Origin of the sequence: Paenibacillus sp. FSL R7-0198 (assembly GCF_038000415.1) — a bacterium.
Taxonomy (GTDB): domain Bacteria; phylum Bacillota; class Bacilli; order Paenibacillales; family Paenibacillaceae; genus Paenibacillus.
In genome coordinates this window covers 1,614,797-1,672,467 of the sequence record NZ_JBBOCB010000001.1, presented here as the reverse complement: position 1 = coordinate 1,672,467, position 57,671 = coordinate 1,614,797, and the positions used below count along the sequence as shown (strand labels likewise).

The 57,671-nt window shown below is 47.7% G+C and carries 49 protein-coding genes (2 of these 49 running past the window's edge); 39 read left to right on the top strand and 10 right to left on the bottom strand.

Annotated features, from left to right (window positions below; all coding sequences use genetic code 11):
• The 15 genes in view from MKY87_RS07155 to MKY87_RS07085 are tightly spaced (at most 60 nt apart) and all read left to right on the top strand, a layout consistent with a single transcriptional unit that may run on beyond the window.
• Positions 1-5,853, top strand: partial view of a non-ribosomal peptide synthetase/type I polyketide synthase gene (locus MKY87_RS07155; RefSeq protein ID WP_340967392.1) — the 3' end only. Its footprint begins 10,926 nt before the window's first position; the window shows 5,853 of its 16,779 coding nt (coding positions 10,927-16,779); the start codon falls outside the window, past its left edge; its stop codon occupies positions 5,851-5,853.
• On the top strand, positions 5,843-10,042 hold the full coding sequence (locus MKY87_RS07150; protein WP_340963521.1) for a beta-ketoacyl synthase N-terminal-like domain-containing protein: 4,200 nt from the start codon (positions 5,843-5,845) through the stop codon (positions 10,040-10,042). Before MKY87_RS07155 ends, MKY87_RS07150 begins: the two co-directional genes overlap by 11 nt.
• Complete coding sequence (locus MKY87_RS07145; protein WP_036668520.1) at positions 10,039-10,296, top strand: acyl carrier protein; 258 nt, start codon at positions 10,039-10,041, stop codon at positions 10,294-10,296. Before MKY87_RS07150 ends, MKY87_RS07145 begins: the two co-directional genes overlap by 4 nt.
• Complete coding sequence (locus MKY87_RS07140) at positions 10,293-11,444, top strand: acyl-CoA dehydrogenase family protein (RefSeq protein ID WP_339790059.1); 1,152 nt, start codon at positions 10,293-10,295, stop codon at positions 11,442-11,444. The genes MKY87_RS07145 and MKY87_RS07140 overlap by 4 nt, the downstream gene beginning before the upstream one ends.
• An 8-nt stretch (positions 11,445-11,452) precedes the next feature.
• On the top strand, positions 11,453-12,421 hold the full coding sequence (locus MKY87_RS07135; RefSeq protein ID WP_340963519.1) for an ACP S-malonyltransferase: 969 nt from the start codon (positions 11,453-11,455) through the stop codon (positions 12,419-12,421).
• On the top strand, positions 12,418-13,737 hold the full coding sequence (locus MKY87_RS07130) for an aspartate aminotransferase family protein (protein ID WP_249912112.1): 1,320 nt from the start codon (positions 12,418-12,420) through the stop codon (positions 13,735-13,737). The genes MKY87_RS07135 and MKY87_RS07130 overlap by 4 nt, the downstream gene beginning before the upstream one ends.
• A 28-nt stretch (positions 13,738-13,765) precedes the next feature.
• Entirely contained in the window at positions 13,766-14,617 is an 852-nt protein-coding gene (locus tag MKY87_RS07125) for a 3-hydroxyacyl-CoA dehydrogenase family protein (protein ID WP_100526999.1), read from the top strand.
• A complete protein-coding gene (locus MKY87_RS07120; protein WP_339790064.1) occupies positions 14,607-15,686 on the top strand; it encodes an HAD-IIIC family phosphatase in 1,080 nt (359 codons plus the stop codon). Before MKY87_RS07125 ends, MKY87_RS07120 begins: the two co-directional genes overlap by 11 nt.
• A gap of 15 nt (positions 15,687-15,701) precedes the next feature.
• Positions 15,702-15,965, top strand: coding sequence for an acyl carrier protein (locus tag MKY87_RS07115; protein ID WP_091028302.1), 264 nt, complete (start codon positions 15,702-15,704; stop codon positions 15,963-15,965).
• The gene (locus MKY87_RS07110; protein WP_338588050.1) at positions 15,962-16,846 is read left to right on the top strand and encodes a hypothetical protein; all 885 of its coding nucleotides are present in this window, start codon (positions 15,962-15,964) and stop codon (positions 16,844-16,846) included. Before MKY87_RS07115 ends, MKY87_RS07110 begins: the two co-directional genes overlap by 4 nt.
• A 25-nt stretch (positions 16,847-16,871) precedes the next feature.
• A complete protein-coding gene (locus MKY87_RS07105) occupies positions 16,872-17,612 on the top strand; it encodes a thioesterase II family protein (RefSeq protein WP_338588049.1) in 741 nt (246 codons plus the stop codon).
• A gap of 47 nt (positions 17,613-17,659) precedes the next feature.
• Entirely contained in the window at positions 17,660-19,981 is a 2,322-nt protein-coding gene (locus MKY87_RS07100) for an ABC transporter permease (protein ID WP_340963516.1), read from the top strand.
• Positions 19,982-19,993: 12 nt separating this feature from the next.
• On the top strand, positions 19,994-20,761 hold the full coding sequence (locus MKY87_RS07095) for an ABC transporter ATP-binding protein (protein WP_017687160.1): 768 nt from the start codon (positions 19,994-19,996) through the stop codon (positions 20,759-20,761).
• A 60-nt stretch (positions 20,762-20,821) separates the two neighbouring features.
• Positions 20,822-21,457, top strand: a complete 636-nt coding sequence (locus MKY87_RS07090) for a TetR/AcrR family transcriptional regulator (protein ID WP_133385585.1) — start codon at positions 20,822-20,824, stop codon at positions 21,455-21,457.
• A gap of 20 nt (positions 21,458-21,477) precedes the next feature.
• On the top strand, positions 21,478-22,806 hold the full coding sequence (locus tag MKY87_RS07085; protein WP_338588046.1) for an MFS transporter: 1,329 nt from the start codon (positions 21,478-21,480) through the stop codon (positions 22,804-22,806).
• Between the two features lie 162 nt (positions 22,807-22,968).
• Here MKY87_RS07085 and MKY87_RS07080 read toward each other — a convergent pair whose 3' ends face one another.
• The 3 genes from MKY87_RS07080 to MKY87_RS07070 form a co-directional block, all read right to left on the bottom strand.
• The gene (locus tag MKY87_RS07080) at positions 22,969-23,793 is read right to left on the bottom strand and encodes a carbohydrate ABC transporter permease (RefSeq protein WP_017687163.1); all 825 of its coding nucleotides are present in this window, start codon (positions 23,791-23,793) and stop codon (positions 22,969-22,971) included.
• 1 nt (position 23,794) lies between these two features.
• Positions 23,795-24,667: a carbohydrate ABC transporter permease gene (locus MKY87_RS07075; protein ID WP_091028318.1), complete on the bottom strand. Its 873-nt coding sequence runs from the start codon at positions 24,665-24,667 to the stop codon at positions 23,795-23,797.
• A 100-nt stretch (positions 24,668-24,767) separates the two neighbouring features.
• Positions 24,768-26,072, bottom strand: a complete 1,305-nt coding sequence (locus tag MKY87_RS07070; RefSeq protein ID WP_340963513.1) for an ABC transporter substrate-binding protein — start codon at positions 26,070-26,072, stop codon at positions 24,768-24,770.
• 135 nt (positions 26,073-26,207) lie between these two features.
• Between MKY87_RS07070 and MKY87_RS07065 the strand changes: the two genes are divergently transcribed.
• Positions 26,208-28,127: a sensor histidine kinase gene (locus tag MKY87_RS07065; RefSeq protein WP_340963511.1), complete on the top strand. Its 1,920-nt coding sequence runs from the start codon at positions 26,208-26,210 to the stop codon at positions 28,125-28,127.
• Positions 28,128-28,131: 4 nt separating this feature from the next.
• The gene (locus tag MKY87_RS07060; RefSeq protein ID WP_338588041.1) at positions 28,132-28,941 is read left to right on the top strand and encodes a response regulator transcription factor; all 810 of its coding nucleotides are present in this window, start codon (positions 28,132-28,134) and stop codon (positions 28,939-28,941) included.
• A gap of 1 nt (position 28,942) precedes the next feature.
• Here MKY87_RS07060 and MKY87_RS07055 read toward each other — a convergent pair whose 3' ends face one another.
• From MKY87_RS07055 to nirB, 4 genes are all read right to left on the bottom strand, one after another.
• A complete protein-coding gene (locus MKY87_RS07055; RefSeq protein ID WP_338588040.1) occupies positions 28,943-29,572 on the bottom strand; it encodes a YfbR-like 5'-deoxynucleotidase in 630 nt (209 codons plus the stop codon).
• Between the two features lie 266 nt (positions 29,573-29,838).
• A complete protein-coding gene (locus MKY87_RS07050) occupies positions 29,839-30,621 on the bottom strand; it encodes a formate/nitrite transporter family protein (protein ID WP_338588039.1) in 783 nt (260 codons plus the stop codon).
• A 50-nt stretch (positions 30,622-30,671) separates the two neighbouring features.
• Positions 30,672-30,998 carry a nitrite reductase small subunit NirD gene (gene nirD, locus MKY87_RS07045; protein WP_340963509.1) on the bottom strand — a complete coding sequence of 109 codons (327 nt, stop codon included), beginning with the start codon at positions 30,996-30,998 and terminating at the stop codon, positions 30,672-30,674.
• Positions 30,999-31,053: 55 nt separating this feature from the next.
• Positions 31,054-33,483: a nitrite reductase large subunit NirB gene (gene nirB, locus MKY87_RS07040; RefSeq protein ID WP_340963506.1), complete on the bottom strand. Its 2,430-nt coding sequence runs from the start codon at positions 33,481-33,483 to the stop codon at positions 31,054-31,056.
• 365 nt (positions 33,484-33,848) lie between these two features.
• On the opposite strand from nirB, the gene MKY87_RS07035 reads away from it, so the two are divergent.
• The gene (locus tag MKY87_RS07035; protein ID WP_340963503.1) at positions 33,849-35,006 is read left to right on the top strand and encodes an acyltransferase; all 1,158 of its coding nucleotides are present in this window, start codon (positions 33,849-33,851) and stop codon (positions 35,004-35,006) included.
• On the opposite strand, the gene MKY87_RS07030 is transcribed toward MKY87_RS07035, so the two are convergent.
• Positions 34,945-35,844 (bottom strand): LysR family transcriptional regulator, encoded by a 900-nt coding sequence (locus tag MKY87_RS07030; protein WP_340963501.1) that lies wholly within the window; start codon positions 35,842-35,844, stop codon positions 34,945-34,947. The two genes, MKY87_RS07035 and MKY87_RS07030, sit on opposite strands and share 62 nt — an antisense overlap.
• 191 nt (positions 35,845-36,035) lie before the next feature.
• Here MKY87_RS07030 and mdcA point away from each other — a divergent pair, with 191 nt between their 5' ends.
• The 7 genes from mdcA (at position 36,036) to MKY87_RS06995 (ending at position 43,166) form a co-directional block, all read left to right on the top strand.
• Entirely contained in the window at positions 36,036-37,703 is a 1,668-nt protein-coding gene (mdcA, locus tag MKY87_RS07025) for a malonate decarboxylase subunit alpha (protein WP_340963498.1), read from the top strand.
• Between the two features lie 89 nt (positions 37,704-37,792).
• Positions 37,793-38,647 (top strand): triphosphoribosyl-dephospho-CoA synthase, encoded by an 855-nt coding sequence (locus tag MKY87_RS07020; protein WP_340963497.1) that lies wholly within the window; start codon positions 37,793-37,795, stop codon positions 38,645-38,647.
• Positions 38,648-38,675: 28 nt separating this feature from the next.
• A complete protein-coding gene (locus MKY87_RS07015) occupies positions 38,676-38,975 on the top strand; it encodes a malonate decarboxylase subunit delta (protein WP_211080846.1) in 300 nt (99 codons plus the stop codon).
• The gene (locus MKY87_RS07010) at positions 38,965-40,689 is read left to right on the top strand and encodes a biotin-independent malonate decarboxylase subunit beta (protein WP_340963494.1); all 1,725 of its coding nucleotides are present in this window, start codon (positions 38,965-38,967) and stop codon (positions 40,687-40,689) included. The genes MKY87_RS07015 and MKY87_RS07010 overlap by 11 nt, the downstream gene beginning before the upstream one ends.
• Positions 40,677-41,348: a malonate decarboxylase holo-ACP synthase gene (locus MKY87_RS07005; RefSeq protein ID WP_340963491.1), complete on the top strand. Its 672-nt coding sequence runs from the start codon at positions 40,677-40,679 to the stop codon at positions 41,346-41,348. The genes MKY87_RS07010 and MKY87_RS07005 overlap by 13 nt, the downstream gene beginning before the upstream one ends.
• Positions 41,349-41,363: 15 nt before the next feature.
• Positions 41,364-42,296, top strand: coding sequence for an ACP S-malonyltransferase (locus MKY87_RS07000; RefSeq protein ID WP_340963489.1), 933 nt, complete (start codon positions 41,364-41,366; stop codon positions 42,294-42,296).
• A gap of 162 nt (positions 42,297-42,458) precedes the next feature.
• Positions 42,459-43,166, top strand: coding sequence for a metal-dependent hydrolase (locus MKY87_RS06995; RefSeq protein WP_340963487.1), 708 nt, complete (start codon positions 42,459-42,461; stop codon positions 43,164-43,166).
• Between the two features lie 225 nt (positions 43,167-43,391).
• On the opposite strand, the gene MKY87_RS06990 is transcribed toward MKY87_RS06995, so the two are convergent.
• Both MKY87_RS06990 and MKY87_RS06985 read right to left on the bottom strand, forming a co-directional pair.
• Positions 43,392-43,715, bottom strand: coding sequence for a hypothetical protein (locus tag MKY87_RS06990; RefSeq protein ID WP_074095924.1), 324 nt, complete (start codon positions 43,713-43,715; stop codon positions 43,392-43,394).
• 227 nt (positions 43,716-43,942) lie between these two features.
• On the bottom strand, positions 43,943-45,016 hold the full coding sequence (locus tag MKY87_RS06985; RefSeq protein WP_074095923.1) for a M42 family metallopeptidase: 1,074 nt from the start codon (positions 45,014-45,016) through the stop codon (positions 43,943-43,945).
• Positions 45,017-45,667: 651 nt separating this feature from the next.
• On the opposite strand from MKY87_RS06985, the gene spoVAC reads away from it, so the two are divergent.
• The 14 genes from spoVAC to MKY87_RS06915 form a co-directional block, all read left to right on the top strand.
• Positions 45,668-46,171, top strand: a complete 504-nt coding sequence (spoVAC, locus tag MKY87_RS06980) for a stage V sporulation protein AC (protein ID WP_036615164.1) — start codon at positions 45,668-45,670, stop codon at positions 46,169-46,171.
• Positions 46,168-47,184 carry a stage V sporulation protein AD gene (spoVAD, locus tag MKY87_RS06975; RefSeq protein WP_338588028.1) on the top strand — a complete coding sequence of 339 codons (1,017 nt, stop codon included), beginning with the start codon at positions 46,168-46,170 and terminating at the stop codon, positions 47,182-47,184. Before spoVAC ends, spoVAD begins: the two co-directional genes overlap by 4 nt.
• Before the next feature lie 5 nt (positions 47,185-47,189).
• Positions 47,190-47,540, top strand: coding sequence for a stage V sporulation protein AE (spoVAE, locus tag MKY87_RS06970; protein ID WP_062835568.1), 351 nt, complete (start codon positions 47,190-47,192; stop codon positions 47,538-47,540).
• 208 nt (positions 47,541-47,748) lie between these two features.
• Positions 47,749-48,705 carry an AAA family ATPase gene (locus MKY87_RS06965; RefSeq protein ID WP_338588027.1) on the top strand — a complete coding sequence of 319 codons (957 nt, stop codon included), beginning with the start codon at positions 47,749-47,751 and terminating at the stop codon, positions 48,703-48,705.
• A 66-nt stretch (positions 48,706-48,771) separates the two neighbouring features.
• Positions 48,772-49,956 carry a DUF58 domain-containing protein gene (locus MKY87_RS06960; RefSeq protein WP_338595009.1) on the top strand — a complete coding sequence of 395 codons (1,185 nt, stop codon included), beginning with the start codon at positions 48,772-48,774 and terminating at the stop codon, positions 49,954-49,956.
• Positions 49,953-52,166 carry a DUF4129 domain-containing transglutaminase family protein gene (locus MKY87_RS06955; RefSeq protein ID WP_340963486.1) on the top strand — a complete coding sequence of 738 codons (2,214 nt, stop codon included), beginning with the start codon at positions 49,953-49,955 and terminating at the stop codon, positions 52,164-52,166. The genes MKY87_RS06960 and MKY87_RS06955 overlap by 4 nt, the downstream gene beginning before the upstream one ends.
• Positions 52,167-52,276: 110 nt before the next feature.
• Positions 52,277-52,804: a YqeG family HAD IIIA-type phosphatase gene (locus MKY87_RS06950; RefSeq protein WP_036615148.1), complete on the top strand. Its 528-nt coding sequence runs from the start codon at positions 52,277-52,279 to the stop codon at positions 52,802-52,804.
• Positions 52,801-53,928: a ribosome biogenesis GTPase YqeH gene (yqeH, locus tag MKY87_RS06945; RefSeq protein WP_340963484.1), complete on the top strand. Its 1,128-nt coding sequence runs from the start codon at positions 52,801-52,803 to the stop codon at positions 53,926-53,928. Before MKY87_RS06950 ends, yqeH begins: the two co-directional genes overlap by 4 nt.
• A gap of 44 nt (positions 53,929-53,972) precedes the next feature.
• A complete protein-coding gene (aroE, locus tag MKY87_RS06940; protein WP_340963482.1) occupies positions 53,973-54,842 on the top strand; it encodes a shikimate dehydrogenase in 870 nt (289 codons plus the stop codon).
• Positions 54,843-55,111: 269 nt separating this feature from the next.
• Positions 55,112-55,405 carry a ribosome assembly RNA-binding protein YhbY gene (gene yhbY / locus MKY87_RS06935; protein ID WP_017687186.1) on the top strand — a complete coding sequence of 98 codons (294 nt, stop codon included), beginning with the start codon at positions 55,112-55,114 and terminating at the stop codon, positions 55,403-55,405.
• 15 nt (positions 55,406-55,420) lie between these two features.
• On the top strand, positions 55,421-56,011 hold the full coding sequence (locus MKY87_RS06930; RefSeq protein WP_340963479.1) for a nicotinate-nucleotide adenylyltransferase: 591 nt from the start codon (positions 55,421-55,423) through the stop codon (positions 56,009-56,011).
• Positions 55,995-56,561 (top strand): bis(5'-nucleosyl)-tetraphosphatase (symmetrical) YqeK, encoded by a 567-nt coding sequence (gene yqeK / locus MKY87_RS06925; protein ID WP_340963477.1) that lies wholly within the window; start codon positions 55,995-55,997, stop codon positions 56,559-56,561. The genes MKY87_RS06930 and yqeK overlap by 17 nt, the downstream gene beginning before the upstream one ends.
• Positions 56,562-56,761: 200 nt before the next feature.
• Positions 56,762-57,109 carry a ribosome silencing factor gene (gene rsfS, locus MKY87_RS06920; protein WP_036615136.1) on the top strand — a complete coding sequence of 116 codons (348 nt, stop codon included), beginning with the start codon at positions 56,762-56,764 and terminating at the stop codon, positions 57,107-57,109.
• Positions 57,106-57,671 carry the 5' portion of a CvfB family protein gene (locus MKY87_RS06915; protein ID WP_338588023.1) on the top strand. Its footprint extends 340 nt past the window's final position, so the window shows 566 of its 906 coding nt (coding positions 1-566); the start codon lies at positions 57,106-57,108; the stop codon falls past the right edge of the window. The genes rsfS and MKY87_RS06915 overlap by 4 nt, the downstream gene beginning before the upstream one ends.

The window sequence follows — 57,671 nt, the reverse complement described above, 5'->3', positions numbered from 1 at the left end:
CATGCATTGCCGGAGCAGTTGCCCAATGCTGCGTGGACGCTACAGAAGGGAAGAAGCAGATTCATTCATCGTAAAGCACTAATCGTTGTAGACGGTTATATTCCGCCAAGCGAGCAGTCTGTGGAGTTTGAGACACAGGCAAGTGTGATGAATGGGAAGTCTAAGGTCATGTTTTACCTCAGCGGAAATGCAAGTTGGGAAGCGCGCAAGATTCGGGAACTATATGCTTCTGTGTATCGCAGCCAGGTCTCAGAGATATTCAAACAGCACTTTGAAGAGATACTGAACCTCTTTGAGTCCAAGGAACAGTATGCCATTCGCCAAGGCATAGGGCGATCGTTAACCGATTCAAGGCTTGAGCGCATGCAGTGCTTTGTTGTGCAATATGCTCTTTATAAAACCGTGATGCAGCTTGGTGTCAAGCCAGATGCTGTCTGTGGACAAGGCGTTGGCGAACTGGTGGGGTTGGTTATTAGTGATGCACTTGATCCAGTACATGCCGTGGGGCTTCTATACAATCTAGAGGATTGGTCACTAGAAGAAGGAGCATTGTCAGATGCTTTGACAGGAAGGATGACAGATGCAACTGTAACAGACCATGCGTCGAGTATTGCACCACTGTTATCTCCAAATTTCCTGTTTACGCTGCTAAATCGCAAGACGCTTTCTGAATCTGCTGGGCATACGCTGTGGATCGTTTCGAATCAGCAGCAGGATACAGACCAAATAGCCCCGGATTCATTTTCAGAGCCAAACATCATTGCTCTTACTGGAGATCGTGAGAGCTTGCTTGAGGCAGACGTGTATTTAATGAAAGTACTTGCTTTTTGCTGGTGCTCTGGCATGGAGCTTGATTGGGAACAGTTAAACGGAACGGGGCGCAGGCAAAAAATCTCCCTGCCGACGTATTCCTTTGATCCGATTGTTCATCAACATGATGTTGCATTGTATCAGCTTGCAGGTATGTCGCAGGTTGCAGCGGGTTCTATCGCAGCATTAGACCAATCTCCATCTGGGAAAGTCCGGGTTCAACGGACTGATGATGAGATAAGGCATGTATTGTCGCAATTGTGGCAGGAGTTGCTTGGTAATGGAGAAGTCGGCCTTGAAGATGATTTCTTTGAGCTTGGAGGTCATTCTTTAAAAGCGATTTCCTTGGCGTCGAGGATTAAAGAAATGTTTGGATTAAATTTGGGGTTGGAAGAGGTTTTTGATCATTCTGTGTTTGAACACATGGTTCAATGGATTGCTGAACATCAGGCTACAAGTGACTCTGATTCAGTGAACCCAATCTTGCCTGTACCTAAGAAAGAGAAATACAAGACCACTTCTGCACAGCGAAGAATGTATGTGGTGCATGAGTGGATGAAAGGTGAGAGTACGGCGTACAATCTCGCCAGTTCCTATAGGGTAAGAGGAAAACTTGACCCTACCCAATTCACATTAATAATGGATGCACTGGTAGAGAGACATGAAGCATTCCGTACCAGGTTTGAAATGATTGACGGTGAGCTTTTCCAGGTTGTCGAGGATCGGGTTCCAAGTGTTGTGGAGTCGCTGGAATTAGAAACAGCAGGGTTAGAGCAGGTCATGGAATGGATCAAGCCTTTTGATCTGACCAGCGCACCATTGGTTCGTGTTAAGCTCATTCGCCTTTCTCAAGAGGAACACATCTTATTCATCGACATGCATCATATCATTTCGGATCAGAGTTCCATTGCCATCCTGATGCAGGATTTTGCACGCATGTACAGAGGAGAAACATTGCAATCTCTTGACATTCAGTATAAGGATTATGCGGAATGGCGTGATGAAGCTGCGTCACATGGACAATCTGTTGAAGACGCCAAGTTTTGGATACGGGAATTCGAGGACATGCCTGCACCGGTTGAATTGCTTACAGACTTCCCAAGACATGGCGCGTCATCCTACAGCGGAGACAGACGTTCCATTGAACTTGGTGAGTCGTTAAGCACACAGGTCAATGACTTCTGTACGCAACAAGGGCTTACACCCTACATGTTGTTCATGGCAACTTTGAATCTATTAATCTGGAAGTATACGGGTCAGGGAGACTTGGTCGTTGGTACAGCGGTTGCGGGGCGTGAGAAGCCAGAACTTAATAACGTTATGGGTATGTTCGTGAACATGCTCGCCATTCGCACCAGCATGGACAGAGAATGGTCCACAGAGGCGTATTTGAATGAGATGCGTGGCAAGCTGTTATCCTGTTATGAACATCAGCATTATCCTTATGAAACACTGGTGGAACAACTTGGTCTATTCGGTGATTTAAGCCGCAACCCCCTATTTGATGTGGTGTTAAATTACATTAATATGGGAACCGATGATCCTGAAGCCGCGGAACTGATGCTTGAACCATGGGTCGAAGGTAGGGTGGATGCCAAATTTGATCTGACTTGGACACTGGTCGAGCACAAGCAATGTTACACGGTTGAACTTGACTATCGCTCGGATTTGTTTAAAGCGGAGTCCATGGAACTGATGCTGGATAAATTCCGGTATATCCTGTCTCAGATCACAACAGGGGATAATGAACGAATTGGTCAGATTAAGCTCACTACACCGGAGGAAGAGGAATGGCTGCTGTACGGAGTCAACGATAATGCCGCCCAGTATCCGCGAGATGCGACCATTTCCCAATTATTCGAGGAACAAGTTCATGTGCATGCACAGAAGACAGCATTGGTCTGGGAAGACGGTGAATGGAGCTATGCGGATCTGTATGAACGTGTTCAGTGGCTGGCATTCAGGTTGCTTGGACAAGGGGTGAAATCAGGCTCCAGTATTGCTCTCATTCTGGACCGTGGACCGATCCAGATGATCAGTATTCTTGCTACGCTCAAGGTGGGTTGCAGTTATGTCCCGATCGACCCAGCTTCGCCGCCATCGAGAATTGAATTTATTTTGCAAGATTGCGATGCGGCTGTGTTATTGACTGAAACGGCGTATGCCTCCACATGGCAATCTGTAGTTCCTTGTATCGTGCCGGCAGATGAACTGGCAGCATTTGATTCAGGAGATATGCAGGAGCCCGTTGAACATATGAACAAGACTGCTCTTGACCCGGCTTATATCATTTATACATCAGGGTCCACAGGAACCCCGAAAGGGACTGTGATGAGTCATCGCAATGTGAGCAAAGTCATGAAAAATAGCAATTTTGTCACCGTTGTGCCAGAGGATCGTATCCTGCAAATTTCTAACTATGCGTTTGACGGTTCCATTTTCGATATTTTTGCTTCATTAATAAATGGCGCTACTCTTGTATTAATCTCAAAAGAGACCATTTTGGATATGGCTCGTTTGGCGGATGTCATCCGACAGCAACGGATTTCAGTATTTTATATTCCGACGTCTTTGTTTAATATGCTGGTGGATTGGGATGCTGAATGCTTGAATAATGTGCGTAGAGTGATGTTTGGTGGTGAAGCTGCATCGGTGAGCCATGCCAACAAAGCGCTTGCATGCGTGGGGCCGGGCAGGCTGTTAAATGGATATGGGCCAACGGAAGCAACCTTTTTTGCCTCCTACCACTTATTACAGCAAACAGAGCCTTATACTGGCTCATTGCCTATAGGATACCCCCTGTCTAACACAGCCTTGTATGTTCTGGATGATGAGCTGAAGCCTGTGCCACCTAATGTTCCAGGGGAACTGTATATCAGTGGGGATGCGGTGGGTATTGGATATCTTAACCGTGAGGATCTTACCCGGAAACACTTTCTGGATGATCCCTTCCGCAAGGGAGAACGAATGTATCGGACAGGTGACATCGTCAAACGTCTGATTGACGGCAGTCTGATTTTTATTGAACGTTCGGATTTTCAGGTCAAAATTAGAGGTTTCCGCATTGAGTTATCGGAGATAGGCAACTGCGTGGAGCGTCTTTCGGGAGTTCGTGATGCCTTTGTCATGACAGCTACAGAACCATCAGGAAGTCTACACATTGCCGCTTTTTATACAACCGATACTGGGGCAGATGCTGAGTATATTCGAAGAGAACTTCACCAGCAGCTGCCAGAGTACATGGTGCCTGCACGAATTATTCGAATGGATCATCTTCCGATTAATGCCAATGGCAAAGTGGACCGAAGGGCATTGTCCGAGCATTTGGTTGAAGAGCAGCGGAGGTCTCTGGAAGTGAGTTCACCTTGGACAAAAACAGAGCGTGTCATTCTTGCCGCCATGCGACAGATCCTGAGTAATCCAGGCATTGGTGTGGAAGATCACTTCTTTCAAAATGGGGGGCATTCGCTCAAAGCGATTGCATTCACTCAAATTTTGGCAAAAGAAGGAATTGCCATCAATGTGAACGAATTATTCCAATATCCGACAGTTAGAGGACTTGCCCGATTGGTAGACATTAATCCTCCGGCGTCAGTTTGGTCCGAAGATAGCCTGCATATTCAGTCCCCGATAGTCATACCACAGGACATAACACTTCATGAGAAACAACTGGACAGCCTGGTCCTGCACGTTTTAAACAGCTGCAATCAGGTTTCATCTTTTATGGCGGGCATGACCCCTATGGGTCGATTCCCACTATCTCCAATTCAACAAGCACATGCTTCTACGACTTCACGAGCAAGCGGATTTACAACAACGCTGGAAGGCGAAATGAATGAACAAGCTGTAAAACACCTGATTCTTGGGGTTATATCCCGGCATCAGTTGCTGCACAGCATGATATATGAGGAAGAACAATTGTATTGGCATCCATGTGATATGTCATTAGTGGCGGACATGCTGCAACAGCTTATCCCATATCTTGATATTCGTCATTATGCTTCGGCTACGATTGAGCAGTTGGAGTACAAACTGGTTCAGTCTCTGTTACACAAAACGTATACGCTGAAGGAACTACCTTGGCGTCTGTGTATTTTGCGTACAGGAGCCACAGAGCATAAGTTGATTTGGAGTTTTGATCATCTTGCGTTTGATGGTATGAGTGCTGAAATCATCAAGCAGCAACTTGAGTCGAAGGCATTATATAGACCGCAAGGTGTAGGGATCGAGAGTGATCTTCTGTACCAAGTGCGAAATTATGAGGATTACGTAAATTTTCTGTCTCAAGGTCCCATAGGTGTATCTGAAGATGAAATAGAGAAACAATTTTCACTTCAAGCATGGAATAGATGTAACACCATCGTCATGAACAAGTTGAAGGAAACAGAAACATTGTCGCCTTCAGCCATGACTGCCGAGTTGTCCCTTGCAGGGAAGGAGCCTGCCGATGTTTGGTGGACATGCTTTGAAACTTTTGCCAACATCATTGCGGCTTATCTGGACTTAAGCCAATTGCCAATAGCCCTGGTGCATTACGGAAGGGAGTACGGCGAAGAATCCTACTATGATTATGTGGGAGAATTCCTTGATCTGATTCCAGTGCTGGTAGACAGTGAATTCACACAGGAAGATCTGTTGGAACGTCTGGAATTTACGAAGCAACACAGCATTAACTTTATGGCACTTACACATGATTCTTCCCTCTCGGCACAATATGATGGCATACAGGAACAATTGGGAACTGCCTACAGGCAAGCAGAACAGAAGCCGCGTCAGATGATTCTGTTTAATTATCAAGGCTTCATCTCCAGCAGCGAAGCGATCCCAATGTCGTCTCAGTCGTCGGATGACCAAGATTCGAATTCGGGACTCGCCCAATTCGAATGGGTTATTCGCTACGATGAAGAGTGTCTGTACGTACATCTGGCCTGTCAGGCTGGTCTGGACATCAAACGTATGAAACAACTGATTGATGACAAGCTTGGTAGCGATGTGAAAGTGGTAGTTCACAATGAGGCAATGGAGGTGCAACATGTCCAGTAAATCCATACAGCGAGGACCCGAGCTGATTGTGCCAGAGCATTATTCAACAGTGGCTGAGATGCTAATCTACATTGCAGATACTCATCCAGAAAAGGGAATGACCTATATCAGCTCTTCAGGTGACGAACAGTTTGAATCCTATCCTGAATTACTGATGCAGGCGCGCAAGTACCTGCAGTCTCTTCAGGAGCAAGGCATTCAACAAGGACAGGTCGTTATTTTGGAAATTGACCAGTCACAGGAATTTTACCGTACCTTTTGGGCTTGTATGCTGGGGGGCATTATTGTCGCCCCGGTTAGTCCTCCGGCTGCCTGGGAACCAGGCTCAGCCGGTCTGGAGAAATTCACGAAAGTGTGGGAGGTACTCGGGCGTCCGGTAGTGATCGTCGAGGAAGCCTACATGCCCAAGTATAAGCAGCTTGCGGAAAGTCCGGTATTCAAAGGTCTTATGTTGATTAGCGTGAACCAGCTTCAAGCAGGCCAACAGATGGCTGATCTATGCCCAACCTCTCCTGACGACATTGTGTTCCTGCAATTCTCATCAGGAAGCACGGGAATTCCCAAAGGTGTGCAGTTAACAAATCACAATATTATCGCCAACAGTATTGCATGCAAGACTTTTCTTGGAGCTGAAGAAGGAGATAATGTGTTTACCTGGTTGCCGCATACGCATGATATGGGGATATTTGGACAACACCTGACACCCGTCCTGAGTGGAGCCAACATCATGGTGATGTCACCTTATACTTTTGTACGGTCGCCTTATCTGTTCTTACGCAAGATTACGGAGCATCAGGGAAAATGGTTTTGCTGTACCAATTTTGGTTTCGAATGGATGGTTCAGAAGATCCCGGATTCCAAGCTCTCAACGCTGGATCTGTCTTCACTGCGTATGACCTTGAATGGTGCAGAGCCTATATCAACGTCTGTTATTGAGCGATTTGTCAAAAAATTCAGCTCTTGTGGCTATCGTCCCAATATGATGTTTCCTGCGTATGGCATGGCTGAAGCGACAGTAGGTGTATGTACCTCCAGACTGGGGGAAGAGCCACGAATTGAACGTATTTCGCGTTCGCGGCTGGTGCAGGAAGGACTGGCTGTGCCAGTCCAGCTGCCTAGCAGTGATAGCCATACTTCGGATGTGATTGAATTTGTCCATGAAGGATATCCCATGACAGGGATTCAGATCCGGATTGCGGATGAACAGGGTGAAGTGCTGGATGAGCGGGTCGTTGGCGAAATCCAGATCCGTGGGGAATCGGTAACTTCCGGATATTACAGTCTCCCTGAGATCAATCGTGAAATGTATGTGGATGGGTGGCTTCGCACTGGAGACTTGGGTTATATGGCTGATGGCTCCCTGGTTGTAAGCGGACGAATCAAGGACATTGTGTTTATTCGGGGACAGAACCATTATGCGCATGATCTTGAAGAAATTTTGTACCAGAATAGCAGCATTCCTAGAGGGAATCTGACGGTAGTTGGGCACTTTAACAGCCTCAAACAAGTAGAGGAGCTACTTGTATTTGTTAAATACAAATCGGGCACTCCACAGTTTCTGGAGGTACGACAGGATCTGATCCAACGTATGAGGGCTGGATTGGGTATTGAGATCACTCATGTTCTCCCGATCAAAGTTATTCCCAAAACGACGAGTGGCAAGGTTCAGCGCTTCATGCTGAGAAACGAATATGAGCGTGGAGTATTTACCAAGGACATCGAGGCCATTGAAGAGCTGATTCGCGAAAACACACAACAGCAAGGACACGAGACGGTTTCCGCATCGTCTTTGGAGTATACCGTACGTAAAGCCTGGGCCGAAATTCTTCAATTGCCCGCAGGAAAGATTGAGATGGATACTTCTTTTCTCGCACTTGGAGGCAATTCCATTCTCTCCTATCAATTACTTGACAAGCTGTCTGCACATATGGGACGTGAATTAGGACAAGAACTACTTGTTTTTTGCAGTACAGTACGTGAGATGGTGGAATATCTGCAGGAACTTCCAGCAGATACGAAGGACTTTGAACAGGCTGAAACAACAGATAATCACCTGAATGTACATCGTGCTATTGCTATTACCGGACTGTCTCTGCGTCTGCCTGATGCCGACACCCAAGAGCAGTTCTGGAGCAATCTGGTTAACGGGTTAGATAGTGTTGACCGGGTTAGCTTAGAGCGTGCAACACGTTCAAAGCAACCCGATTGGGATGACTGGATTGGGGAACTGAAGCAACCGGATACGTTTGATCATGAGTTCTTTGAAATCCCGTCTGAACAAGCTGCGTTTATGGATCCGCAGCATCGCAAGCTGCTGGAAGTTGCTCATGAGGCGCTGGAGGATGCGGGTATGCTCGTGGACCATGAGGATAAGCGTGATGTGGGTGTGTATGTAGGGATTAACCCAAGCACATACTTCGATCTGGTTGTTGATTATATGAACCGGAGTCTTGGAAAGGCTGTTCATTCTCACGCTATGGTAGGCAATATGTCCAATATAGCAGCGGCCTCCATTTCACACATGTACAATTTCACAGGACCGGCACTGTCCATAGATACGGCATGTTCTTCTTTTCTGGTAGCACTGACACAAGCTGTGGCGGCCATTCAGGACAAGCGTATCTCTGGGGCGGTTGTAGGTGGAGCGAACATTTTGGCTACACCGCATGTTCATCAACTATCACGCAATGCTGGAATCTGTTCTTCCACTCAACATACGAAGGTATTTGACCGGGAAGCAGATGGTTCAGTCTTGGGGGAAGGTGCTGTTGTTGTATATCTGGAGCCGCTAACAGAGGCAGTTCGCAACAATAAGCATATTTATGGTGTGATTCGCGGGACAGCGGTGAATAACGACGGATATTCCCTGGGCATTATGGCACCCAACCCTCAGGGGCAATATGAGGTACTCCGTGCCGCTTATCGCGATGCCAACCTAAACCCGAGCGAGATTTCTTATATTGAAGCACATGGATCAGGGACAAGGATTGGAGATCCAATTGAGGTGAATGCCTTGCTCCGACTATTCCGGGAAAAGGGATATACAAGCGACAATTCAATTGGATTAGGTTCAGTCAAAACCAATATTGGTCATTTATTTGCAGCCTCCAGTGGAGCCAGTCTTGCCAAGGTTCTGCTCAGTATGCAGCATGGGGAACTGGCACCAAGTCTGCATATGGATAATCCGAATCCAGCCCTCCGACTGGAGCAATCGCCGTTCCATATCGTTAGCGAGCGTAGATCATGGGATGTACCTGAAGGAAAAACACGGAAGGCAGGCATCAGTTCGTTTGGCCTGGGAGGTACGAATGCCCACATTGTGCTGGAAGAATGGAAAGCCCCTGTCCGTGCAGATGCCCCGGCACGAGGCCAATTGTTAACGTTCTCTGCGAAATCAGAGCAGGCTTTAAAAAAGCTGATTGATAATACGGAGCAGTATGTGAAGAAACATGCGGACCTGGCACCAGAGGATCTTTGTTTTACCCGGAACAGATATAGAAAACATTATCGGTATCGTGCAGCAGTAGCTGTCAGCCCCACCGGAGAGTGGAACATCGAAGAGATGGAATTTGGCTTCAAGCCTAGAAACCGAGCTGCTCGTGTCAATATTGTGGTTGGGGGGCATGAGATTCGCGGAGAAGATGAAGCGGAAGCACGCCAAGTAATCAGGCCAGACGTTTCTAATGAACATACGGTATCTACCTTGAACTATTGGGTGACCTTGCTTGAGACACTTGTACGTCTGGTCCCTTCCATTCAGGAGATTCGAGGAATAGCTGCAGGAGAGGAGCTTGTATCCCGTTTACATCTGGATGGCGAGGAACATCACAACGCTCATGCAAGCCAATCCATTCCAGTGAACAACAGAGTGACTTTAGACAGTTTGCAAGACACACCTGGCAAGATGGCAAACGCCGACATTGTAATTATGATTGCTGCAGATCAGACAGTGCAGCAGCTTGAATACAGTGGCAAGGAGAGCTTCATCCGCCTGTCTGCCGAGCCGACACTTACCATGGAGGAGCAGCTTGCTGCATTGCTGGGACAGCTTTATGTACGTGGTGCTGCGCTGGATTGGGAACAGTTACATCCGAATGGCTCTGGCCAGATTGTACATCTGCCAGCACATCCATTCGAGCCGTATGTACATTGGATAGATGTGAATCAGGGAACGGAGGTCATGATATGACAAAAGAAGAAATTGAGCTTTTTCTCAAAAGCGAGATTGCTGCAGCGTTGAATCAGGAGCCAGAGGACATCGATGAAGAGATGAATTTTTTGAAAATTGGTGTCTCATCTGTGCAGGCGCTCAAGATCATTAATCGTGCGCGTAAGCATCTTCAAGTTGACATCAGTCCGGTTGCGTTGTTTGAATACAAAACAATTGCCGAGTTCGCCGCATATCTCAATGAATCTCTCCTTCAAGAGGGGGTTGCCGAATGATTGAAGTGGATGTAGAGCAAGAGATCATTCATGAAGCTGAATTGTTTGCTGCCCGTGAAATTCGTCCTTATGCTCAACAGATTCAAGAGCAGCAAGCCATTCCCAGAACATTGATCCGTGCCATGGCTGAAAAAGGTTACTTGGCTGCCTCGATCCCGGCTGAATATGGCGGCATGGGTCTCGGTCCCAAGTCGTACGGGCTGTTGACTGAAGTATTTGGCAAGGCTCTTCCAGCCGTTCGCAGCTTGTTAACGGTACATACTTCACTTGTAAGTGAAACTTTGGTACGTTTCGGAACGCCTGAGCAAAAATCGTCCTGGCTGCCCAAGTTGGTGAAGGGAGAATGGATTGCTGCCTTTGGCCTGACTGAACCGGAAGTTGGTTCGGATGCAAAAAGTGTAAAGACCGAGTGGAGAGAAGAATCGGACTGTTATGTTTTGAATGGAAAAAAGAAGTGGATTACGTTTGGACATTTGGCAGATGTATTTATCATTATTGCCTCGAATCAGGGACGAAGCACTGCTTTTTGGGTCGAACGCCAGTTTGAGGGTGTACAGACCAAACCTATTGAAGGTGTCATGGTTGCGGGCGAGACAGGTATAGCTGAGATTGATCTCCATGAGGTGCGTGTACCAAAAAATCACATTATTGGACGCCTGAATGAAGGTTTTGAGTACATCGTAACCGGGGCGCTGGACCAGGGCAGATATAGCATAGCTTGGGCAGGGCTGGCGATTGCGCAGGAAGCGCTGGATGCCATGGTGACTTACTCAAGGAAGCGGAAGCAATTTGATCAGAAGCTGAGTCATTTTCAGCTGATTCGCGGCATGATTGGAGATGCGGTGACAAAAGTCCATGCAGCACGAGCATTATGTTTACGGGCAGCCGAGCTGAGAGAAGCCAAGGACCCGCAGGCCGCCATGGAGACAACGATCGCCAAATATTTTACGTCCAAAGTTGCTGTTGAAGTTGCAAGTGATGCGCTACAGGTCCATGGTGCGAACGGAATTAGTAACCAATATCCTGTTGCCAGGCTGTATAAGGAAGCCAAAATTCTGGAGATTATTGAAGGCTCTTCTCAGATGCAGCAGGAGATGATCTCGCATTACGGATTAAAAGCCTATTACAAGCGTGGCGGTAGCGTATGACGTTCTGTGTGCTATTTCCCGGCCAGGGAAGCCAGTATATCGGAATGTGCAGTGAGTTGTTGGAAAGTGAGCCGGAGGCGAATCAGATCTTTGCGGAAGCGAGCGAGGTGATCGGATTTGATTTGAAGGCACTCGTTATGGAAGGAACCCTGGATCAATTGACGGTCTCTGAATATGCTCAGCCTGCTGTACTGACAGCAAGCTACGTTTTATTTGATTCATTTGTTCGCCGAACAGGAATGACTCCAGATTATGCAGTAGGTCACAGTTTGGGGGAGATTTCGGCTTTAGTAGCGGCGGGAGCATTGCGATTTGCTGATGGAATCCGTTTTACAACTCAGCGTGGTGCGTTGATGCATCGCTCCATTCAGGAGCAAAAAGGAAGAGCGGGTATTGTTGTTGATGTAACCCAGGAAACGCTTGAAGAATTAGTCGAGAATATTCGTCAGAACGAGTATGTGACGATCTCCGGTTATAATTCACCGGGACAGTTTGTCGTCGCAGGTACTGCAAAGGGGCTTCAATTGCTGGATGATCAGGTGGATGGCTACGGTGGGGAATTCATTCCTTTTCGCATGATGCCAATGAAGGCAGATGCACCTTATCATAGCGAGTTGATGCAGTTCATTCAGCCTGAGCTTGAAGAGATGCTTGCAGGGATTTCCTTCTCTGCACCGGTGTTTCCCATCTGCTCTACAGTACATGGGGAGTTCATTCGTGGAGCCGAGGACATTCCTAAGCTGCTGAGCAGCCAGCTTTTGCAACCCATTCGCTGGAATCAGGCATTGGCACGTGTTCAAAATCTGGGAGCAACGGTATGGATCGATATCGGTCCAGGCCAGAGCGTAAGAAATATGCTGGCTGAAAATAAGACCTTGCCTGCAGCCTATTCGCTGGATGATCCGCAAGATCGGTCCAGGTTACTGGAGCGATATGAAGCAGTAAACCAGACAAGTGGGGGAGGCGATAAGGGATGATCACGGAGATGATGCAGTACAATCAGCGGGTGAAACAATGGCTGCCTGGAGGTGTGCACTATAATTTTCACCTTCCTTGGGAAGAGACGCCGCTCCATTTCAAACATGCTTCCCGAAGCAGAGTGACGGATATGAACGGCAACGAGTATTTGGATCTATATGCCCGCTTTGGTGCCCTCATTGTTGGCCACGGCAACGAGGAGTATAACGAGTGTCTGAAGGATACCATTGACCGTGTTCTTTCCGTAAGTCATTGCGATCTGGATGCAGAGGCTCTGGAACTGATCCATCAATATGTACCTTCAGCAGAGATGATTCGTTTTGGGTTATCAGGAACGGAGATTGTCCAGAATGCACTTCGTCTTGCCCGGGCGTGGACAGGTAAAAATCGCTTTGTACGTTTTGAAGGCCATTATCATGGCAATGCGGACAATATTATGGGTGGCAAGACTGCACGTACAGGTTTGCCTGTACCCTCAGACTATCCTGGTGACATGAAAGGAACAAAGGGGAGGGCAAGGGATGCCATGGAATCTCAATCCTACCTCCTGCCATGGAATGACGCAGCCCGTCTGGAGGAACTATTTCGCCAGCATGGAGACGACATTGCAGCAGTAATCATGGAGCCGGTTTGTGTAAATGGAGGCGGAGTCATGCCTGCTCCGGGTTATCTGCAAAAAGTCAGACAGTTATGTGACCAGTACCAGGTCGTGCTCATTTTTGATGAGATTATAACAGGATTCCGTATGGGACTCGGTGGTGCCCAACAGTTATTCGGTGTAACACCCGATCTGACTACACTTGGGAAGGCAATCGCCGGTGGCGGAGTTCCGGTGTCAGCCCTGGTTGGCCGAGCAGATATCATGAAGTTGCTTGTAGACAAAAAAGTAATTCATGCGGGTACGTTTAATGGCTATCCATTAGGTACAGCTGCTGTAAAAGCTACGCTGGAAATGTTAGGACGCAATGGAGGACAGGCGATGCACAGCATGAACCGCCACGCTGAGATGATGCATGACATACTCTGCCAGGAAGCAGTGAAGGTGGGTCTGCCTTTAATTGTTCAGGGGCCGTCCGGCTGTGCTTCTTATCACTGCTGCACGGAGCCGCTTACGGATACGGCTGATTATACGTTTGAATTGATGTCTTTTGATATTTTGCTAAATAGCAAGCTTGCTGAGCACGGTATTCTGGTATCTACGCTCTCGCGGATGTATCCGAATATCCTGCTTGATATGCAAGATGTTGCCTGGTTCAGTGAGCGTGTCCCTGCAGCACTTGCAGAAATGAAAGAGCTCTACGACGAGCTGGTCTGATGGTAGCTCAATACGGAGGTGATTAGGTATGCATAATCGACTCATTGCAATCATTGGCGCAGGGGTGATGGGATGCGCCACGGCACTGGATGTCGCGAGGGCTGGTTATCGTGTAATTTTGCAGGATATTTCGGCGTCGGTCATCGAACATGCCCCTGATGTTATACGTCGTGAATATCGTTCAGCTTGCTTTCTGAAGCAAGGGTACGGTCAGGTTCCCCTGGATCAGATCATGGAACGAATCTCGTTCCAGACACAAGATGAAGGTGTGGAAGAGGCAAGTATCATTATTGAAAATGTAACCGAAAACCTGGAGTTGAAAAAGGAAGTTTACGCACGCTTGTCCCACAAGGTTCGTCCGGATGCTTTATTTGCGCTAAATACAAGCTGTATTTCCGTGACAAAGCTCGCTTCATTTTTGCCTGACCCAGGTCGAGTCATTGGGGTGCATCTGATGAATCCGGTTCCCGTTAAATCCATGGTGGAGGTGATCAAAGGACATCATACAACGCAGGGAACGGAACATGAGATGGTAGCGTTTTTGGAAACTCTTGATAAAAGTCCAGTTGTCATAGAGGATCTGCCTGGGTTTGTCTCTAATCGCCTCTCGCACTTGTTAATGAATGAAGCGGCGTACATTGTACAGGATGGAATCGCTACACCCGAGCAGGTGGACGCCATTATGAAGAAGGGCTTCAATTATCAGATGGGGCCGCTGGAGACGGCGGATCTGATTGGTCTGGATACGGTCGTGCATTCATTGAAAGTATTGTACGACAGCTATCAGGACCCCAAATTCAGATGCTGTCCGATGTTGCAGAAAATGGTTGATGCAGGACAGTGGGGGCGGAAGACGGGTCAAGGATTCTATGCCTACTAAGATGAAGGGTGGCATGACCATGGAAAAGCTCAAGGATATCAAATGCATCGTTTGGGATCTGGACCACACCATATGGGATGGAGTTTTGCTTGAATCTGCAGATGTGCAACTGAAGCCGTGCTTAAAGGAGGTGATTGAAAAACTGGACCAGCGAGGTATTTTGCATTCTGTTGCCAGTAAAAATGATGCAGAGCTGGCTTGGACGAAACTAAACGAACTGGGCATCGCCGAATATTTTCTATATCCCGAAATCCATTGGGATGCGAAGTCTGTCTCTGTTCAGCGGATTCAGCAGAACATTAATATCGGTATGGATGCCATTCTGTTTGTGGATGATCAACCTTTTGAACTGGAAGAAGTGCAAAGTGTACATGCTGACATTCAGGTACTTCATGCGGATCAATATGAAACCATGCTTGATGACCCAAGGCTGATGCCCCGATTCATTACAGCCGACTCTGCGTGCAGAAGGCAGATGTATCAGGCGGATACGCTCCGTAAACAGGCTGAGGAACAGTATGAAGGACCTTCAGAACAATTTCTGGCTACGCTGGGCATGAAATTTTCCATCTACGAGGCTACTGAGGATGATCTTCAACGTGCAGAGGAACTTACCGTTCGCACCAATCAGCTAAATGCAACCGGAATTACCTACAGTTACGAGGAGCTGCATCAACTGATGACCTCGCAGGACCATATGTTATTGGTGTGTGAACTCGAAGACAAATACGGGACGTATGGCAAAATTGGGCTTGCACTTATTCACATGCAGCAGAAAGTATGGCGGCTAAACATGCTTCTGATGTCTTGCAGAGTGATGTCCAGGGGAGCAGGGAGTGTACTGCTAACGTATATCATGCGTGAAGCTCAGAAGCAGGGCAAACAGATGCTTGCGGACTTCAGGGATACCGGAAGGAACCGGATGATGAATATCAGCTATCGCTTTGCCGGTTTCAAGCAGCAATCTGCAGATCAGGAAGGAAGAGTACTGTTTCATCATGATTTGCAGCAGGCTGTAGAGTTTCCAGACTACATTGAGGTTTTAGTGCCCGAGGGGCAACATCAATAACAAGGGGGAAGGGCAGTGGATTATCGTCAGGAAATTCGGGAGTTTATCGGGAACAACCTCACCATGGATCATGAGGACGCTCAAATTAATGATAATGACAATTATTTTGAGCAGCGGTTCGTCAATTCGCTCTTTGCGATGCGTTTGGTGGACTTTGTAGAGCGTAGATTCCAGATTGAGATAGCAAATGAAGATCTGGATTTGGCGAATTTCTGCACAATTAACCGTTTGCATGATCTTATTGAGAGAAAGTTGACTGAGAAGGAGGCGGCACTATGATTACAGCTAATCAGGCATCCATTCGTCCAGTCACAAGTCCGGCAACCAGCCCGTCCAACAAATATATGTATTTGTTTTTGGGAATTTCCTTTGGCACATGTTATGGAATCGCAAGTTTGTTCATGTTCTTTGCGGATTTTATTGTACCCATAACAGGTGAGTTAACCCTGATGCATCCACTTGCGATCGTTGCTCTGTATTCACCTTCCATTGCCGGATTAATTACATGTTATGTGATGGGCGGAACGGAAGCATTAAAAGGAATGTTTATGAAGCTGGTTCCGCGCAGACAGGACCTGTTCTGGATACCGCTCATTATTGGAATTTCCATCATCTTTGCATCAACAATGCACTTTGGTTCCTTGTTATTCGGCATACCGGTCCCTGAGTTGACATATAGTGTACCTGAAATGATCTGGTTGGGGATTGTGAATCTGATCAAGGAGACGGGGCTGATTGGTGGGCTGTTTGGCTGGATCGGATTTTTGCTTCCATTCTTGCAAGGGAAGTTAAAAAATAATATAACAAGTGGTCTGCTTACCGGCCTGCTGTTCGGATTATGGGTGCTTCCGGGATACTTGATTTCCTCTTTTGGCACCTCAACCACTTACATATACTACGTTGTTCAGCTTATGGCATTTATCGTGTTCCAAAGTTATATCTTCAATGCAACCAAAGGTACACTTCTGTTTTATCTGCTTGCATTCTGGCTTGTAGCCACAGGAAGTCAAATTGATTTGTACTACTTTAATCCGCAAGTTCAAATTATGCAATTCTTCTTTTTTGTAATATCGGCTATTGTCATACATGTCATCTTCAAGCGTAAAAATGTGGATACTTCACTTCAGACATTCCCTGCATATGTTCTGGAAAGAAAGTAAGCCTGGTTATGGTGGTGGATAAGTGATGGAACCGATCTATTTGGAGCAGTTACAAAAGGGGGAGGGAAACAGACAAATAGTCTGTTTTCCTTATCTCGGTGGCAACTCCAACAGTTTTCAGCCCCTAGTGCCGTACCTTCCTGACACGGAAATTTGGGCGTTTACGCCCCCGGGTCATGGTCTGAACACCGAAACACCCTTGGAGCATATGCAGCAACTCGTAGAATTGTATACCAGCAAGCTGCTGGATGTTATAAAGCCCGGCAGTCTGTTATTTGGACATAGTCTGGGAGGAATTACAGCCTACTTCGTTGCACAGCGCTTATGTCAGGAACGTCCAGATGTAGCTAAAACGCTACGGCTTGTATTATCTGCCTGCAACACGCCTGACGAATGCGGGATGCAGAATTATGATCAGATGTCAGACGGAAATCTGATTGATCATCTGTTTTCCTATGAAGCTCTTCCGCAAGAACTGATACATGAAAAAGAATTATTGAATTATTTTCTGCCCGTCATCCGAGCGGATTTCAGGATGCTGGAATCTGCAGCAACGCTTGAATATGAGCCGCTCTCATTGCCGGTATTGTATCTGTGGGGAGAACGGGATCGTACCGTTACCCTTCAATCAGCGTTGAGATGGGGCCGATATTTTGAATCATCCATGAAGCTTCAAACCATCAAAGAGGGTGCTCACATGTTCATGATGCATCAACCTTCAACGGTGGCGCATTGTCTGACAAGCTTTATGACTCCAGATAAATAGGAACAACTTGTAGATGAGAGGAGCCATGTTCGTTTATGCTGCTACGAATGCTGAGAAACGATATAACGAGAAAAAAAGGGATTACGGCTGCGTTATTTATTTTTGTACTGCTGGCCGCCTTGCTGGTATCTTCGGGGTCACGAATGATTATGGAACTGACGAGTTCCATCCAATATCTATTTTCTGAATCCAAAACACCACACTTTGTGCAAATGCATGCCGGAGAACTCGATCAGGCCAAAGTGAACACATGGGCTGAAGAAAATGCCATGGTCCAGCAGCATCAGATTGTGGAAATGGTCAACATTGACGGCTCTAATCTGTTTCTCGGAGCAGAGTCCGAAAAGAACAGTGTTATGGACATTGACTTTGTTACACAGAATGAGGGTTTCGACTATTTGTTGAATCTGGACAGTGAGATTATTCAGGTGAACGATGGCGAGATCGCAGTTCCGGTATATTACATGCAGCAAAAAAAATTGAGCGTGGGCGACCAGGTTCGGATCGATAATGGTCAATTTGAGCGTTCTTACACCATCGTTGATTTTGTCCGTGATGCTCAGATGAATCCATCGGTTGTGCACTCCAAACGTTTTATTGTGAGTGATGGGAATTTGCAGGAACTGAAGCAGAGCATCGGAGAGATGGAGTATCTCATCGAATTCCGGTTGACGGATCCCGGACTGACGAGCGAATTTACCCAGGCTTACCAAAATGCCGGACTTCCTAACGCGGGTCCAGTCGTAACCTATGGGCTGTTCCAGGTACTGAATGCCATGACCGACGGAGTTATTGCAGCCGTTATTATTTTGGTCAGTCTTGTGCTGATTCTGATTGCCATGCTCTGCATCCGATTCACGATGCTTGCGACCATCGAAGAGGATTATCGTGAGATTAGTGTCATGAAGGCGATTGGGATCGCAGAGAAGGATATTAAGAGACTGTATCTGATGAAGTATGTATTTATGGCGGGATTTGCATCCGTGCTTGGTTACATTGCATCACTTGGCGTTAACAGACTATTTGTTTCCAACATCATGTTGTATATGGGAAAAGCACCTGCAACCCTGTTGCATTTCGCGATTCCGTTATTAGCTGCTGGAATAATATTTGCCATGGTTGTTCTGTTCTGTCGAACGGTACTGCGGCGTTTTCGTTCCATCTCCGCGGTGGATGCTCTCCGTACCGGGAGCCTGGGAGATACACAGATCATTCGAAACCGGCTCAGTTTGTCTCGCAATCGCTGGTCGTCCGTACCTGTCTTTCTTGGTCTGAAGGAAGTCATACAGCGAATCAAGATGTTCCGATTATTGTTGTTCGTCTTTGTAGTCAGTTCATTTATCATGATTGTGCCGGTCAATTTCCTGAACACTTTGCAGGCGCCAAGTTTTATCTCTTATATGGGTGTTGGACAAAGTGATATTCGCATTGACTTGAGGCACACAGATGATGTGGAGCAGCGTTATAACAATCTGGTTGCCCAGATCCAAAATGATAAAGACATCAAAACGTATTCCCCATTGGTGACAAGCCAGTTCAAGATTAAAAATGCGGAAGGAAGTTACGACAATCTGAGTGTAGAAACTGGGGATTTCAGTATTTTCCCATTGTCTTATGTTAGCGGTAATGCGCCAACAACCGAGAATGAAATTGCGTTATCTGATGCAAACAGTAGCGAGCTGCACCTGAAGACTGGTGAGCAACTTACCTTGCTGGTTAATGGCAAGGACCAGATGATGACGGTCAGCGGAATATACCAGGACGTTACGAATGGTGGGAAAACGGCGAAGGCCTTATTGCCCTACAACAAGGATAGTGTGTTGTGGTACGTGGTCAGTTTGGATCTGAATAATCGCGGGGACATGGCTACCAAAATTGCTGAATATGAGGCGGCTTTCTCGCCAGCCAAAGTAACCGATCTTCAAGGTTATCTGGATCAGACGTTAGGCGGAACCATCCAACAATTAAAATTGGTGACGATGCTGGCCTTGGTCATCGGTGTCTTCATATCTATTTTAATTACAGCATTGTTCCTCCAGATGTTAGTAGCCAAGGACAACAACGACATTGCTGTATTAAGAAGCCTTGGGTTTGCCTTGTCTAAAATCAAGTTCAAGTATGTCGTGATGTCACTTGTCATATTAATCTTAGGTGTTGTTACTGGAACGATATTGTCCAATACATTGGGTCCGTTGCTGGTTAGTGCCATTATGTCGACGTTTGGTGCTTCCAATATTGTTTTTGTTGTTAACCCGTTACAGGCATATATCTTGTGTCCATTGTTACTTGCAGGCACGATTGTACTGACAGCATGGATTAGTATCCAATCGATCAAGGAAACGAGCATATCCAAAATGATTGTCGAATAGGGAGGATCAACGATGACAACTATACTTGAGGCTAAAGACGTGAATAAATCCGTAGCGATCGGCGAGAATGAAGAACATAACATCTTAAAAGATATCAATCTTCAATTAAAAAAGGGAGAATTTGTTTCCATCATGGGGCCATCTGGCTCAGGCAAGTCTACCTTACTGTACAACATAAGTGGTATGGATCAGATTAGCGCTGGAAGTGTCTATTTTAATGGCAAAAAAATATCGGCATTTCAGGAGAGGGATCTGGCAAGTCTACGTTTGACCAAGATGGGGTTCATCTTTCAAAATATTCATCTGCTCAAAAATCTGAATCTATTAGACAATATCGTACTTTCCGCGTATCTGGCCAAAAATAGCAGTAGAGAAACGATTAATACACGGGCAATGTCATTAATGAAAAAAATGGGGATTGATGAGCTTGCTGGGCATAACATCACCCAAGCCTCAGGGGGACAGCTTCAACGGATTGCCATCTGCCGTGCGCTGATCAATAATCCAGATATTTTATTCGGCGATGAACCAACGGGGGCGCTGAATTCCAAATCAACGTATGAGATCATGGATATTCTGGGCGATATTAATGCAACAGGTACAACCATTCTGCTTGTGACCCATGATGTGAAAGTCGCTGCCAGATCGGAACGTGTACTGTTTATGATGGACGGTAAGCTGGTTGCAGACAGAAATATTGGAAAATATGCAAGAGAGCGTCAGGATCTAAAAACAAGGGAAAGCCATTTGGCGCAATGGTTGACTGAAATGGGGTTCTAAAAAAAGAACTTCATGACTACAATAGACCGACAGTCGGTCGAACGTATCGGAGGCCAGGATATGAGACTGATAAAAAACCCGGAAGAACGCAGGAACGAGATTTTGGATGCCGCCGAGATTCTGTTCGTAACAAAGGGATATACCAAAGCTACGGTCATGGATATCCTTCAGGCGTGCAACATTGCCAAGGGTACATTTTATTATTATTTTCAGTCCAAGGAAGAGGTTATGAACGCCATCGTTATGCGTTTTATTCTGAGCGGGGAGGCATCGGCCAGACACGTGGTGTCCGATCCCAAACTGAATGCCCATGACAAAATTTTTCGCATCATGATGGCGCAGAATCAGCCAGACGGCAGAAAACATGATCTCATCGAGCAATTGCACAGTGTTCATAATGTGGAGATGCACCAAAAGAGTCTTGTAGAGACGGTAATTCGATTAAGTCCCATCTTGGCCGAGGTGGTAGAGCAGGGCATTCAGGAGGGGGTATTTCATACACCTAACCCAAAGGAATCCATCGAGTTCTTGCTTGTATCGTCACAATTTTTGCTGGATCGAGGCATCTTTCAATGGGAGGAGGAAGAACTCCAAAAAAAGGTTGAAGCATTCACACATATTATGGAACGTGTGCTGGGAGCAGAAAAAGGAAGCTTTGCCTACGTCACTCGTCTTTATTTTCCGAATCAAGGTTAGCCGAGAAAGGAGTATCATCCATGGAACATACCGTTCAAAAATCATTTAAAAAGTTTCTGGTAGTATGGTTCGGTCAGCTCATCTCTATGATTGGGATTGGACTGACAGCCTTCTCCCTGGGGGTGTATGCCTTCGAAAAAACGAATACGGCAACAAGTGTTGCATTGATTACCTTATTCACGTTTCTGCCGAATATCCTGCTTCGACCTATTGGAGGGGTACTGGCAGACCGATTCGACCGTCGAACGATGATGATTATCGGCGACCTGGGGTCGGCAGCCGGTTTGATTTTCATTCTGTCGATTATGCTCACAGGTGATATCCAATTATGGCATATCTATGTGGGAGTGGCCTTTAGTTCCGTGTTTTCCGCGCTGCAGAGCCCGGCATATAAGGCCTCTGCTACGGACCTGCTGGATAAGGATCAGTTCTCGAAAGGAAGCGGTCTTGTACAACTGGCTGAATCCTCGAAGTTTCTGTTTTCACCCATCATTGCGGGCATTCTGCTTAGTATAACAACCATTGAAGTCATTCTGGTCATTAATATTCTCACATTCCTGGTTGCCATTCTGGCTGTGCTGGTTATTCGGAAGAGCATGAAGGTGGAGCGAGAGGATCAAGAAGACAAAAACTGGATCACCGATATGCAAGAGGGCTGGAGGGAAGTTGTAACCAACAAGGGAGTACTGTTGCTGGTGGTGATTATTTCACTTGTCACCTTTTATCTGGGATTCCTGGAGACACTCATTGGTCCGATGCTTCTGTCATTCACGGATGCAAAGACACTTGGAACGTTTCAGTCTGTTAGCGCCATCGGCATGCTGATTAGCAGCTTGTGCATCGGCATATTTACAATAACAAAGAGATATGCAAGCGTGCTTGTGATGGGTCTGATTTTGTGCGGTTTGTCCTTTTCGCTTCTGGGGATATCCACCAACATTTATTTTATTATCTTCGCAGGTTTTCTGTTCCTGTCATCGCTGCCGTTTGTCAATATGAGCGCAGATGTGCTGGTGCGAAACAATATCGCCAACGATAAGCAGGGCAGGGTATGGGGAATCATTGGTATTCTGTCACAACTCGGGTTTATTATCGCGTACAGTTTGGCTGGATTTCTGGCCGACCATGTGTTTAATCCGTTGCTGATGGAGGGGGGAGCACTGGCTTCGTCTGTTGGTCAAATTATTGGAACTGGGCCAGGCAGAGGTATTGCCTTTCTGTTTATCATCGCGGGTCTGTTTGTTATTCTGATCGCAATAATTACATCCCGTTTGAAAATGATCAAATCTCTGGAGCAGAGCCCAGATATAGCGGCTCCATCCGATGTTGGCGGGTTGGCACACGATTAATTCAAATCCAACAGCGTAAGCCCTTGTCCGCAGCAGCGTGCGATGCTTCTTCTGTACGAAGAAGTTATTCACACGATGAGCAGACAAGGGCTTTTTTTTGTGCTGAGGAGTCAGCAGATGTACTTAGAAGATGTGTTTGTGTATTTGGATTGTCGGTGGAGCTTACCCTTTAACCGCCCCTGAAGTTAGTCCCCCTACAATATACTTTTGCCCAATGAGGAACACAATCAACACAGGCAATGACGTGAGCACGATATCGGCACTAACCAGATTCCACTGGGCACTGAATTGTCCAAAGAAGTTATATACAGCCAGCGTCATCGGCCACATCTCCACTGTATTCAGCATATAGAGTGGGGCAGTAAACTCATTCCAGACACTCAGGAAATTAAGAACAAATACCGTTACCAGCACCGAGGTTAACAAAGGTACAATGATTCTCAGGAACAGCTTGATCCCATTACATCCGTCCATGATCGCGGCTTCATCCAGCTCCTTCGGGATGTTAGACACAAACGCATACGTAATGAACAGCGAGATCGGAATCCCCATGGCCGTGTAGAGCAGAATCATGCCGACATGTGAATTGATCATACCCATGGACTTCATGACTTCCATCAACGGAATGTAGTTGAGCGGCAGTGTGATACCAAGAATCAGGAAGAAGTACAGAAACTTGCTGAGCTTCGAATGGTTGCGTGATAACGTGAAGGCTGAGAAGGCCACAACAAACACCAGTAGCAGAGAAGAAGCACCGGAATGCAGCAGACTGTTAAAAAAAGAACCGCCCAAGTGTCCCTGTTCATAGACAATTTTGTAATTTTCGAAAATAAACTTCTCGGGCAGCGTCAGTTTTAGCACTTTGGCCTCGGCGTCCGACTTGAATGAATTCAGTACAATGACCACAAAAGGAATCAGGACCACCAGGCTAAGCAGCCAGGCGAGTACATTTAACCCGATGGAAGCCAATCTTTTTCTCAATCGCATGTTAGTATTCCACCTTTCGGTTCATCAAACGAATGATGAAAAAGGAGATAATCGCCATGATGACAAACAGAATGGTAGATAGTGCACTTCCGAGTCCCCAATAACCTTTGGCAAAAGAGGAATAGACAGCCGTGTTAATCACATCTGTCGCGTTACCGGGGCCACCGTTGGTTAGCACGTATACGGCATCGAATACTCTCAGCCCGTATGTAATATTAAGCACCGTAGCAATGGTAATGGTAGGCATCAGCATCGGAATCGTGATCCGGAACAGCTTTTGCCCAAACCCGGCGCCGTCAATGGACGCTGCCTCGTAATAATCGCGGGGGATGGCGAGCAGTCCGGCGATGAACAGCACCATGATGTACCCCATGCCTTTCCACGTGTCCACTGCCATGATGGAAGGCATGGCCCAGGTCAGGGAACCCAGCCAATTCTGGGCAAGAACGTCCAGTCCTAATGAACGCAGGGTTACGTTAACGAACCCGTTGTTGGGGTCGAGCAGACTTTTGAACACAAGCCCAACAATCAGAAACGACAGCACCTGCGGGGAGAAAATGATCATCCGGTGCAGATTCGCGGCTTTTACACCGCTGACCAGCAGCAGGGCCAGGAACAAGCCGAGAACCGTCTTGGCGATGGATGTAACCAGGGTGAAGAGGACTGTGTTTTTGATAAAAAGCAGATAGGTTGGATCACCCGCCAGAATAGTGCGGAAATGCTCCAGACCGATAAAGTTCTTCTCCGAACTATAGCTGTTCCAATCGGTGAAGGAGTAATAGATGCCCAACAGGGCGGGAGCGACAATGAACAGCAGATATAATACAATCGCTCCAGATGAGAAATACCAGGGATAGATTTTGTTCGCATTCATAATCCGTAACACCTTTCCTTCCTGCCAAAATACACAAGCGGGCAAATTCCCGCTGCATGTAACGCTATTCAGCGTTTATGTTTATCTGAAAGATAGGCTGTTATTGCCACGCTTCATCCTTCAACACTTTGGCTTGTTCAGCCCGGCGTTTATCGATATTCTGCAGAATCTGATCCGGTGTCATGGCTCCGGCGAACATACCTGATAAGTCCTTGCCAATATCCATCCATTGTGGATCAATATATTTCACAGCGGCCTGCATGACCGTACCTTTTTCATGATTTTTTTCATAATCAATATAATCCTGTGTCAGCTTCGGTTCGATTTCGGGCCAGCAGATCGTCAGGTTACCTTCACCTTCATCGAACACACGTTGCAGATGATCATGCTCTGTAATCCAGCGGAAGAATTTCAGCACTTCTTCAGGATGTTTACTGTTTTTGTTACCAAACATGGCAGCTGAACCGCCGGGATTCACACCAATCGTCTGATTATCTCCCCACGGCATGACGAAGAACCCCATATTGTCTTTCATTGCCGGATACGCTTCGGAAACTTCCTTTTCCGTCCCTGGAACCCGCAGCAACATAGCAGCTTTTTCCTGACCAAACGCTTCAATTCCCGCTTCTACCGTATTGGACAAGAAGTCTTTGCCGAAATAACCGAGATCCGCAAATTCTTTTAACTGTTCAATGACCGTCTTGAGTTGCGTCATATCTGCGACTTTCATCTCATTGTTATTTAATTTCTCGTAGGTTCCCGCTGTTGTTTGCTCATAGTTAGGTCCCGTTTCGAACAAAGGCAGAACCTGATACCACCCGCTGGCAGGTGCCTGATAGAAAGGAATAATGTCTTTATCCTTAATTTTCTGGCTGATCGCCTTGAATTCGGCATAGGATGTAGGAGGCTCTATGCCGAGCTCTTGGAAGATACGTTTGTTATAGTACACATACCAGATTTTCGTTGGCGCAAAAGAAACCCCATACACCTTGTCATTGTGACTGACGGTTGGCAAAATCTCTTCAGACATCCGACCTGTGAATTCCTCATTGGTCAGGTCAATGGCATTTTCCTCTGGTCTTACGTTAGCCGGCATGCTCAGTGGGTCCACATCAACATTGAAAATGTCAGGTGCTTCGCCAGAGGCTAGCTTCACCTTGATCAGGTCACGCCACTGTGCGTCAGGTACGACCTGAAAATCAATTTTGACACCGGTCTCCTGTTCATATTCCTTGGCCATCGTCTGCATGATGCCTGTACGCGGAATACCGGATTGGCTTGTTCCAAACGTGAGCGTCACCTTACCAGAACCTTCCGTACTTTTACCTGAGTTGCACCCGGCAAGCAGCAGAGTGGATAGCAGGAGCACACTTGCAAGCGAAAATAGAAATCGTTTTCTCATCATTAAACCTCCCGGAATATAAAGAAAATTGTCACTTGCCGAAACGCTTAATGTAAGCGTATTCTTATGTGGATAACTTTACTGTGAACAAGGGATGTGCTCAATAGACAAAAGCGTTCTGTTGGGTGGACATTTTCGATGGGTGTAACCAATATCATCATAGGACGAGGTGTGTGGGGATTGCGGTATCGATTTGGAACGCTTCAGCAAAGTCTGTTTGCCTATTACTCTGCGGTATTTATTATCTTTTCGCTCATTGTGGCGGGGCTTCTGTATGTTTTTCTTGCAAGTGACATTCGTCATCGAAGTGAAGAACAGCAGAGACAACTGGGGGTATCCATCGTCAGTAACCTGGATCAGGAAGTGGTGAAAATGAACAACTTCTCCATGAATATTGTGTATTCCAATCTGGTCAAAGAACACTTCAGTCACTACTTGGCACCAGCAGAAGGCAGTGAGCAGACAATGACGAGTGATCCGGCATTGTATAAGGATACAACCACACTAATTGATGTCATTCTCGCGATCATTAGCAGCTCCAATACAGCCAAACAGGCCAATATCTATGATGTAAATGGCAAGATGCTGGGAGCGGGTGCATTCAACGGTCAACTGTCTGTGGATCTGACTAAGCGACCGTGGTACAAGGAAACCTGGGAGCGGAGCGGCTGGCGGGTGATTCAACTGTTAGAGGGGGGAGCTTTGCCCATGCCAACAGGTGAGGGGAAATCAGATCAATCCTACATTTCCCTTACTCGGGTGTACAAAGATGGCAACTATGTCAGCCAGGGTGTTGTTGAGATTTTGCAGGATGCCGGAACCCTGTTCCAGCATTTGAATGATTTACAGGCGAGTAACGATGATCTTCGGATCTATGTAGTGGATGAACAAAATACACGGTTGTATCCACTTTCTTCGGTTGATGATGCTTCTCAAGCTAGCCACTTCGATGATGTGGACTTGATTCAGAATCTTTCATTTCCACCGGATACGATGCAGGAGATCACCGATCCTTTGAGTCAGTCCAAACAAATGATGACGTACATGACGTCACAGGAGACGGGATGGACCGTTATTGTCATGCAGTCCAAACAGTCCCTTTTCGCCAGTCTCAACCGGATGGCTGTGATGTTTATCGGTGCCACGCTAGCTACTCTCATGCTGATTCTGGTTCTCTCGTATCTGATTTCCAAACGGGTCACTTTGCCGCTGCATCGTTTGCAGCGCATTATTCAGAAAACGGGTGAGAATGATCTGTTATCGGGACAGGAATCCGGTCAGTTGTTCAAACTGGAGCATCCCGGTTCTATCCGGGAGATGGATGAGCTGAATGATACGTTTATCCGGCTGAATCAACAGCTTGTGCAGTCTTTTCAGGACAGGCTGGCGATGAAATCTCAGGAGACAGAAGCAAGATTACTGGCTCTGCAATCCCAGATGAACCCGCATTTTCTCTATAACAACATCACAAATATCAGCATCATGGCGGAAGAAGGCATGAATGAGCAGATTGTTGCGTTCTGCGCCAATATTGCTTCTATGCTGCGTTATATTTCTACTCCGGGAAAGAATGGGGTTCCACTGTCCCAAGAACTGGATTATTGTGAGCGATATCTGGAGTGTATGAAGATTAGGTTCGAGGATGATCTGCACTACGAGTTTCATATTCCGGAAGAAATGCAGCTTATTCAGGTTCCGATGCTGATGGTACAACCACTCCTCGAAAATGCCATGAAATATGGACTGGGTGATACCCCTCCATGGAAACTGAATATTACTGGAGATATGGATGCGGTACAGCAGACCTGGCAGATTCACGTGGAAGACAACGGGCCTGGCATGGAACCAGAAGCACTTGCCAAGATCATGCATTACATCGAACAATCACAGGAGTGGGAGCGTATGCCTGACCTTGAAATTAACGGAATGGGACTCAAGAATATATGGGTCCGATTGAAATTATGGTATGGCACGGCAGCCCACATGCTGATTACAAACAAGCCTTCCGGCGGTGTCCAGATTACCATAGGTGGTTCCATTCGAAAGGAGCATGACTGAACCCATGACAATCAAATATAGAACGATTATTGTGGAAGATGAAGCCCTGATTCGCCGGAATGTCTCACGCAAATTCAGAGAGTTGGACACCCGGTTCGAGGTGATTGGTGAGGCGCGGAACGGTCAGGAAGCGTTACAGCTCATTGAACATTCCGTACCTGATCTGGTTGTAACGGATATACAGATGCCGGTAATGAATGGACTGGAACTCGCCAAACATCTGTATTTTGCCTATCCGCATGTGAAAATTGTCATTCTGAGCGGTTATCATGAATTCGAATATGCACGGCAGGCGATCAGTTACAAGGTGGAGGATTATCTGCTCAAACCATTATCGGAAGAACAGCTTCGTACACTGCTGGATGCGATGGAATTGAAGCTTGGGAGCGCTGTGGATTCGCTTGCCCATGTCAGTGCCGTGCTGGATGAACAGGTGAAGCCGGAGGATATCGCAGAGGCCGTTAAGTTGTATTTGAAGCAGAATTACATGCATGAGATTACACTTCAGGACATGGCGGGACAGATGCATTTTAGTGTGGACTATCTGGGAAAGTGTTTTAAAAAAGTAACAGGGGAGACTCCGCTGAAATATATGACAGGCCTGCGGATTAATGAAGCGAAGCGCATGCTCGTTACTCACGAGAATATGGATATCAAGACCATTGGTGGAGCGGTAGGGTATAGTGATTCCCACTATTTCAGCCGGATTTTCAAAAACAAAACGGGCATGTACCCTAGTGAGTACAGACTGCAATTGCAGGAACGAAAAAAAGCCCTGTCCATGGATGATGAAGACCATGTTGACTTGAGCTGATTTAGAGGGCCAGAGCTTCTTCGGTTATTTTGCGAATATCAAACGGGGAGCGAATACCTTCTTCAATCATGTCGGGGAGAATCTGTTCCAGGAAATACTGCACACAGTGGAGGTCGATATTTTTGATTTTCACCAAGGCATAACGGTACATGACGATAAATTCTTTCTCCGTATTGCCACGTTGGAGTTCGGCAAAGGCTTCGTATACCTGATCCATCTTGTCTGCGACTTCGAGAATCAGTCCTTCGACTGATTGGTCTTTGCCCTCACGCAGTTGTCTGCGGAAAATAGGCTGGAACTCTTCAGGAATATTTTCATTAATAAAATGTTCAACCATGCCTTCTTCCACCTTTTGCAGCATCGATCGCAACTCCAGTGAATAATGTTTGACTGGTGTTTTGATATCACCGATGAAGATTTCGCCATAATCATGACTGCTGGTGATTTCGTATAACTTCTTCCAATCAATGGTGACTCCATGCTGCTCCTCAATATCTGCAAGTGTTTTGGCGTACTGTACCACTTTCCAGGAATGAGCGGATACGCTGTGTTCTTCGAATTTGAATTTGCCAGGTGTACGAATAATACGTTCAAGATCATTCAGTGACCTGAAGTACGTATGGATTCCCATATAAGCGATCATCCTTTGCTGATTGAGTAGTATAAGTGTGAGTATCCATCGACTATACGCCAGTTATGTCAACTGTGGATTAACGCGGATAGCGACGAAGGTAAAAGACGAGAGGATGAATGGGAAACGTACGAGAGAGTACGCAGGTTATCAACAAACAATAAAAAACCACGATGTGTGATTGAACGTGAGTTCAGCATCCATCGTGGCTTTAGTGTGTAGATGTTGTGTTACCTAGTGCTACATAAGTTCAGTTGAATCAAAAATTATGATTTTTTACGTACCGGTGAAGTATACCAGTAAGCCATTCCGACAAAGAGGGCACCGCCGATGATATTACCAAGCGTCACCGGGATCATGTTATGAAACCAGCCTGCCAGAGTAATGGTATCCGGGTGGTTTGGCAGCAGCCAGGACAAGGACAGCAAAGTCATATTGGCAACACTGTGCTCATATCCACTTGCAATAAAGGCGTACAGACACCACCAGATGAGAGCAATTTTGGCGATATCCTCTTTTGTGCGAGCAGCCATCCAGATCGCCAGACAGACGAGCCAGTTACAGAGAATGCCGCGGAAGAACAACTCCGATACGGGAGCGGCCATCTTTTTGGCAGAAGCGACAAATAAAAGATGTTCGGGCGCAGCCGTTTTGAACAGGCCGCTGCCTACAATAAGCAGGCTGAGCAGGATCGCACCTAGCAGGTTGCCGAGGAAGACGAGTCCCCAGTTTTTCAGTGTATCTTTGACTGTGGTCCGGCCTGCGAGCGTGCTCATGGTGAAAAACATGTTGTTGCCTGTAAATAGTTCCGATCCGGCAAAGATGACAAGCGTGAGAGCGAGTCCGAAGGACATGCCCATTAACATGGTTTGCAGTGGTGACTGTGCCGCAAGGAGCGGGGCACCAATACTAAAGATCAGTACGATGCCAAGCCCTACATAGGCACCCGCCATTAAGGCGGCAACCATGTAGCGTGAAAGATTTGAGTTCATCTGATCCCGTTTTTTAACCGCAGCTTCAATAATTCCCTCAACACTTGGTGTATACATCACGGTTTCCCCCATTATTTTGCATCAATCTTTGAACGTTATGACTGGAGCTATATCTCAATCCAGACCTGGCCGTTCTCTACCTTTACCGGATACATCTGCACTTGCCCATTGTCCGGTGCTTGCACAACACCGGTAGTCAGGTCAATTTTCCAATCATACAGAGGATCGTACAGATAATGCCCGGACACGATGCCTTCTGCCAGCGGCCCACCCTTGGGGTGGGGGGTGTGGTTATCCGCAGCGAAGATGGTGCCATCCGATGCACGAAAGACAGCAAGCTGATGGTCCAGAATTTCAACTACTCTTCCGATTCGTGGCAGGAATTCTTCAACTACTCCGGCGGGGAAGTAGATGCCTGATTGTTTTGTCGTCATCTTAAACCACTCCTTATCTATTTAACATTCTCCAGTATTAATCCTGCAAGCTTGCTTATGGACGAGCCGATACTTCGATTCCATGGAACATTTTGCTTTCGCCTTCCTCATTGCGAATCGCTTTTTGCCAAGGTTCTTCAACGTGCTCAAGTGCAAATTCAATCCGCTGCATCAACGCTTTGCGTTCCTCCAGGTTATCCACGACAACCGAACGAATATGCTCCAGACCCATGCGTTCCACCCACTCGGAAGTCCGTTCCAGATAGTTACCTGTCTCGCGGTAATATTGCATGATGGCTCCGCACAGTTCGATCAACTCTTCATCTGTTTTCACTTTGCACAGGGAATCAGCAAGCCTTGCTTTGATACCTCCGTTACCACCGATGAAGATTTCCCAGCCTCCGTCGTTACCAACGATACCGATATCTTTGGTACATGCCTCAGCACAGTTCCGTGGACAACCGTTGACGGCATATTTAAACTTGGCTGGCAGATCCAGACGTTCGAATTTACGTTCGATGCGAGCGCCCATGGCCATGGAATCCTGTGTACCGAATCGGCAGAATTGGGAGCCGACACATGTTTTGACCGTACGCAGCGATTTGGCGTATGCATAACCTGAAGGCATATCCAGTTCAGCCCAGACTTTAGTCAGATCTTCTTTTTTAACACCAATCAAGTCGAGACGCTGACCGCCAGTAACTTTGACTGCTTTCACATCATATTTGACTGAAACGTCAGCGATGCGTTTGAGGTCTGCTGGAGTAGTCACCCCGCCGTACATCCGAGGTACAACCGTATACGTTCCATCCTTTTGAATATTTGCATTCATCCGTTCGTTAACAAAACGGGATTCTTTCTCATCTTCGTGTGTGTCTGGTGCAATCATGCCAAGGTAGTAGTTGATCGCCGGACGACATTTGGAACAACCTTCAGGTTGACTCCAACCCAGTACATTCATGACCTCTTTGGTCGTTTGTAATCCTTTTTCACGAATCTCGGCTACAATCTCATCCCGTCCCATGGAAGTACATCCGCAGATGCCCTGTTTGGCTCCAGTACTGAAACTGTCACCAAGTACATATTGCAGAATCTGTTCCACAACTGGTTTACATCCACCGCAAGAGCGGGTTGCACCTGTACAGGCTTTGATCTCATCTACGCTGGTTAGTCCTTGATTGGTAATGACATCAACAATCGTTCCTTTGGTTACACCGTTACAGCCACAGACAATCTCGTCTTCAGCCATCGTTTCTACAGAGGTGGTTTTCTTATGACCGCCGCAGCCTGTACCCATGAGTGAACCATACAATTCTTCGGTCATTTCGGCCTGTTGTTTGATCAGTTTCTGCAATTCGGCAGAATCCGTAATGTCACCGAAGAGAACGGCACCAACCATTTTATTATCGCGGAGCAGAATTTTTTTGTAAGTCCGTTTCCAGTCGTCTTTGTGCGAAATTACGGTGTGCTCAGGACTGTCAATGAATTCACCAGTTGAAAATACGTCCACACCTGAAATTTTCAATTTCGTGGATACTACAGAACCTTCATACGGAGCTGTCTCAACACCGCAGATATGTTTCGCGAGAATCATGCCTTGCTCGAACAATGGGGCAACGAGGCCGTAACATACCCCGCGGTGCTCTGTACATTCCCCGACCGAATACACATTCTCAAGTGAAGTCTGCATATAGTCATTCACGACAATCCCACGGTTCACTTCCATACCGCTTTCGCGGGCTACAGCCGTATTGGGTTTAATGCCTACAGCCATGACCACAAAATCAACATTCAGAACCGTATCATCTGCAAAACGAATCCCTTCAACGCGTTCGCCGCCCAGCAGTTCGGAAGTCTGTGCACCCATCTTGAAGCGGATACCCTGACGTTCCAGTTCTGCCTTCAACATGGCTGAAGCTTGCGGATCAAGCTGACGCTCCATCAGATCTTCCATCAGATGAACTACGGTAACTTCCATGCCGAGTTGTACCAACCCTTTGGCAGCTTCAAGACCAAGCAATCCGCCTCCGATAACGGCCGCTCTTTTATACTGCTTAGCAGCTTCCAGCATGACATTACAATCGGCGATATCGCGGAAACCGACAACACCTTCTTTGTCATGTCCAGGTACGGGGAGAATAAAGGAGTTAGAGCCTGTTGCAATGATGATTTTGTCGTAAGGAACGCGAGTTCCATCTTCAGTTACAACTTCATGTGTCTCGGCATCGATTCGTGTAACCGTTGTGCCTGTGTGCAATGTAATGCCGTAATCTTCATACCAGTGAAGGTCGTTCAGCACGATATCGTCCAGCGTTTTGCTTCCTTCCAGTACGTACGACAACATAATGCGGTTGTAGTTAGGATAGGGCTCGGTGCCAAAAACGGTAATATCAAATCGCGTAGTTAATTTCAGAATTTGTTCAACAGTACTGATTCCTGCCATACCGTTACCAATGATGATGAGGTTCTCTTTTTTTCCGTTCATGTGTGTATGCCTCCTTGAATAGACGCTGTACATTACTCAAAATTTTAGTGGTTTATATTTGAAATTATACAAGTAGTTGACGACAGTTTATGTGATTTAATTCACTAATAAAGATAGTTCAGTCAACTATTCGTTGGTGTGATCCCGGTCACAGATTTTTATATATATTTCCAGAACGACATATATACATATCCAAATGGATATTATACAGGCTGATTAATCAAGGCATATACTACGAGGCATAACGACGCGTCGATATGATCTTTTCAAAATTTGGTATTTTTTTTGCTAACACGAAACACACTACTAGGGCTTAATGAAGTTTCAGAAGTGAAGATGGGGACGTGAATTCTCATTGAGTTGACATGGCTGAAAGGAGATCACCTATGGGTGTAAAAAGAATGGACGATACCTCACCGGCTGCAACCCAGCCGGAGATTATTAAAGCGGTTGCAGTAACTGCTGTGATGATGCAGCTGATCCTGTCGGTTCTCTTAAAGCAGTTTCCCGATGTATCTCACAGAATAGAGATTGGCATGTTGTACAATCTGGCGAAGTTCTCGGCACCTGCCTTTATTTTTGCCATTTTGTATGATGTGGCACAGCTGCGAGACGTAAAGTATGGACACTATGTATGGCATAAAGCCAAAGAGATCATCGGGCCTTATCTCTTCTGGACTACCGTATATATATTAACGGTGAATGCAGGCGGATATGAGCAGGTGGGGGATGTTGTACAAGCCTTTCTGCTGGGAACGGCAGCCCCGCATTTGTGGTATACGGTCATGATGTTCCAATATCATTTGCTCATTCCGCTGGTGACTGCACTGGTTCTGCTCATGATTCGGAATCGAAAAAAAGCAGCTGTGTCATGGGTGGTATCCATCATCGTGTATGCCATTCTGATTCTGCTCTATGACCGATATGTTCTGCTGGATCTTTTGCATCCCGATCTGGTCTACACGGATCGAATCTTTGCCATGTATGGACTATTTGCATTGCTGGGAATGGGTACATCCATATATAAGGAAGCTTGCCTTGTCTGGTTGGACAAAATGAAGTGGGCGCTGCTGCCCATCGGTGTGCTGTTGTTTATTTGGGTGAACCGGGAACTATTTGCGTATGGATTTGAGGATATGAATTTGTTGAAATCTTCGTATCTGAAACCGTCGATGGTGCTGTTTAACATGGCGCTCATCTTGCTCCTGTACGCTGGTGCAACGGGACTGATTCGTATGAATGTCCGATTTCTACCTACTTTTCGCTGGATTGCCAAATACGCCTTTCGGGCATATCTCGCCAGTTATTTTGCACTGAATCTGACGATCTGGATGATGGGCAGTTATGTGAAGGAGATGCCGCTCGGCATCAGCATCGTGTTTTTGCTGATTTGCACTGCGATTCTAGCCTTCACGATGGTGTATTACATTGAGAAATTGTGCAAGGCAGTGATGCGACTTCTCAGAGCGAGGAATCACCAGGGACATCAGCCAGCGCCAGCTCACGGAAATAAGCGACCGTAAACTCGCGAAAAATCAGACAAGCTTTGGACAGGTAATGATCTTCCAACCAGGAAATCCCAATCGTTCGTTCGCATACAGGCTGTTCAATCCGAATCAATCGTACATGTTCACCCACAGATCCATCCCAGGATACCGCGGGAACAAGTGCAATACCAAGTCCAGCGCGAATGAGTCCACGTACGGTTGCCGGATCATCACTTTCGAAAATACGTTTTGGATTGAAACCGGCAATCCGGCACAGGCTGTCGGTTCGTTCACGAAGGTCGTTCCCTGCACGTAGCGTGACAAAGTGTTCCTCGGCTGCATCTTCCAGTCGGATGGATGTTTTCCCGGCGAGCTTGTGGTCAGCGGGCACAGCCAGGAACAGTTCCTCTGTCAGAAGAGGCAAGCTCTCCACTCGGGGAATCTGCAAGGGCAGCGAAGAGATACAGAGATCAAACCTCGGAGGATCAGAAGGACCAAAATGCTGGATTAACGTAAATGTGATATCCGGGTATTGTTGTCTGAATCGGGATAACAGGTCGGGCACCACGTGAGAGCCTACAGGGAATGCAAGACGGATATCGCCTGCCTGACCAGATGACATATCCGCAAGTTCCCGTTTTCCATTTTCGAGTGCTTCAAGAGATTGCTCGGCATATTTCAGAAATACACGACCATAATTGTTCAGCCGGATGAACTTTCCTGTTCGATCAAATAATTCGGTTCCCAATTCCTGTTCCAGCATTTTCAACGTTTTGCTCAAAGCTGGCTGGGAGACGTGCAGTTCTTCTGCCGCTCGTGTGATGTGCTCCAGCCGGGCGATTTTGCAAAAATAACGAAGTTGAAGTAAATCCATGCCAATCACCATCCATATCAATTTGGTTATGTATATATGTGTAACTATATATTATACATTATTAATGTGTGGAGTAAAATAAAACCTGTACCGCATGTGAATGAACGAATTTCAGATTGAATTAGAGAACATGATAATGAAACCAAATGGCAGATGAACATTAAATCATAGTTAAGGGAGGCTGGTCAGAGATGAGTACGACCAAACAGCAGCAACAGCCCTTGGGCCCATCAAGCTGGACGACCAGAAGAGATGAGAAACATAACAGAATGCAGAAGGTAGAGTCTTTACTCAAGGGAAAGGTACTGCCGACAGAGCAAATTGTAAATGCACTTGAGTTGCTCATCCGACCGGGTGATCGTGTTGTACTGGAAGGAAATAATCAGAAACAGGCCAGTTTTTTGTCTGCTGCACTGGTTCAGGTCGATCCGGAGAAGGTCAATCAGTTACACATGATTATGTCGAGTATTTCACGTCCGGATCATCTGGACATCTTTGAAAAAAAGATCGCTTCCAAGCTTGACTTTTCCTATTCGGGTTCACAAAGTCTCCGCATGTCGCAGATGATTGAGGATAACAGTATCGAGATTGGCTCGATTCACACCTATTTGGAGTTATATGGTCGACTGTTCATTGATTTGATTCCAAATGTTGTGCTCGTGGCGGCGGATAAAGCAGACCGTCAGGGGAACCTGTACACCGGAGCCAATACGGAGGAAACGCCAACCATTATCGAAGCAGCAGCCTTCCGTAACGGAATCGTCATCGTGCAAGTGAATGAACTGGTGGATGAGGTTCCAAGGGTAGATATTCCTGGCGCATGGGTAGATCTGGTTGTTGAATCGGATCGGCCGTATCAGTTGGAAGCTCTGTTTACACGGGACCCGCGCCAGATCAAAGAGACTCATATTCTCATGGGCATGATGGCGATCAAAGGTATATACGCCAAACATAATGTTCAATCTTTGAACCACGGCATTGGGTTTAATACAGCGGCAATTGAATTATTGCTTCCGACTTACGGGGAGTCACTTGGACTGCGCGGCAAAATATGCAAACACTGGGCGCTGAATCCCCATCCCACATTAATTCCGGCAATTGAGAGTGGCTGGATTGAAAGTATCCATTCTTTTGGCGGCGAGGTAGGGATGGAGAAGTATACAGCGGCTCGTCCGGACGTATTTTTCACAGGGCCTGATGGTTCCATGCGTTCTAACCGTGCACTCTGCCAAGTGGCAGGTCAGTATGCCGTAGATATGTTTATTGGTTCAACATTACAAATCGATCCCGAGGGCAACTCATCAACGGTGACCTCCGGTCGTCTCAGTGGATTTGGCGGCGCGCCCAATATGGGACATGATCCACATGGACGCAGACATGATACCGAAGCCTGGCTGAACATGATGAATGGAGATGGTCCGCTGGTTCGGGGTAAAAAATTGGTTGTACAGATGGTGGAAACATTCCAGAACGGAGAGCGGCCAACCTTTGTAGATTCCCTGGATGCCATTCATGTCGGTCAAGAAGCCCATCTGCCCATTGCACCTGTCATGATCTATAGTGAGGATGTGACACATGTAGTGACGGAAGAGGGAATTGCCTATCTGTACAAGGCACAGAACATCGAAGAACGCAAACTTGCACTCGCGGCGGTTGCCGGTGTTACTCCGCTCGGACAGGCTCATGATGCAAGCTTGAATGAACGTCTGATCAGTGATGGACTGATTGCGTTTCCGGAACAACTGGACATTCGCCGCACGGATGCCAAACGGTCGCTTCTGGCGGCCAAAAGTGTCGAGGAGTTGGTGGAATGGTCCGGTGGACTGTACAATCCGCCATCCAAGTTCCGCAGTTGGTAAGCCCTAAGAGGAATACACCTGTCTCTATGTGGCAGGACTTGAAGCCGATGAAGCTAGCTTGGGCCAGTTCGGCAGCACAGAGATGCGGCGTGCTGCTCGGTGAACTGGCCGTGCAGGCGTTGATTGATGAGGCGGAGTTGACGCCAAAACCGGGGCTTGTAGATCTGCGTGACAATGGCGCACATACAGATCTGAACGTGGAGCTGATGCGCCGCTCGGCACGGGCGCTGCGGCCTGCCTTTACAGCGATGGGTGAGGCAGGATGGGCACAGCCTGCGGATCAATCGCTGCGTGAACGCCTGGCTGCGATTGGGCGTGACGGCGAAGCCAGTATGCTCGCAGCCACAGGCGGAACCAACACACATCGCGGAGCTGTGTGGGCACTTGGGTTGCTCACCGGCGCTGCCGCGGTGAGTTGGCCCGGTCAGGGCGCGGCTGAGATTGCAGCCGTCGCCGGGGCGCTTGCCCGGCTGCCCGACCGGCATGCTCCGCAGCAGCGGACGTCGAACGGGCAGCGTGTGCAGCGCCGCTACGGCGCACGCGGCGCGCGGGAAGAAGCCGAAGCTGGCTTCCCGCACGTCGTGGACATCGGGCTGCCAGCGCTACGCGCAGCCCGGAGTGCAGGGCGCACAGAGACGCAGGCGCGTCTGGATGCGCTCCTGGCCATCATGGCAAGTCTCGAAGATACTTGCCTGCTGCACCGCGGCGGGCACGAAGCCCTCGCCGCCGCAAGAAGCGGTGCCGCCACTGTGCTTTCGCTGGGAGGCAGCGGCACCGCGGAAGGCATGGCTGCCCTGGAGCAACTGGGCAGCCGCCTTGTCGGGATTGGCGCTTCCCCTGGCGGAAGCGCGGACTTGCTGGCTGCGGTCTTGTTTCTCGACCGCATAGATCAGAGTTCGTCAACCGAGCTTGGTGCATGTCCGCTCGCAACGAGTCAGTTATAACAGAAACAATTTGGAGGTGCAGGACACCATGGAAACTATGACTTTTAATTATAAAACATCACGTAAGCTGGAAGGTAAAGCCCATGTAGGGGTAGCCGGTTCAGGAGATCTGGAACTGTTGATGGAACCATCTGCGGACGGGCAGGCACATGTCGAGATCCGAACAACGGCCAAGGGATTTGGCGATATATGGCGGGCAGGATTGGACCGTTTTTTTCAAAAGCACGACGTGGCGGTATCGATCCAAATCAATGATTTTGGCGCAACGCCGGGTGTTGTGAATCTGCGTTTGGCCCAAGCGATGGAGGTGCTGACCCATGAACAATAAGGCAGAATGGATGGCGGTAAAAGAGAGCTTCATTGAGCTGCGTGCGCGTGATCGTGCCAAGTCGGTATTGGACGAAGGCACATTCCGCGAATTGATTGATCCATTTCAGCGTGTGGAATCCCCCCATCTTCCGCTTCAGGGCATCGTCCCGCAAAGTGATGATGGTGTAGTTACCGCTCGCGGAACCATTGATGGACAACCTGCTGTTGTGATTGCGCTTGAGGGTGCATTCCAGGGGGGCGGTATAGGCGAGGTATGTGGTGCCAAAATCGCCGGGGCTCTGGAGCTGGCGTTGCAGGATCATGAACAGGGTGTGCCGACACGTCCCGTGTTATTGCTTGAAACCGGCGGGGTACGTCTGCAAGAGGGGAATTATGGTCTGCTGGCTATTGCCGAGATTGGCGCAGCGATTGTTGCTTTGCGTCCGCATACACCTGTCGTCAGTGTGATCTCGGGGATGATTGGCTGTTACGGCGGGATGTCGATCTGTGCAGCAGGTTTGTCCAGTCATCTAATCATGACACGTCAGGGCCGCATGCAGCTGAACGGGTCCGAGGTTATTGAACAAGAGGCAGGGATCGCCGAACTCGATTCGGATGACAAACAGAAGATCTGGTCCATGGTGGGTGGTAAACAGCGTGTTGAAGCCGGATTTGCAGATCAGTTGGTTGAAGATGATATCGGCCAGATTAAACAAGCCATTCGGGATTCATTCGATCAAGGTGTCAAAAAAATAAACCGGAGCGCACAAGTGAAGCTCTATCAGCATCTGCTTGCCGAGATTGGCAGCGCTGAGAATCTCAAGCCGGAAGATGTGCGCGAGTTGTGGAAGAATCACAGGGACGAGACGGGCGCAGAGAAGCTGGAGCAGCTTCGTCAAGGATGGGCCTCCAATTCCATTGCGTCAGGTACACGGGGAGAAAAGTGGTTCAACCTGCTGGCGGATCATGGAGACATCAGACAGGGAGAAGCCCCTTCTGTGCTATGCGCAGATGGACGGATCGGTGAGGAAAACGTCAGATTTATCTCGGTTGTTCCTGATCCCAATGCCAGATTTGTTCGTGCCCGCAACGGCGAAGTGGGGCTGGACGAGGGCTGGAGTATTGCAGCTTACGTGCGTGAAGCCATGGAAGCAGATCAAGATGGTCAGCGCCGTACAATTGTAGCCATCGTTGATGTACCAAGTCAGGCCTATGGTTATCGTGAGGAACTGCTAGGCATACACCTGGCTTGCGCAGCAGCAGCAGATGCTTATGCATCGGCTCGATTAGCAGGCCATCCGGTGATTGCCCTGATTGTGGGCAACGCGATCTCCGGTGCTTTCCTGGCACACGGAATGCAGTCCAATCGCCTTATCGCATTCAATGACCCAGAGGTTACGGTTCAGGTCATGTCCAAACAATCTGCCGCGCGCATCACTCGTCGCAGTATTGATGAGCTTAATGAAGCAGCGACCAAAGTGCCAGGGGCGGCATATGATGTGCAGTCTTTTGCCAAATTGGGTGCCCTACACCAACTGGTTGATGGGATTAACGCATCCTCACCCGGTCCGTCTGATGTAGAGAAGGTTCAGCGTATTCTTACGAATACCATACAGGAAATACGTCAGTCCCCGGTGGACCTCCGTTCCCGTCTGACCTCCGAGGCGGCTCAGTCTGGTCGTGCAGCTTCCGTTCATGTGCGCAAGTTGCTGAAGGAACAGTGGAACCAATAGCTAGATCTTTTCAAGTGCATGACCTGTTAAAGATTCACGGGAATGCCGTGCTGAGAGGAGAGCAGCCGGTTCCAGCGTGGGTCACCACTACGATGAGGAAAAACCCTTGGGTTGTAGTTCGCAGGGCAGAACAGACGGCGGGGAACATTCCAGTTGGTGTTCGGGGGCCAGAGCGGCATTTACGCTGGGCCTCCTTGGTCTCCACGGAAGATGTTATTGCCAGAGTAAGCCCTGAGCAGCTGGTGGCAGATCAAGCATGGTATAACCTCCCGGAGGAACGTTGGAATATTCCTGCGATCGGTATGCTACGGCAGGTTGCTGAACTCTGGAGCAGGACGGAACGGATCTGGGGTCCGGGAGGCAGTATTGGATTTGAGCTGGCTACAGGGCAAGAGGTCACACGTCCGGAAAGCGATCTGGATCTGATTCTTCGTTTACCCGAACGACTTACACCTGAGCAGGCAACAGAACTGCTGGAAAAGCTAACTTTGCCATTGAGCATCTCGGATAAATGGAGCGGAGTTCGGCTGGATCTTCAGGCAGAAACTGCGGCAGGATCGTTCTCACTGGCGGAGTGGGCCAGAGGGGGCTCGAAGGTGATGTTAAAAACATGCTCAGGTCCTATACTTACGAATGATCCATGGGAGATTTCGAAATAAGGGAGGAGAAATGGAATGAGCGTAGTCTTCTTATTCCCTGGTCAGGGAGCCCAGCGTCCAGGCATGCTCCATGAATTACCCTCTCATCCGGCAATTCAGGCGACACTGCATGAGGCCAGTGAGATTCTGAACATGGACGTGCTGGAACTGGACACACAGGCATCGCTGGAAACAACCGACCACGTACAACTGGCATTATGTATCAGCGGTGTTGCTGTGGCTCGGGCCCTATTGGAGGAAGGCGTGAAGCCGGCCTATGTTGCGGGTCATTCTGCTGGGGCTTTTGCGGCAGCGGTTATATCGGGTGCAATAACGCTCAAGGACACGTTGCCGTTGGTCCGGTTACGAGGTGAAGGCATGATGACAGCTTACCCCGAAGGTTATGGCATGGGCGTTGTGACCGGACTTCTTCGGCGTGAGGTAGAGGTTGTGGTGAATCAGATTCATACTGAAGAGAATCCGGTGTACATCTCGAATCTGAATGCACCTACCCAGATTTCGATCGCAGGCAAACTGGAGGCCATCGACAAGGTGCTCGCTACATGTCTTAAGAACGGAGCCCGCAAAGGCATACGGCTGAATATGAACGTGCCTTCCCACTGCAAGCTGCTGGACCCCGTTTCCTTGAAGTTAAAGGAAGCCATCGGTCATATTCAAATGAATGAACCTCTTATTCCTTACGCGGGCAACGTCAGAGGACGTGTACTGCGGACGGCCAATGACATTGGACAGGATCTTGCAACCAACATTGCACATCCCGTTCGTTGGGATGAGGTGTCCACGCTAATTTATGAACTGGGAGGAAGACTTTTTCTGGAGATGCCTCCGGGACAGGTTTTGTCAGATCTGGCGAGAGAGGCTTTTGCTAAGGCACGTACTGCTGCACTACAAATGACCAGTCTGGAATCTGCCGTTCTGTTGTCGGAAAGGTACGGAGATGGCGTGTGAAGCCGTGTTGTATGAAAGGATAGGCATTCCCGTATCGTGTTGTTGACAAATTGATCGTCACTAAAATAAGAAATGCGAACTATTGTTCTTATTTTGTTTTCGTTGTAAAATCGGAACAGGGCCGTATTGTTCCCGATTTCTTCGAAAGGACGTTTTTGCATCATGATGGGAAGATCCCACCTCATTATCGGGACAGGCGTGTCGCTTTCTGTTCTGCAGTTGGCCGGTATGCCGGTGACTGCGCCGGCCGTTACGGTTGCTCTGATTGGTTCGTTATTGCCTGACATCGATGAGCCAAATTCGCTGCTGGTATCCAGAGCCTTGCCTAACAGTCTGATCAGGTTATTACAGACGATTCTGTTGCCTACAGCTGTCTTTGTGTACTTTTATGTTCATGCCAAACCATGGAACCTGTTGCTTGCGATCCTCATTGCGCTCGTGTCATTCCTGCCTTCGCGTTCGCTTCGCAAAGTGTTGATGTTTTCGATTGGACTCGGACTGGTGTTTTACGGTCACGCATTTGCCCCGTGGAATCTGATTGCAGGTAGCCTGCTTATGCTGTGCACCACGCTAACTCATAGGGGATTGACGCATACCTTATATGGAACTGCGATATGGGCCGGCTTACTTTACAGCACGACCCAGCAGCAGGGACCGGAGATCTGGGTAGCGGGAGGCACGGCATATGCGATGCATCTGTTGGCCGATTCACTAACCAATCGGGGGATTCGTCCGTTACCACCGCTCAAGTGGCGCATACGGGTGAATCTGATGAGTACAGGGACCAAGCGTGGGGCCGTTGTAGAGAATGTCTGCATTGTGCTTACCCTTATTTTGGCCTGGATTGCATTCTCGCCATTATTTCTGTAATGACCAAATACCAGTCCTGTCTAAGGACTGGTATTTCTTATTTTGTTCTTTTACCTGTAAGCCATGAGAGGATTATGGGGGTCAACTCGTTGTTGGCGTGCTTGATAAACCGTCAAGATCAGAAGAGCCAAATGCAAATAAAACAACAAGAATAAGCACAATTAATAGCTCGGCAAATCCGATTCCGTCAAACTCGGACATGACATCCACCTCATTTCTTGACCATTAAGAATTGATTCTCTGTTGAAATGCCTGTATAACATCATTAAGCGTCATATCGCCGCCAGTTTCATCCAGGAATTGTACCAGTTTGTCTGAATTGGAGGGTGTGACCTTTTGAAGTGTTTTATATTGACCAACCAATTCTACAACCAATGTAGCCTCACGAAACAACGTGACAGCATCCACTCTCAACTTTCCGCTCACCAATAGCGCTGCTACAATCAGTTCGAGATTTTTCCCTTTAAGGCTTCCATTAAGGAGGGTATTAGCAGCGTTTGGTTTTTTGTTAGAACCTTTATTTGATTTTCCGTTCCTTCCCACTGCCATAACAGGTCCCCCACTGGTTGGTGTTTAATTCATCTTCCGTTATTGTATCTTATGTGTAATTCCCTATAATGTTCGGCCTATTAATCTACGTACGTTGAACTAAAAAATATTTTCAAGTGCCACTCCGAATGACAGAATAGCCTTTCTCGTGTAAATGTGTCCAACGGATATAGTTGTGGATATAAAAAAGAGACCTCCCGAATAGTTAGGAGGTCTCTTGTCAACTGTTACGCGTTATTAATAATGGTATTCATTGTTGTCCGATCCAGACCTTTGACCAGTTTCACGATCAGTTCTTTGGCCGCATCGTAGTCATCCGTATGAATGATGGAAGAAGAGGTGTGGATATAACGTGCGCAGATACCAATAACTGTTGATGGTACACCAATTCCACTCAGGTGTACTTGACCTGCATCGGTACCACCTGGTGAGATGAAATACTGCATTTTGATCTGATTGGATGAAGCCGTATCTTGAACATATTCCACCATTCCGCGATGGGTGAACATACCCGGGTCAAAAATACGAAGCAATGCGCCTTCTCCGATATGTCCAAATGACTGTTTGTCACCTGTCATATCATTCGCCGCGCTACAGTCAAGTGCAAAGAAGATATCAGGCTGAATCAGATTGGCCGCCGTACGTGCACCGCGAAGCCCCAGTTCTTCCTGAACCGTTGCACCAGCGTAAAGCGTGTTAGGCAGTTTTTCCTTGTGCAATGCTTCAACCAGTTCAAGTGCAAGTCCTACGCCGTAACGATTATCCCATGCTTTGGCCATGATTTTTTTCGGGTTCGCCATCGGCGTGAATTCACAGATTGGAACGATCTGCATCCCTGGATGAATGCCCCAGGATTCTGCTTCCGCACGGTTGTCTGCCCCGATATCGAGATACATGGAATTCAGATCAACAGGTTTGTTCCGCTGGGACTCGTCCAGCAAGTGTGTAGGTGTAGAACCTACAACTCCGGTAATGCGACGATCCGGTGTGATGATTTCCAATCGCTGAGACAGTACAGCCTGACTCCACCATCCACCCAGTGGACGGAATTTGACCATACCCGTTTCCGTAATGCCAGTAGTCATGAAACCGACTTCGTCAAAGTGTCCGGCTACCATAACTTTGGGACCGGATTCCTCCCCGCGTAATACACCAAATAGACTCCCCAGGCGATCCTGGACGAACTCATCGGTATAAGCGGAAAGCTTATCTTTCATCCAGCCGCGAAGCTCACGTTCAAAACCGGATGCGGAAGGAAATTCCGTCAACGTACGAAACATATCCATCGTTTTTTCATTCATGTGTGTCAACAACTCCTCTGTTGGTATGTATTTCAGGTCACAGTAGAACGGCTACCCGCCTGTTGTCCTTTAAGATGTAGTTCAAAAAGTCTTTTATCTTTTTGAACATGCACTTTAATATGCTGAGGACTTGTTATTTAACCACTGGTCACATTACAGTATGAACCTTGCGCAAGTGATTGTCCATGTTTATGTCACGTATTTAAGGCATGTTTTGGGCGCTTACCGTGTCCAAGTTTCATGACTCTATCCGCTGTAGTCGCAGTCCTGATGCCACTTCAATGAATATGAATATATGGAGGAGATGTCATCATTTTGTGATGTTCTTTTTGTTCAATATTTGTTGGTCTGTTTATAGGAAGGAGCTATATATCCAATGAAGCCTCCAGAAGAGGGCACGGAAAAAGTACTGTTTATCGTTCTTTTTATCTTGCTCGTGATTGTTCTTCTTTATTTATAGAACGTATCTAAAAGTCCTCAGAACCGGCGTATTCCCATCTTGCTTCCACAACATGATCTTGTTGGAAACATATACTGTCTGTCGCCGGATACATAACCTTCCGATTATTAACAAACAATGAATATAGGATTACACACATTGGCATTCAGCCGTAGCTTTGAACCATTTTCACATAGAGGAGGTCTTGTATCTTGCCAGCTCAATCTGCATCCGGAAGCGAAAAAAAATCATCGTCCCTGTCCATGGATGAAAAGGAGTACAAAAAAGTCGCAAAAAAACATGAGCCGCCTCGTCCAATCCTGAAAAATTGCCTCAAAGCATTTCTGGTTGGGGGTACCGTCTGTTTGATTGGACAGGCCATTCAAGAGGCTTTTATGGCCGGTTTCGACATGACATCGAAGGAAGCTTCCAGTCCTACGGTGGCGGTCATGATTCTCATATCGGTTATTCTAACGTGTCTCGGCGTTTACGATAAAATGGCTCAATGGGCAGGAGCAGGAACTGCTGTGCCGGTTACCGGCTTTGCCAATTCCATGTGTTCTGCTGCACTGGAACATCGTGCTGAAGGACTGGTGCTCGGTGTAGGGGCCAACATGTTTAAACTTGCTGGTTCCGTTATCGTGTTTGGTGTCGTGGCAGCATTTGTCGTAGGGATCGTTTACGCCTTTTTGGGATTTGGAGGTGGGCACCTGTGAAACGATTGGGTCGCCAGACATGGCAGTTTGAGAATCGTCCTCGGATCATCGGTAAAGCCGCAGTTGTAGGACCAGAAGAAGGCGAGGGTCCACTGTCATCTGATTTCGATTATGTCTATGACAACCTCGAGATCGGCGAGAAAACGTGGGAAAAGGGAGAACGCAAACTGCTCGAACAGGCATCTCAGCTGGCTTTGGTAAATGCAAATATCACCAAGGAAGAGCTTCAATTTTTTGTTGGTGGTGATCTGATGAATCAGATTATCAGCAGTTCCTTTTCAGCACGAAAACTGGGTGTGCCTTACCTGGGTGTCTTTGGAGCTTGCTCCACATCCATGGAAACATTAGCTTTGGCCTCGATGATTATTGACTCGGGAGCTGGAGATTATGTCCTTGCAGGAACGGTGAGCCACAACTGTACGGTGGAAAAACAATTTCGGTATCCGACGGAGTATGGCTCCCAAAAGCCGCCTTATGCTCAATATACCGTCACAGGAGCAGGGTGTGGTGTGGTCTCCCTTACTGGTGATGGTCCCGTTGTTACCAAAGCCACCATTGGACGCATTATGGATTTGGGCATCAAAGATCCCTTTAATATGGGTTCAGCCATGGCGCCAGCAGCAGCCGACACTATAATCTCTCATTTCAGGGATACGGGATTGGAACCCGGCTATTATGATCTCATTGTAACCGGGGATCTGGCTTCCGTCGGTCTGCCAATTACGAAAGAGCTTTTGCAAAAAGAAGGCATTCCCATGGAACAGACGGTTTTTAATGACTGCGGCCTGATGATCTATGATCGGGAGAAACAGCCTTATGTTGTTGCCGGAGGAAGTGGCTGCGGATGTTCTGCCACCGTCACTTATGGTCACATTTTGAACCGCATGCAAAAGGGTGATCTTAAACGGGTGCTCGTCGTTGCTACCGGGGCGCTGTTATCTCCGATTTCGTACCAGCAGGGTGAGAGCATTCCCTGTATTGCTCATGCGGTAGCCATAGAAAAGGAGGGATAAAGGTAATGCAATTCTTGTGGGCATTTATTGTTGGCGGTTTGATCTGTGTTGTCGGACAGCTTCTAATGGATGGTGTCAAACTGACACCGGCACATACGATGAGCACACTTGTTGTAGCAGGTGCGCTTGCGGATGCATTTGGCCTGTACGACCCCTTGGTTAAATTTGCAGGTGCGGGTGCTTCAATCCCCATCACAAGTTTCGGTAATTCCTTGGTGCACGGGGCATTGACGGAGCTGGAAAAAGAGGGATGGCTGGGTGTGATTACGGGGATATTTGATCTGACTGCGGCGGGAATTTCGTCAGCGATCATCTTTTCTTTTCTCGCGGCATTGGTGGTCAGGCCAAAAGGCTAACATAGAATGGGAAATCTACTTGAACATATTGCGATTCAGCAGAGGCTTCGGATAACTTCTATCCGGGCCTTTTTTGTCGTATTCATGCGAGAACTGCGGTGAATCTGACGGGCTGGAAACAAATTGTGAGTTCCTTCGAGTGTACTCGTGACTCTGGATCATGTACAATAAAAGGAAATCTGTATGCTTTTTTAGGAGGTTAGACCACATGCCTGTGCGCAAAGAGTCGATCCAAATCATATCCGCAGTTCGTTCAAATCTGGAATCCTGCATTATGGGGAAATCCTTTGAAATTCAACTTTTGCTTACAGCTTTGCTTGCAGGCGGGCACGTTCTGATTGAAGACGTACCGGGAACCGGCAAAACGCAGTTAATCAAGGCATTATCGAAATCCATGCGTGGTGAGTACCGGCGTATTCAATGTAATCCTGATATTTTACCTAGTGATATTACAGGCGTATCTGTGTTCCATCCGAAGGATGAGCGTTTTTATTTCCGGCCAGGTCCTGTTATGACCAACATTTTGCTAGCTGATGAGATTAACCGGGCCACAACAAAAACCCAATCGGCTCTGCTCGAAGTTATGGAGGAGCGCAGCGTAACCGTTGATGGTGATACGTATGATCTGCCACATCCATTCATGCTCTGTGCAACTCAGAATCCGATTGATTTTGAAGGTACGTATACTTTGCCGGAAGCACAACTCGACCGGTTTATGTTGAAAATAAGTCTAGGTTATCCCGATAAGGAAATTGAGAAAATCCTATTGAAACAGCATCAGATGGGTCAGCCTGTAGATCGTCTTGAATCCGTGACTCATATGGATCAGATCTCTGCAATTCAACAGGAGATTAAAGAGGTCTTTATCGGTGATCCGGTTATGGACTATTTGCTGGATGTTGTTCGTCAAACCCGCTCCCACCCATCTGTATTGTTGGGTGCCAGCCCACGGGCAGCCATATCGTTCATGATGGCCGTAAAAGCCTTTGCTTTCCTGCAGGAACGTGATTATGTGCTTCCGGATGATGTGAAAACGATGGCCCCTTATGTGATCTCTCATCGTATTGTGCTTCGTCCCGAATCGAGACTGGACAGTATGAGTTCCGAGGCCGTTTTGAATGCCGTACTCCAGCAAGTACGCGTGCCCGTCTCCATGGGGCAATAGTTCATGAAGCCGCTTTTGAGAACAGTTAATAGAGGGTTACGCCACCCACGCGTATGGAGCATCGCAATGGTGTGGATGTGCTGTCTGGCTTATGTTTTGTTTCAGGGCGGGAAGACATCCCTTATGTTACTGTCGATGGTGACCCTCCTCTGTGTGTACCTTGCCATTGCTGGATTTAGCGGGGTAAGACGCGCTCAAGGAAATCGTAGGTTATCTTCTGGTCCAGACCACGAAGAATTGCTGCATGCGGGTGACCAGGTTCAAGTACAGCTGAGTCTGACGATTCCGGGATTCCTCCCGCTTCCCTATGTTGTTGTACGTGAAATGCTGCATCGGCATAACGGAGAATCGTGGTCGTTCAAGGAAAGTTTGATTCCCAATATGCGAGGTAATGGGGAGCTGTCATTCCAGACGCCACCACTTGAGCGGGGGAAGTATGTTTTTTCAGAAACGGAATGTGCCAGCGAGGACATATTTGGACTGATCGAACATCGAGGAAAGTTTAAGGCCAAAGGTGAGTTTCGCGTCCTGCCAAGAACGGTATTTATTCCATATTGGCAGCTCTACGACCGCAAATCACGGTTATCCGGTCCTCAGACGGCGTTAACCCGTTCACGGAGGGAGACCACTCAGATCAATGGTGTACGTGACTACGTATACGGAGATCGACTTTCCCGCATTCACTGGAATGCAACGGCAAAGACAGGGAACTGGAAGTCCAAGGAGTTTGAACATGAGTCTGTGCCCAAAACCATTCTGGTTCTGGATGCGCTGGCATCAAGTTACGAACATGGGGATGCATTTGAAATTGCCGTTTCCACGGCTGCCTCTCTGTTGGAGTATGGTGTCAGGGAACGAATGGGGATGGGGTTGTTGACATTGTCAGACCAGACCTCCTTCATGGCCCCCAGTGAAAGTCTGATGGAACGACAGAAGATGATGCATCATCTGGTGGATATTCAATATAACGGCCAGGATACCCATCTGTTGCCCGGCGTGGAAAGAATTGCACGTCAACTGCCTCAGGGAGCTTACTTTGTTGTGATTTCTCCCCAGAAGGATGAAAAAATAATGGAACTGTTGCGCTGGGCCGATACGCGGGGCATGACTCCATGTCATATTCTGATCGATACCAGTGAATCCCGCCGGAGTGCCGAGTGGAATGCCATGTTGCGTGGAAGAGGCACGAGGTCATTCACTGTTTCTCACTTGCAGGAGCTTCCAACGGTGATGGGGGGAGGTTCTGCATGAGTACAAAAGGAAATGAAAGTGTTGCAGGCAAACGATCCTGGTATCATGCAGCGTCATTGCTCTGGATTTTCCTCATTGGAATGCAGTGGATTTCATTTACGCAGGAATCGTGGTACACGGAGACCACTTCTCTGGTGTTATGGACACTTGCAGCAGTCAGTGTGCTGGAGGTCATTCTGCCCTTCAAAACGATATATCGCGCGATGATCAAGGCGGTCGTTGTTGGTTACATTTTGCATAAAACGCTGATCGATTATACGGTGTACATCCCTTATGGCTCTTTAACAGACAGAGCGGAGCAATTTATATTGCATATGACGCCGTACATCTGGTTCTCTTTGTGTGCATGGGTAATGCTTGAAGCTGCGCTTCGACTCGTGACCACAACACGTCGCATTCTTGTTTTTCTGGGAGTCAACATCATTTCGATGGGGATTCTCGATTCTTTCACCCAGATTCCACTCTGGATTGAAATCGCCTGGGTGATGTTTGCGGGGATGGGATGGCTCGTATGCCAGCATTTCCGTAACTATCAGCTACAGTATCCACAAGGTTGGAAACGAATCATCCGTTATCCTTATAAAGTCCTGGCCAATATTGCCATTATCTTTTCTTTGATTATTGTAGCCAGCGTTAATATGCCGGAGATTCCACCCACCTTGACGGACCCATATACGGCGTGGCGTAACTATACCGGAACTTCCACAAGTCAGGCTGGTAACGGAAACCTGGATATTCCCGCGGCTACCGAATCGGGATACAGCAGGGAAGACAATCAGCTTGGTGGAGGATTCAACTTCGACTATACCCCTGTTATGTCTGTCACCACCAATGAGCGCAGTTACTGGCGTGGTGAGACACGTGCAGAGTATACAGGTACAGGCTGGGATGACCGTGGACGGGGTGCGACAGAGAATGTTGAAGCCGGACAGCCTCTCGAGAACCAAGAATCCGGTAATGTGAATACCAAACAAGTGACTCAGAACGTAACGATGCTGAATGATAATGTCTATCCGATTCTCTTTGGTGCTTATTCAATCTCGGAAGTTAGCTCGATTAATGGTGAAGACAGAACGGATCGGATGTTGTGGAATGCCGAACAGGCTGAACTGCATGTGGTGACAGACCGTCAGCAACCACAGTATCCCAAGACATATACTATCGTATCGGAAGCCCCTGTGATTGTGGAAGATGAGCTTCGTACAAAGTCATTTGAAGATCTGTATAACAGTAATCCGGCAGATGATATGTACTTGCAGTTACCATCCCGTTTCCCTGACCGGGTGTCGAATCTGGCAGCCGAGATAACGGCATCTGCGAATACTCCGTATGAAAAAGTGGCATTACTGCAAAACTATTTACAAACTAATTTTGAATACACGAACAATCCGGATTTATCTCGAAAAGTAAGCGGCGACTTTGTGGAAGGTTTCCTGTTCGATATTATGGAAGGCTACTGTGATTACTTCTCGACTGCGCTGGTGATGATGGCGCGCTCGGAGGGCATTCCTGCAAGGTGGGTTAAAGGTTATGCGCCTGGACAACTGTCCCTGAATTCGGACATGCAGGCTCCACGTCAACCTGGCGCGGAGATTGAGACGACCTACACCGTTACGAATGCAGATGCACACTCTTGGGCAGAGGTTTATTTTGGTGAGTATGGATGGATTCCTGTTGAAGCAACGCCGGGCTTTGATATGCCGCTGCTGACGGAACAGCCTGATGTACAGCCTGTAGATGAGCCAGAAGAAGAGCCAGAAGAGGAGCCGGTACAAGAGGAAGAGCAGACCCCTGCACCTGAGCAGACATCGTCTGCCATCCCGACTTTTGTTATCTGGGCTGCAGGAGCCATTATAGTATTGTGGGTAGCCTATATGTTCTGGCGTAATCGTTTCTCCATGCGATTCTTCCTACTTCGTCTACGGACAGGTGGACCGCTCACCCCTGAACAGAAGGTAGTGGCAGAGACCGAGCGTTGGATTCAGTATGTGAAACGCAAAGGGTTGACCCGGAGCGGAGACGAGACACTTCGTGAATCGGTAGCCCGCTGGAGCCAGGCAAAACCTGCTGCAGAAGCGACATTGCATGAGCTTCTCACGAAGTTTGAACAGACTCGTTACAGTCCGGCGTCCGTAACTGCCGACGACTGGAAGGCCGTCTATCAGACTGCCTTGAAGCTGCGGAAGGAACTGAAAGCGGAACGGGCATAGTTGTTGCCCGTCCCGTTTTTCCTTTTTTCCTATGCCATCAGGCGCTGTATGCATTTTCAGGAAAGACGGATTTGTGATATAGTGTGTCGTATGAAACTGAGGTGACTTCTTTGTTTAAAATGTTAATGCCCAAGCTGCGTGTAGACACGGTTTTTGACATTAATCTGGAAGAGCTGTACGCTCAAGGCTACCGTGGAATTATAACTGATCTGGATAACACACTCGTTGGAGCCAAAGCCCCTGACGCTACGCCCGAACTGATTGAATGGTTTGCACGTGTGAAAGAGGCAGGTTTCAAGCTGATGATTGTGTCCAATAACAATTTGAATCGTGTATCCCTGTTTGCGACCCCGCTGGATATCCAGTTTGTGCATAGTGCACGCAAACCATCGAATGTACCGTTTCGTAGAGCAATGAAAATGATGGAGTTATCTCCTGAAAACACGATTGTAGTAGGCGATCAGATGCTTACGGACGTTTATGGAGGGAACCGAATGGGGTTATATACCGTTCTGGTACTGCCAATCTCCATTGGGGACGAAGGATTTATGACCCGCTTCAATCGACGCGTGGAACGGATTGCTCTAACGAGTTTACGCAGGAAAGGCTTATGGCTTGAGGAGGAAAAGAAGAAATGACAGAACCGCATAACGGCAATCTTGCCGTAAGGTGCAGCGGATGCGGCGTGCATCTGCAAACAGAAAATTCGGAATTACCAGGGTTTATCCCCGAGAAGGCATTGGATCGTGAACCGGTTATATGCCAGCGCTGTTTCCGCATCAAAAACTACAATGAGTCATCATCCGTTACGGTGGATCAGGACGAATTCCTGGCGCTGCTTAGCAAAATCGGGGATAAGGATGCACTTGTCATCCATATCGTTGATTTGTTTGACTTTGATGGAAGTATTATCTCCGGTCTGCAACGTTTTGTAGGCAACAATCCGGTATTGCTTGCTGTGAACAAAACGGACTTGCTTCCGAAAGTAACCAACTGGAACAAGGTTCGCAACTGGGTTCAGAAGCAAGCCAAAGAACAGGGTTTGCGTACCGTGGATGTAGTCTTGTGCAGTGCAAAGCAAAATCAGGGCTTCGACCGACTGCTTGAGCTTGTAGGAACGTATCGCGAAGATCGTGACGTGTACGTGGTTGGTGGTACCAATGTGGGCAAATCCACACTGATTAACCGTCTGATCCGTGATTACAGCGATCTGGAGCAGGAACTGACCACATCCCGTTATCCGGGAACAACGCTGGATATGGTGAACATTCCGCTGGATGATGGAAAATATATTATTGATACGCCCGGAATTGTATATCCATGGCGTTTCAGCGAGATTGTCTCACGTAAGGATCTCGCTGCCATCATGCCGGAAAAACCGCTTAAACCGGCTGTGTATCAGTTGAATTCCGGTCAGACGCTGTTCTTCGGCGGCATGGCTCGATTTGACTTTGTGGAAGGTGATCGCCAGTCGTTCACTTGTTTTATCAGCACTGCGCTTGATATTCACCGGACGAAGCTGGAGCGTGCAGATGACCTGTACCGCGACCACCTGGGAGAATTATTATCTCCGCCAACCCGTGAGAATGCAGCAGAGATGGGTGAATGGACCAGACATGAATTCCGCATCAAACGCGGCAGTCAATCGGACGTATTCATCTCTGGTTTGGGCTGGATTAAAGTAAATGGTGATATTGGAGCATTGGTTGCTGTACATGTTCCAAAAGGCATTCGTGTACAAATCCGTCCATCCTTGATCTAATAAATTCTCAGAACCTGTACATCAGATGGATCGGAGGCGGACCTATGTCTGAGCAGAAAAAATTCAACTCTTCACTTCCCGTGTTGCTTGGTGTTATGGGTGATCCGATTGCTCACTCCAAGTCTCCGGCAATGCACAATGCGGCTCTGCAGGCTGCAGAGGTGAATGGAATGTATATGCCACTGCATGTTCATCCGGATCAACTGGAGGCGGCAGTTCGGGGAATTGTGGCACTGGGCTATCGTGGTGTCAATGTCACCATCCCGCACAAAGAGCAGGTGATGCAGTATCTGGATGTGATCGATGAAAGTGCTCGCCTGATTGGTGCGGTGAATACCATCGTTAATGAAGGTGGAACACTGACAGGGTACAATACGGATGGTATTGGCTATGTCCGATCGCTGAAGGAAGAGGCTGTGCCTGAGCTTGCGGGTAAACGTATTGCTGTACTGGGAGCAGGTGGAGCAGCTAGAGGTGTCATATATGCACTTGCATTGGAGAAGCCTGAACGCATCCACATTCTGAACCGTACAGCGGACAGAGCTATTGCACTTGCTTCGGATTTACGAGGCCATGGCTTGGGAGAAATCTCGGGCAGTGGTATGGAAGACGCTGCAACGGTACTGGCTACGGCTGATATCGTGATTAACACAACGGCTGCCGGAATGCACCCGCATGTTGATGAAGTACCGGTTGATCTCACACTGATCCGTGAAGGCGCAGCGGTGAGTGATCTGATCTACAATCCGCTAGAGACCCGTCTGCTTCGAGAGTCGCGGATGCGCGGATGCACGGTGCACGGTGGTTTGGGTATGTTTGTATACCAGGGCGCAGTGGCCTTTGAACATTGGCTTGGCATCCCGGCTCCTGTGGAGACGATGAGACGAGCGGTGTTAAAAAGTTTTGAAGTGTGAAAATGATATTAAGAGTACAGGCAGACAACGAGTGCAGAACCAATCTGAAGAAACGAAGTGGTCGCATTTATCACCGGATTTTCCCTTTGTGAAAAGGGATCAGAAAAATCTGGGGATAACAGCGATCGGAAGATGGTACTGCAATCGGAGTCACCTTGTGTACTCAGTGATCATTTTCACCATTGAAAAATAATAATTGAATGGTCAGGTCCGGACAGTTTTTGCGCTGTCGATCAGGGCCTGCTCAACATAAGGAGTATGGAGTATTCATGTTAAACGGTAAACAAAAGCGCTTTTTGCGGTCACAGGCACATCACCTGACCCCTGTATTTCAGATTGGTAAAGGTGGGACAAATGAGCACCTGTTCCGTCACATCGAGGATGCGATTGAGAAGCGCGAATTGATGAAAGTGCAAGTGTTGAACAACAATGACGAGGACAGAAAAGAGATGGCAGAAGAAGTTGCCCGTGAAACGGGAAGTGAGCTTGTACAACTCATCGGTAACACCATCATTCTGTACAAAGAATCGCGCGATAACAAACAGATCGAATTACCTAGATAAGGGAGCGTGACGCGGGTGAAGATCGGCATCATGGGTGGTACTTTTGATCCGATCCACATGGGACACCTCCTGGCAGCTGAAGCGGCAAGGGATTCGCATGCACTGGATGAGATCTGGTTCATGCCTTCCCATGTTCCACCTCACAAGCGCGGAGCCGGAGCTTCGGGACAGCAACGTCTCGATATGACGGAAGCGGCTGTGAAGGGTGTGCAGCAATATGAGGTGCTGGGTATCGAGATGGAGCTTGGCGGAGTGTCTTATACAATCGATACGATGAAGGAACTGTGGCGGCGCCATCCTGAACATGAATTTTATTTCATTATCGGGGCGGATATGGTGAACTATCTTCCCAAATGGGAGCAGATTGAAGAACTTGCCGAACGCCTAACCTTTATCGGGGTTGGTCGGCCGGGTTTCCAGTTACATCTGGATGATTTACCAGACGAGTTACAGGATCGGGTCTTGCTGGCCGAGATGCCCTTGGTGGATATTTCATCAACAGCCGTACGCAGACGTCTTGCCAAAGGACATTCAGTACGCTTCATGATTCCTGATGAGGTGCACCAATACATTCTAAGGAGCGGTTTATATGGCACTAAGCCGTGAGGAACTGATTCAAGCCGTATCTGGACAAATGCCGGAAAAACGCTGGAAGCATACATTGGGTGTAATGAAATCGGCAGTGATGTTGGCTGAAAAATACGGGGCTGATCCTGTAAAAGCGGATCTGGCAGCGATATTGCATGATGTGGCGAAGTACTGGCCCGTAGCGGAGATGGAAGCGGTCATCCGTGATAACGGATTAAACCAGGAACTTCTGCAACATGACAAGCAGCTCTGGCATTCCGAAGTCGGTGCTTTTGTAGCCAAGCGTGATTACGGTGTGGAAGATTCCGAAGTTATTAATGCCATCCGGTGGCATACCTCGGGTCGGGTAGGCATGAGCTTGCTGGACAAAGTGGTATGTCTTGCCGATTACATTGAACCGGGACGGGATTTCCCGGGAGTGGAACACATTCGCGAACAGGCTGAACGTAGCCTGGAGGAAGGTTTAATTGCCGGATTCGATTCGACGATCAGCTTGCTGATCTCGCAGCGACGTGTCATTTATCCTTTGACCATGCTGTCGCGGAATGACTTAATTGCACAATTATAGAGGTTGTTCAAAAAGTCCACTTTTGATTACGAAGGATGCCTAGCGGCATCATCAGCATCGAAGATGAAATTCAGCTGAAATGTCCGTTGCTCACGTAGTTTGCCTACGCTCCGCTACTCCATTTCTAGCTTTATTCCATCTTCTCGGTACTGAAAACTGATCTTTTTGAACACACAATTATAGATTATGGAGGTTGGTTCATGACAGTATCATCGAAAGAACTTATGAATATGGCGGTTGCTGCCGCTGACGACAAAAAGGCATCCAACATTGTAGCGTTGGATCTGATTAATGTTTCCCTGGTGGCAGATTATTTTGTTATTTGTCACGGGAATTCCGATACACAGGTACAAGCCATTGCCACTGAAATTCGCAAACAGGCTCATGCAGCCGGAGCGACGATCAAAGGTATCGAAGGTATGGATTCCGCACGTTGGGTATTGATGGACATGGGCGATGTTGTTGTTCATATCTTCCACCGTGACGAGCGTGAATACTACAACATTGAACGACTATGGTCTGATGCCAAAGTGGTGGAAACTGTATGAGTTTGATTGCTGGAACAGTCGTCTCTCTGCCGGTTTCACGTGAAGTGTCTCCGTTTGGCTTCTTTTTGACGACAGGATCGGAAGATGTACTGCTTCACTACACCGAGTTAACACGGGATATTAAAATTGGTGAGACGCTTGAGGTATTTGTATTCTTTGATACAGAAGATCGTCTGGCCGTAACGATGAAAAAGCCTTATCTCATGCTTGGCGAAATGGCACGACTGGTTGTGGCTGATGTTCACCCACGACTGGGCTGTTTCCTGGAAATGGGACTTGGACGGCAATTGCTGCTTCCTATTCGTGAATTGCCTGAACTGGAAGAACTTCGTCCTCAAGTGGGGGATGAAGTCTTTGTAATCATGGAACATGACAAGCAGGGACGTCTGCGTGCCAAATTGGCCGGGGAACGTGAGCTTTCACCGTTGGCTTTCCATGCTCCAACTTCATGGTTAAACGAGTGGGTTGAAGCGACGGTATACAAGCCACTGCAGATGGGTACTTTTGTACTTGTAGAAGGCGGTGTACTGGGCTTTGGTGCAATTGGTATGATTCATTCATC

Excerpts from the sequence above, each read along its gene's own strand:
- MKY87_RS07150 (WP_340963521.1), top strand. The coding sequence starts at position 5,843 with ATGTCCAGTAAATCCATACAGCGAGGACCCGAGCTGATTGTGCCAGAG.
- MKY87_RS07145 (WP_036668520.1), top strand. The coding sequence starts at position 10,039 with ATGACAAAAGAAGAAATTGAGCTTTTTCTCAAAAGCGAGATTGCTGCA.
- MKY87_RS07140 (WP_339790059.1), top strand. The coding sequence starts at position 10,293 with ATGATTGAAGTGGATGTAGAGCAAGAGATCATTCATGAAGCTGAATTG.
- MKY87_RS07130 (WP_249912112.1), top strand. The coding sequence starts at position 12,418 with ATGATCACGGAGATGATGCAGTACAATCAGCGGGTGAAACAATGGCTG.
- MKY87_RS07125 (WP_100526999.1), top strand. The coding sequence starts at position 13,766 with ATGCATAATCGACTCATTGCAATCATTGGCGCAGGGGTGATGGGATGC.
- MKY87_RS07120 (WP_339790064.1), top strand. The coding sequence starts at position 14,607 with ATGCCTACTAAGATGAAGGGTGGCATGACCATGGAAAAGCTCAAGGAT.
- MKY87_RS07110 (WP_338588050.1), top strand. The coding sequence starts at position 15,962 with ATGATTACAGCTAATCAGGCATCCATTCGTCCAGTCACAAGTCCGGCA.
- MKY87_RS07105 (WP_338588049.1), top strand. The coding sequence starts at position 16,872 with ATGGAACCGATCTATTTGGAGCAGTTACAAAAGGGGGAGGGAAACAGA.
- MKY87_RS07100 (WP_340963516.1), top strand. The coding sequence starts at position 17,660 with ATGCTGAGAAACGATATAACGAGAAAAAAAGGGATTACGGCTGCGTTA.
- MKY87_RS07095 (WP_017687160.1), top strand. The coding sequence starts at position 19,994 with ATGACAACTATACTTGAGGCTAAAGACGTGAATAAATCCGTAGCGATC.
- MKY87_RS07090 (WP_133385585.1), top strand. The coding sequence starts at position 20,822 with ATGAGACTGATAAAAAACCCGGAAGAACGCAGGAACGAGATTTTGGAT.
- MKY87_RS07085 (WP_338588046.1), top strand. The coding sequence starts at position 21,478 with ATGGAACATACCGTTCAAAAATCATTTAAAAAGTTTCTGGTAGTATGG.
- MKY87_RS07080 (WP_017687163.1), bottom strand. The coding sequence starts at position 23,793 with ATGCGATTGAGAAAAAGATTGGCTTCCATCGGGTTAAATGTACTCGCC.
- MKY87_RS07075 (WP_091028318.1), bottom strand. The coding sequence starts at position 24,667 with ATGAATGCGAACAAAATCTATCCCTGGTATTTCTCATCTGGAGCGATT.
- MKY87_RS07070 (WP_340963513.1), bottom strand. The coding sequence starts at position 26,072 with ATGATGAGAAAACGATTTCTATTTTCGCTTGCAAGTGTGCTCCTGCTA.
- MKY87_RS07065 (WP_340963511.1), top strand. The coding sequence starts at position 26,208 with ATGGGTGTAACCAATATCATCATAGGACGAGGTGTGTGGGGATTGCGG.
- MKY87_RS07060 (WP_338588041.1), top strand. The coding sequence starts at position 28,132 with ATGACAATCAAATATAGAACGATTATTGTGGAAGATGAAGCCCTGATT.
- MKY87_RS07055 (WP_338588040.1), bottom strand. The coding sequence starts at position 29,572 with ATGGGAATCCATACGTACTTCAGGTCACTGAATGATCTTGAACGTATT.
- MKY87_RS07050 (WP_338588039.1), bottom strand. The coding sequence starts at position 30,621 with ATGTATACACCAAGTGTTGAGGGAATTATTGAAGCTGCGGTTAAAAAA.
- nirD (WP_340963509.1), bottom strand. The coding sequence starts at position 30,998 with ATGACGACAAAACAATCAGGCATCTACTTCCCCGCCGGAGTAGTTGAA.
- nirB (WP_340963506.1), bottom strand. The coding sequence starts at position 33,483 with ATGAACGGAAAAAAAGAGAACCTCATCATCATTGGTAACGGTATGGCA.
- MKY87_RS07035 (WP_340963503.1), top strand. The coding sequence starts at position 33,849 with ATGGCTGAAAGGAGATCACCTATGGGTGTAAAAAGAATGGACGATACC.
- MKY87_RS07030 (WP_340963501.1), bottom strand. The coding sequence starts at position 35,844 with ATGGATTTACTTCAACTTCGTTATTTTTGCAAAATCGCCCGGCTGGAG.
- mdcA (WP_340963498.1), top strand. The coding sequence starts at position 36,036 with ATGAGTACGACCAAACAGCAGCAACAGCCCTTGGGCCCATCAAGCTGG.
- MKY87_RS07015 (WP_211080846.1), top strand. The coding sequence starts at position 38,676 with ATGGAAACTATGACTTTTAATTATAAAACATCACGTAAGCTGGAAGGT.
- MKY87_RS07010 (WP_340963494.1), top strand. The coding sequence starts at position 38,965 with ATGAACAATAAGGCAGAATGGATGGCGGTAAAAGAGAGCTTCATTGAG.
- MKY87_RS07000 (WP_340963489.1), top strand. The coding sequence starts at position 41,364 with ATGAGCGTAGTCTTCTTATTCCCTGGTCAGGGAGCCCAGCGTCCAGGC.
- MKY87_RS06995 (WP_340963487.1), top strand. The coding sequence starts at position 42,459 with ATGATGGGAAGATCCCACCTCATTATCGGGACAGGCGTGTCGCTTTCT.
- MKY87_RS06990 (WP_074095924.1), bottom strand. The coding sequence starts at position 43,715 with ATGGCAGTGGGAAGGAACGGAAAATCAAATAAAGGTTCTAACAAAAAA.
- MKY87_RS06985 (WP_074095923.1), bottom strand. The coding sequence starts at position 45,016 with ATGAATGAAAAAACGATGGATATGTTTCGTACGTTGACGGAATTTCCT.
- spoVAE (WP_062835568.1), top strand. The coding sequence starts at position 47,190 with ATGCAATTCTTGTGGGCATTTATTGTTGGCGGTTTGATCTGTGTTGTC.
- MKY87_RS06965 (WP_338588027.1), top strand. The coding sequence starts at position 47,749 with ATGCCTGTGCGCAAAGAGTCGATCCAAATCATATCCGCAGTTCGTTCA.
- MKY87_RS06960 (WP_338595009.1), top strand. The coding sequence starts at position 48,772 with ATGGTGTGGATGTGCTGTCTGGCTTATGTTTTGTTTCAGGGCGGGAAG.
- MKY87_RS06955 (WP_340963486.1), top strand. The coding sequence starts at position 49,953 with ATGAGTACAAAAGGAAATGAAAGTGTTGCAGGCAAACGATCCTGGTAT.
- yqeH (WP_340963484.1), top strand. The coding sequence starts at position 52,801 with ATGACAGAACCGCATAACGGCAATCTTGCCGTAAGGTGCAGCGGATGC.
- aroE (WP_340963482.1), top strand. The coding sequence starts at position 53,973 with ATGTCTGAGCAGAAAAAATTCAACTCTTCACTTCCCGTGTTGCTTGGT.
- yhbY (WP_017687186.1), top strand. The coding sequence starts at position 55,112 with ATGTTAAACGGTAAACAAAAGCGCTTTTTGCGGTCACAGGCACATCAC.
- yqeK (WP_340963477.1), top strand. The coding sequence starts at position 55,995 with ATGGCACTAAGCCGTGAGGAACTGATTCAAGCCGTATCTGGACAAATG.
- rsfS (WP_036615136.1), top strand. The coding sequence starts at position 56,762 with ATGACAGTATCATCGAAAGAACTTATGAATATGGCGGTTGCTGCCGCT.